The sequence below is a fragment of the Leptothermofonsia sp. ETS-13 genome (assembly GCF_049200465.1).
Lineage (GTDB): Bacteria > Cyanobacteriota > Cyanobacteriia > Leptolyngbyales > Leptolyngbyaceae > Leptothermofonsia.
This window is the reverse complement of record NZ_CP120836.1, coordinates 2,706,822-2,764,492: the sequence shown is the minus strand read 5'-3', so window position 1 is coordinate 2,764,492 and position 57,671 is coordinate 2,706,822. Positions and strand designations below refer to the sequence as shown.

The following is a 57,671-nucleotide window of genomic DNA, read 5'->3' as shown; positions in this document are numbered from 1 at the left end:
CTAATTCACCGTCCCCACTTTTTGAGTTTAGGAGGATATCGGGAGGAATTAATCCACCAAGGGGAAGAGATGGAAATTGCTGCCAGAGCTTTTCAGCGAAGTTTGTACTGCTACCATTTCCCTGGATTTGAAATTCATCATGTGGCATCTAATTCGGGTCGAAACTGGCAGCGAATGGACTTTTATGGGGCGCGTAACAATGTTCTCTGGAATGATTGGTTTGTCCCTCGATCGCTGAAGCTAATTAAGCAAAGCCGTACCCTCGTGTCTCGCGTACTTCACTCTGTCAAAGTCGGTCGTCTCGGTCAAGTGAAGGGAGGACTTGCCGGGCTAAGCGCGATTCCAAAATATAAAGATAAACGAGAATCCATGTCTTTGGAACAGTTCCGCCAATGGCAACACCTACCTGAAAGCTAATTTCTCCGGATTCTGCCCTATAAGTCCTGAACAATGCAATGAAGTTGCAGTAAAAGCTCACGAATTATTTCAGGCATAAATTATGGCTAAGTCCCTTTCAGCGTGGATTTGCTGCCAATTAGGAGCACGGGAACACTACGCTATTCCTCGTGCTTTGTACTCAGTCGATCAGTTGGCCTGTTTAATTACCGATGCGTGGGTAACACCTCAATCTGGATTTAACCGTCTTCCCGCAAAGATTTCAGCTTCTTTGAAAGGGCGTTTTCATAGGGATCTGGTAGCCGCTCCAGTTCAGGCATTTAATTCCTCATTATTGCAATTTGAGCTGACGCACAAACTTAAGCAAACACCGGGTTGGAATCGGATCGTTGCTCGCAATCACTGGTTTCAGCAGCAAGCTTTGGAGCATTTGCGGGCGATCGCACCTCAGCTCAGCCCTTCCACCGTCTTGTTTTCTTACAGCTACACTGCACTTGACCTGTTTCGCTTTGCTAAACAACAGGGCTGGCAAACGGTTTTGGGACAGATCGATCCTGGCCCTTTAGAAGAGAAAATCGTTGCAGCAGAACAGGCAAAACACCTAGGGCTGGAGCCTGCCTGGCATCCTGTACCGCCAATATATTGGAAAACCTGGCAAGAAGAATGCGCTCTGGCGGATCGAATTGTTGTAAATTCCTGCTGGTCAAAACAACTTTTGGAGCGATCGGGGATTGAGCCTGCCAAAATTCGAATAGTGTCGCTGGTGTATGAACCCCCTCAAGAGGTTGCAAACTTTACGCGCACCTATCCGCAAGCATTTACTCCCGAACGTCCCCTGCGGGTGCTGTTTCTGGGAATTGTGACCCTACGCAAAGGAGTAGCCGCCATTTTAGAGGCCATCCAACATTTGCAGGGCAAACCCATTGAGTTCTGGATGGTGGGTGCTCAGCAAATTTCCATTCCTGCCCAATTTCAAAATCATCCCCAAATTCGCTGGGTCGGGCAGGTTCCTCGCAGTGAAACACCACGCTATTACCAGGAAGCAGATGTTTTTCTGTTCCCCACCCTTTCCGATGGATTTGGGCTTACTCAGTTAGAAGCCCAGGCATGGAAATTACCCATTATTGCTTCTCAATATTGTGGTGAAGTTGTGCAAAATCAGGTAAATGGATGGGTATTAGAAGAGGTGACGGGAGCGGCGATCGCAGACATCCTTCTATCTGTCCTCAACGGTCCAACTCAGTTAAAACAATTTTCTGATCAGGCAATTTCAATTTCAAACTTCAATTTGTCATTCCTGGTCAACCAACTTCAACATTTGGTTGACCAACAACTGATTCCTTCCATCACAAGAGTTTAGAATGAATCCAATAATTACCGTTACTTTTGTCGGCTGGAAACGCCAGGAAGCTCTTAGAAGGGGAATTGAAAGTACCCTGATGCAAACCTACGATAATATTGAAATTTTAGTTCTAGACAACTCACCAACTGATGAAATCTATCGATGGTTGTTAGAAGAATATCCTCAAGTAAAAGCAATCAAAACAGCATACCCGATCCTCCTTCCAGCAGCCCGTAATATTTTGGTTGCTACGGCTAAAGGAAAGTATGTCGTCTTTCATGATGACGATAGTCGATTCTCTCACCCTGAAGATGTAGAAAAAGCAGTTTCCTATCTGGAATCCCATGACAATGTTGCCTGCCTAGCTTTCAGAGTTGGCAGCGACGATAAGGATGTAAACCCTCAATTTGAAGCTGATTCAATAAAACCTATTATACATATATTGCCTGTGCCACCATCTTTCATCGTTTAGATTTCATCAATGCGGGTTGGTACTTTGAAGACTTTTGGCTTTATGGTGAACAGTTAATCATGTCATTAGGTTTTTTTGGAATTGGGAAGGAAATTCATGTTTTTCCAGAAGTATTCATTATTCATAAACCAGAAATGATTGGGCGCGCAAAGGATAATTGGAAGCAATACTTGGTTGCTGATGTGGTGATGAAATCAGGAGCTTTTCTACTCAGGTCCCCAATCCCCGACGTATTTTTCTGGTATCCAACACTACTACTTTTTTATACATTTCAAGCCGCTATTGTTCGAAGAAAACCACTCTCTGCGCTACTAGCTTTCTTTAAAGCTATATCCCTATTTCCGGTCTTCCTAAAAAACAGAAATCCTATCTCAAATGATGCCGCATTAAGGTGGCTGAATGTTCGTAAGCAATATCAGGAAGACTATTACAAGCGAATTGGAAAATGGACATGGTTCCGTAAATATATTCCAGCTACACATTAGTTTTTAATCGCATTATGGGACTAACAACAAAGATACGTGTTGTTTTTTATTCAATTGTTCCCTCTCCCTATCAGCGGGATTTGTTTTTTTCCCTGTCACAACGTCCCGAAATCGATTTAACGGTCAATTATCTGGAATCTGCCAGCCCTGATTCACCCTGGCCTCAAAAGGCTTTACAGCCCTATGAATCCATCCTGCCAGGAAGATATCTCTCCTGGGGATCATCCCGTTTCCATATCAACTGGCATTTACCCAACCTTAAAACTATCGATGCGGTTGTTCTAAATGGTTATCAGAGTTTAACTTCCCAAATCATTTTGAATCACACGGCAAAACGAATTCCCTGCATTTTTTGGGGTGAGAAAATGGTTGCCTCCTCCGGTGGAGTCAAGGGCAAATTACAAAAAGTACTGGCAGGGGGATTACAGCAGTGCTGGGCGATCGCCGCCATTGGCTCCAAAGCCGTTGAAGATTATCAGAAACGCTTTCCCGGCAAACCAATTGTCAATATTCCCTATTACTGCGACCTGTCCCAATTCAGCACCTATATTCCCCAGCGACCGCGGGACCCAATCACCATTCTGTTGTGCGGGCAGATGATTGCTCGTAAAGGAGTGGATTTATTGCTGAGTGCGTTTGAACGGCTGGTGCGATCGGGCTTCAAAGCACGCCTTTTACTGGTTGGACGGGAAGCGGAGTTACCCCAAATGATGGCCACTTTATCTCCCGAAACCAGGCAGTGCATTGAATATGCAGGCTTTCAGGCCCCCGAAAACCTACCTCACTTCTTTCGGCAAGCTGATTTGTTTGTACTACCCAGTCGGTATGACGGTTGGGGCGTGGTTGTGAATCAGGCATTAGGGGCGGGTTTACCGATTATTTGTTCAGATGGGGTTGGTGCCGCCCAGGACTTGGTGGAACCCGGTGTGAATGGGTTTATTTTTCAAAACGGCGATGTTGACAGCATCTTTCAAGCCCTCACCCATTACCTTCAAAATCCTGAGGCGATCCGGACGGCCAGTCAGATGTCTTTGGCGAAGGCTGCCAATTGGTCGCCTGAAGTAGGGGCAAAACGTTGGCTTGAAGTTTTGGAAAAGTTTACGGATCAGAGCGATTGTTTCAGAAAAGAGGTTTAGAGGTTGTTTGACCATAAAAACCATGCCATCTCGTCGCTTGCGAGTCCTATTCCTGGCATCTTACTTTCCCAAGCCAGATAACCCATTAATGGGAACCTGGGCGCTGTCGCAAGCACAGGCGCTTGCCCGCCAGGACATTGATCTATTGGTGGCGTCGTTCACCTCCTGGGTTCCTAAAAGTTTGGCGATCACTCCAGGCGCAAAAGCCTATGCGAATTGTCCCCAGTCCTACACCTGGGAAGGGGAGGTGAAGGTTCACTATCCTCGCTGGCTTTATTACCCGGTTAAACCGATTAAACAGTGGGCCTATGCCAATCCTACTCCCTACCTCAAGCTGGCCTGGTGGTCAGCTAAACGTGTACTTTGCCAGATGGTTGAAGAATTTCAACCCGATGTGATCTTTTGTCACCACAGTCTACCGAATGGGTGGCTGGTGGCTCAGTTTCCAGCTCATTTATACCGACCACTCATTACCCTGGATCATGATTTTGAGGAAATCACAGACTGTTATATTCATCCCCATCGAAAAGGGGCGATCGCAGTTGTTGTCAATCGTGCTTGGGCAATGCTAGCAGTTGCTAGCCGGATGCAACATGACATTCAACAGTTATTTCCCCAGGCCCAGGTCTTAACCCACTACAACGGAGTTGAACCCATCCCTAAATCTTTGTTCGATAATCGTCGTCCACTTGAATTACGAAAGAAAAAAATCATTCTGGTTTGTGCTCTGTTTGCGGAGCGGAAAGGGATTCCCCTCCTGATTGAAGCCTTTCATCAAATTGCCTTAGCCCATCCAGATGCCGTTTTACGCATTATTGGCAGCGGACCAGATGAGGAAAAAATCAAGGATACGGTCAATCGGCTTGCCCTGAACCAGAGAGTGCAACTAGTTGGGAAAAAGCCACACTCTGAAGTCCTTCAGGAGATGGTTTGGGCAGATTGTTTTGCTCTGGTTGGCTGGAATGAACCTTTTGCGACGGTTTATCTAGAAGCAATGGCAGCAGGTTTACCTATTGTTTGCTGCAATGATGGGGGCATCAACGATGTTATTTCAGATCGGGTTCATGGCTTTGCAGTGCCTCCCAAAAATGTAGCGGCCACTGCGGCAGCTCTTGATCGGATGTTGAGCGATGATGCTAAGCGGATTGAAATGGGCATTCAGGCGCAACGGCTGATTCATCAAAAATTAACCTGGGATGCCAGAGCAAAAGAGCTTTTAGGCTTGTTTGAAATGGCGGTTTCCGGTCAGATGCAGTATGCCGCGTGATCATGCCTGAAGCCGATAGTTAACAACCAGGGGTATCTCCATGTCAACGCCAAATTATTTAATTCAGCCCTTTACCTATCCATATTTTGAGCAGAAGCATTATCCACCTGCTGCTTCTGTAGCAAGCACCTCTGTCTTTTTGATAGGGTTGGCAGCAGCCTATGCCTTCATTCCTGCTTCTGCGACTCCTTCTGCAATGGCGAGAACAGTTGCCATTATAGTGGCGATCGCTCTAGGGATTAGTGTCTTTCTGGATAGCAAGAAAGGATTACAAAATCTTTTTCGAACCGATTTACTATGTCTGGTTGGATTATATTTTTTAACTCTAGTCGAATTTTTATTTCCTCAAGAGGAATTTGACAGACTCCTGACCGTTGAGCAAACTAATCAAGCCATTAGCATTGTCTTGATAGGGATGGCCTGTCTAGCGATCGGTCGTCATCTCGTGAGCCAAAAGGCTGCGCGATCGAGCCAACTCAACTTTGGAGATATTTCAAACCAGCTCTTATTTAATATAGTCATTGTGGCCGCATTTCTAGGATTTCTAGACATGCTGCTCTCAGTCAATTTTGATATTTTTAGAATGATCGATGCCATGTTAGCTCCCAGATTTGCCCAACCCTGGGGACGTGGCAGATTGGGGGGATGGCGCACATTTCTTTCTGAACTAAACTTACTACTTTACGTCATTCCAGCGTTAGCAGGAGTTGTCTGGAACCGTCGCCGGTCTTTCCCATCGTTTCAACTCGGCATTATCCTCCTCCTTTTTTTGTTTGTCCTCTTTCAAGGATTTGCCGGTGGAACTAGAAATGTCTTTATTGCCTATTTATCTATTTTCGTCGCCAGCTACCTTGTCACACTGCCAACTCATAATTTCAGAAACACGGTTATTCCAATTCTTGCAGCGGGATTTATTACAGTATTCGCCTCCTACCACATGCTTGAATTTAGAACGATAGGGTTAAGAAACTACCTTGAAAATCAAGTTTATGCCAGTGATACCGTTAGAGATACACTATCCGTTGACTACAACTTGTGGTCAATTGGTTTAATCGCAAATGCCTTACCCAGAAAGCATGACTTTCTAGGCCTTGAAGTGATTTATTGGGCATTAATCAGGCCAATTCCCAGAGTCCTTTTTCCAGATAAGCCAGAGGGTTTAAGTGTCAGTATCGAAGAGATTGTAGACGCTGAAGGGTGGACCGTATCCTCCACCTATTTAGGAGAAGCTTACATGGCTGGGGGAATGGTTGGAGTTATTGCCATCTCTCTATTTTTTGGAGCACTGGCGGCCTGGTGGAACCGCATGGCACTGCAACGAAAATCTGCTTACGCCATGATGACCTACTCTCTGGGTTTTGCTGCTGCGGGGATCACAATGCGGAGCTTGTTTTGGTTGACCACGATGATCTTGCCGATTGTTGCACTGCTGCTGCTGAAGAAGTTGAAGCTTGTCCGGTTGAAGAGAGTGAATTCTATCCGCTAATTTTTCTAATCTCATGAAGGTTCTGCACGTAATTCCGTCCATTAGTCCGGTGATGGGAGGGCCTCCCCAGGTGGCTCTCAATCTGGTGAAGGCATTGAGGGAGTGTGGCATTGAGGCTGAAATTGTCACCACCAATCACAATGGTTCTGAGCCAATGGATGTTCCTTTAGATCAGCGGGTTGACTACCTATTTGATGCGGATCGAAATGCGTTTGTGCCAGTCTGGTTTCTTCCTTTCAAACCTCCAGCTTTGAAGGAGTTTATTTTCTCGCCTGCAATCACCCGGTGGCTATGGCAGCATGTTCAGGACTATGACGTGTTAGACAATCACTATTTGTTTTCCTATGCGCCTACCTGTGCTGCTGCGATCGCCCGCTTCAAAGGTATTCCCTACACCATTCGTACGATGGGGCAACTGGCTCCCTGGGCACTGTCTCAAAGTCGCTTCAAAAAACAAATCTACACTACGTTAATTGAACGCCATAATCTGAATCACGCCGCTGCCATTCACTGTACAACGGTTGCCGAAGCCGAAGATGTCCGTAATTTTGGCGTTCAAACACCCACCATTACGCTGCCTCTCGGGGTCAATCCATCCCCAATTCTGACTGAGCCTCAGGCCCAGTTGCGCAAACAATACAACATTCCAGCGGAGATTCCAATCGTTCTCTTTCTGTCACGGCTTCACTACAAAAAGCGTCCCGATCTCCTCTTGCAATCCCTCGGTCAGCTCCACGCACAGGGGCAACGGTTTCATCTGATCTTGGCCGGATCGGGAGAACCCGATTACCTGACGGAGTTGAAAGATCTGACGGCATCGTTAGATATCGCTTCCTATGTGACGTTTCCGGGTTTGGTTACGGGGCAGGCAAAGGATGTACTGCTGCAAGGATCGGATCTATTTGTTCTGCCTTCCTATTCTGAAAACTTTGGTATTGCTGTGGCAGAGGCGCTGGTTGCAGGTTTACCCGTGGTGATTACGCCAGGAATTCAGATTGCCTCGGAGATTAGGGCCGCCAAGGCTGGGCTGGTGGTGGAGGGGGAGGTTGATTTATTGGCCGGAGCGATCGCCCAACTCCTGACTTCTTCAAATCTGCGTCGAGAGCTGGGTGACAACGGCAGGCGACTGGCAAAGGAGCGTTACTCGTGGAGGGCGATCGCCCAGAATCTGATTCCAGTCTATTCAACCATTGCAGCCCAGAAAATTCTATTGCATGATGTCAATTTTGATTGTCCTGTATAGCAAGGGCCAGGAGCCAGGAGTCAGCAGTCAGGAGCCGAGAGTGGGAAATGGGAAGTAGGGAACGGGGAAGTGGCAACTCAAAACACAAAACTTAGAGCTCTACGCGGGTGCATTAGGACATTGGAATTAGAAAGGAGTGGGGGCAAAGCCCCCAGCCGGGGGTTCCACCCCTGCACCCCGTCCTAACCACAATGACTACCGCTATATAGCAGTCCTAAATCAGTCGTGAGATTGAGAAGCTTTGTGAGAAAGGATTCCGCAGGAATCCTTTCTCTCAATTCAAATAGGATCGCTATATTGCCTACATCTTGTGCCGAGTTGCAATACACATCAGCAGTAGTGCCGATTCCTTTGCGTCGGGATTGACTCCGGATAGGCGCTGGGCTAACCGTATCTTCCAACTTGCCCGACCAGGGTTTCCCCGCAAAACCTCTGAGCCAGCAATGTTATGAGGATAAAGGTTGACCGTAAAGCCAAGCGGTTCCAAAACTTGTTGAAAAAGTTCAACGGATACTCCATCCCCAATCCGGTGGTGAGCTTCGGTTGCCAAGCTGAGACGTTGTTCCCTGGCGGTTGCATGTCCTCCCCGCCGCATCAATCGGTAAATGGGTAGTCGTGCGTTCCAGATGAACCTGGCAATGAAATTGTTGTTCCAGGCTGTACATTGGGGGTCGTGATCGGTAACCAAAACTCCACCTGGGCGTACCAGACGAGCCGCTTCCGCTAACACTTTTGCCATGTCGTCACAGTGATGTAACGAGGCATTGAGCATTACAATATCTGCAAAACCTGAGACAAAGGGAAGCTGTTGAGCATCTGCTAGCACTGGAACATACCCAATCTGTTGAGCCACTTTCAAGGCTCCAAGAGCGACATCGACGCCAATGAGTAATTGAGGTACGCCGCAATGCGGATGTAGCGCTGCATAGAGGTTTCCAGGGCCGCAGCCAATATCTACAACAATTTTGCCTTGCCAGTTTCCAATCGCTGCTCGCCAGCGGTCTACAAAAATATCATCCCGATGACAGGCTTTAAGATAACCCCTCGTCCAATCGGGGTGGCTAAAGTATTCGCTATTTGCCTGAATGGCGGCAGTCAGTTTGGGTATTTTGAAAATTGGAATGTCTCCATCCCAATGGCTAAGACTATTGTCCGGTTCCGAAAGAAACTGAGGAAGGGTAACGGATAACTGTTCCAACATCAAACTCCACCTTGTGAGACTGAATCACTGCACACAGGGAATGAACTAATCACGTATAGAAAAACACCATATGTTGCAGCTTAGTTGCGCAAATGGTAGAGAGTGCCCCTGAGGAAGTAAACCAGCAATCACAATAATTTTTCTACATCGAGAACACATTACCGTGTCCTAACAGGGTATTGCTGGAATCTTAGTCCGATTGTTTTTTTGGCTTATCCTAGGATTCTTCTTCAAACAACCTCCAAACTTCATCTGTATATCCCCATGAATTTGTAACAGAAGTGGATAGGTGGAGGGGTAGATGGGTGTGATAGCTCCTGAATCTGCATTCTGGCACTAAAGGTTAACATCCGGATTCTTCATAATCTCTCTGAAAGTATTTGAAGGGGCTTCTACAAGTTGGTAATCTGAATTCTCTAAGTTCAATGGTTGTCACCCGTGGTGAATCTGAATAAATCGCGGCGGGAGTTTGCAGATCAAATTTGTTCGCGTCTCGCTACCTGTCAGGACGATTTACAGAGGGCGTTTCAACTGGGCGATCGCATTCCCAGTGGTTACGTCGATAATCTGTTGCCTGAAACCGATGCCGAGGAAATTTATGCTGCGTTCCCAGAGCCATCGGAGATGCTGCTGCTTAAAGATCTGCGCGAATATAAGTATGTTGGGATGCAGATGAATCGTTATCATCCAATCCTGGAAGAAATCATCTATGCATTCCAGGACCCTAGAGTCGTTCAACTTATTTCTAAAATTACGGGGATTCAAAACCTGCTACCTGATGAATACCTCTATGCCGGGGGAGTCAGTTTGATGCACAAGGGTTGCTACCTGAATCCTCATTTGGATAACTCCCACGATAAGGATCGTCAGAATTATCGAGTCATGAATTTGCTGTACTACGTTACTCCAGGATGGAAAGAGGAGTATGGCGGCAACCTGGAACTTTGGGATCGGGGAGTCAGACAACCCTGTCGCGTGATCCATAGCAAATTCAACCGACTGGTCTTAATGGTCACCCATCGAACGTCCTGGCATTCGGTGAGTAAGGTTGTACACGATGGGCGGAGATGTTGCGTGTCCAACTACTATTTCTCTCCTCAACCATTAGAGGCAACGAACTATTTTCACATCACCTCTTTCCGCGGGCGCCCTGAACAGCCGTTGAGAGATATTGCCCTACAAGGAGATATTGTGCTTCGAAGTGGAATCCGCAAGATTTTTAAGCATGGAATTCGTAAGCCTCATTTTTACCGAAAGGAAGACAGGCATTAAGGGAGTAGGGATATGCAGCTTGATGAATATACTCTGGGTGACTACACTCCTGGGGCTCCCCTCTGGAAGCAGCTTGCCTGGTATTATCTGGGCGACCCGCTCGTCCGCAGTCGTTGGTTGCCGTTTTCTGCTCTGAAAGTTTGGACTCTTCGTATCTTTGGAGCACAGATTGGTCGGGGAGTACGCATTAAGCCAGGTGTGCAGGTGAAGTTTCCCTGGCGACTAATGGTGGGTGACTATGTTTGGATTGGAGAGAATGCCTGGTTAGATAATGTGGCCCCTATTAAGGTGGAAAGTCATGTTTGCATTTCCCAAGGGGTTTATCTCTGTACAGGTAACCACGACTGGCGGCATCCTGACTTTAAACTGGTGCCAGCCTCAATCTATGTTGAGCAGGGAAGCTGGCTTGCTGCAAATGCGGTGGTGGGGCCTGGGGTCATAGTGGGGAAAGGTGCTGTTTTGTGCCTGGGCAGTGTCACGGGGCGATCGCTACGCCCTATGACAATTTATGCCGGGAATCCGGCCCAGCCCATTAAAGAACGGACTCTGGTCACACGTAAGCAATCCCTCGCTGAAGAGGGGGTAACACTTTCAAGCAATAGCGGTGAGGAATAGAAGCAAGATCGATCTAAGTAGGTAGTCATAATTAATTTGTAAAGGGGGTGTGGGGACTGCGCCCCCACACCCCCTTCAAGCCAATGTCCTGAGTAAACTGACGACAGCTATAAAAGTATGGTTGAAGAATAAGATAGATAGGCGGTTACGCCCTGTTCAGGGTATCTTTTGATGCTGACCTTTCTGATCTTCTTCACGCTCTGTACAAAATTCAGTTCCTGTAATTACGCTAACTTCACCGAAGTTTCATCAATTAAAAACCGGTATTAACCTGGGATGAATTTCAAACCTGCCCTGCAAGTCTCCTCCGGATGTTGACGGATCTGCCCGTAAAGCTGTGAAGAAATATCCCAGCAAAGGTTCAAGGAGTTTGCAATGGTGAAGAAATCCGCACCAAAAACGCTGGATTTAACTAAATCAGGGTCTTCACCGACAAACTGTCAATCAATACAGTCGCCGCCGGAGAGATTTTTCCGGCTCTCTATCTTCACACAGTTTTACCCACCTGACTTTGCTGCGACCGGGCAACTAATTGAAGAACTGGCCAATCACCTGAAACATCAGGGTATGCAGGTGAAAGTCTTTACTGGACAACCAGGATATGCTTTTAGCAAAGCATCTGCCCCGGTAAGAGAAGAGTCTGGGTTACTGTGCGTTCGGCGATCGCGCACCGCGAAGCTTTTTCCTAACCGAATCCGGGGAAAAGCCATTAACGGCCTCATGTTTGCGCTTCGCTCTGCCTTACATCTGCTAAAGCCAATCCGACGTGGGGATGTCTTACTGTTGACAACGGCACCCCCTTTCCTGCCCATTTTGGGCTACCTTACACACCTGCTATTTGGTGTTCCCTATATCTGTCTCCTTTATGACCTTTACCCCGACGTTGCTGTTGGGCTAGGAGTCATTCCAAATAGCCATTGGACCGTTAAAGCCTGGGATTTCATCAATCGTTGTACTTGGAGAAGGGCAGATGGCATTATCGTTCTCAGTTCCTCAATGAGAGAACGAATTGTTGCCAAATGTCCAGAAGTGGCTGACAAGATATCGGTCATTCACAGTTGGGCAAATCCAAACTGGATCGTACCAATGCCTAAAGAGCGCAACTGGTTTGCCCACAAGCACCAGTTAACTGAAAAGTTTACAGTGCTTTACTCCGGCAATATGGGACGCTGTCATGACATTGACACCATTCTGGATGCGGCTGTTGAGTTGCGAAATGAACCAATTCAATTTGTCTTTATTGGGAATGGAGCAAAACGCCAATTGTGCATCAATAAAGTCAACCGACTGGGTTTGCGCAACTGTCTGTTTTTGCCCTATCAGGACAAAGCCGATCTCCCGTATTCACTCACAGCTTGCGATCTCTCTTTAGTCAGCATCAGCCCTGGTATGGAAGGACTGGTTGCTCCCAGCAAGTTTTATTCAGCGCTTGCAGCGGGACGACCGATCGCCGCCATTTGTGAACGCCATTCTTACTTGCGCCCGTTGATCAATGACGCGCGATGTGGAGCTCCGTTTGATAACGGAGACGGGCAAGGTCTGGCGGAATTCATCCGTCGCCTAGCTGCGGACCAGTATCTGACTGAACGATTAGGCAATGCAGGACGCCGTTATCTGGAATCCCACTTCACCCCTGAGGTGATTTCCAGACAATACTCTGTGGTTCTACGCCGGGCAGTCATGAAGCGAGAGGCTGTTTCAATCGCACCGCAGCCGTCCATCAACGGCCCCCTCTCCTAAAGCTTTTGGAACGTGAATCAGCAAATCCTCGTCAAAATGGGCAGATAACAACTGCCCATCTTTTTTTGTTGGGTAGTGGTCTGTCAAGACTTATAGCTCTACGCGGGTGCATTAGGACATTGGAATTAGAAGAGGGAGTGGGGGCAAAGCCCCCAGCCAGGGGTGGAACCCCTGCACCCCGTCCTAACCATAATGACTACCGCTATATTTTGTGAGTTTTCAACTCACAAAATAACCACTCTTACTCACTAACAACTTAAATCCCGCCTACCCCTGCTGATTGTCCTGATGGAATGTTGAGATCCGCGTATCAGTAAACAACCCTTTTAGTGGATTAGGTTGCTGGCTCGGTTCCTAAACACTTATTCAGCCTCGTTTGTTTTGGCAAAGGTTTAACTGGTTTTTGACTCATGTCGTCTACTACTTCCCGTCTTTCTGTTGTTGCGCTCAGCACACTGGCTGCTCTGGTTGCTCAGGAGCTAGCTCGTACAGCAAATGTTGCTCCCAGTACGGTCGGTTCAGTTTCTGAAGCTGAAGACCAGAAGGGGGTGCAACCAATCGCAAACCCAAAACTGACTCAACCCGTTGCCCAGCCAGAAACCCTACCAGCTAAGCCCTTAACTAGTAAGGGGCAACCTGTGAAGGCTCAGAAGGGGAAATTGGCTAAGTCGCAAGCCACCGCTGGAACTTCTAAGGCGTTGAGCCGCTCTGCTGAACCAACTCCCGTTTTAGCGACGAATGAACCTCTGCCCGTTCCATTACCGGCACCCAGGATTCATCAACCGCTGCGATCGGTAAATGTGGACAGTTTACCCATTGATGCGTTTGTGTCAGCTACCCTGAGGCAATCTGCGAGCAAAGTTGCCAGTACGGCTACAGCCCAAATTCGTTCAGTCAAGGCGAATAAATCTAAGGCTGTAAAGTCAGAGGTGAAGAAGCCATTGCCTCAGGGGGCGATCGCAACCGGCCAACCACAAGAGCAGCAGTCAACTCAAGCGGCCAAAGCGGCGACCCTACCGGATATTCAAAACCATCCATCCCAGAAGGCAATTGAGGGGTTGATGCAGCGGGGTGTCATCCACGGATCCCAGAATGGAACCTTTCGACCAGATGACCCGGTATCCGATATTGAATTCAAAATTATGCTGCGCAACGCCTTTAAGCGCAGCCCAGAAAGTGTAGCAGGCATCAGGCGTCCCAGCGATGTGGTCACACGGGCGGATGCAGCAGAGTTTGTTTATGCTCAGTTGCAGCGGGCAGATGTGATTGCAAAGGCGAAAGAATTGCCCGCCCAACCTGCCATCAATGCCTCGGCAATTTCAACGCCCGAAACCGTGGCAATGGAGAAGGGGGCTTCCCCATCTGCACCAGCGGCTCAACTGGCAAGTACACCCACTTCAACCCACCTGCCCGATCGCCCAACCGCCCAGCCTGTTGGTTTACCAGCTCAGGCATTACCCGGCCAGACGCCATTAAAGCAAGCCAGCGCGATGCCGCCCAGGGGGATGCCTGCCACATCGCTGACTCCAACCCAGGAGGATTACACCCTGGGACCGGGCGATCGCATCAAGGTTGAGATTTTTGGGGTTCCAGAATACAGCCGCGATTATCAAGTATCGGTTAATGGCAACCTGAAACTATACCTGGTTGGTGATTTGCGGGTACAGGGACTGACCTTAACCCAGGTTGAAAAAGCGATCGCAGCTCGCTATGCCCGCTTGCTCCAGCGCATCAAAGTAGATGTCACGTTGACGGCCCCACGCCCAATGAATGTGGCGATCGCGGGAGAAATCAGTAAACCTGGTTCCTATACCGTTGCCAGTGGCGAGGGGGCAAAATTTCCCACAGTAACACGACTGATTCAGCAGGCAGGGGGGATTACTCAGTCAGCCAATCCCAACGTGGTTTACGTTCGCCGTCCGCAGGCCAATGGCACAGACCAACTCATCACAGTTGACCTGTGGGATTTATTCAAAACGGGTAACATTCGGCAAGACTTGACCCTGCGGGATGGAGATATGGTGTTTATTCCGGCTGCTGACCAAATTAACCCAGCAGATGGAGCGCAATTAGCCGCCGCTAACTTTGCTGCTAGCGCCAGCCAACCCCTGAATATTGCGATCGTCGGTGAGGTTGCTCGTCCCGGACCTTATGTCCTATCCAGGGGCCGCAGCGGCGGTGGTGCAGGCGGTTCCAGTGATGGTAGCGGTGGGGCTACGGGCAGCAGTGGTGGTCTGGTAACGGTCACTCAGGCCATTCAGCAGGCCGGGGGGATTACAGCCCTCGCCGATCTGCGCAATGTTCAGGTGAAGCGCACGACTCGCTCAACCGAACCCCAGGTAATTACACTCAATCTGTGGGACATGCTGAAAACTGGCGATCTGAGCCAGGATCTGGTGTTGCAACAGGGCGACACGATTACGATTCCAACGGCAACGGCCATCAATCCAGCAGAGGCAAACCAGTTAGGGACCGCCAGCTTTGCGCCCGATGTAATTCGGGTAAATGTGGTAGGGGAAGTTGTCAGCCCTGGTTCAGTTCAGGTACCACCCAATACCACGCTTAATCAAGCGATCCTGGCCGCCGGAGGGTTTAACAACAAACGCGCCTATAAGAAAACGGTCGAGTTGATCCGGCTGAATCCAAACGGCACGGCAACTCGCGTTTCGGTGCCAGTCGATTTGTCGCGTGGTATTGATGAGAAAAACAACCCGATTCTGCGCAACAACGACATTATCATTGTCAATCGCTCCGGACTGGCTCGCTTTACCGACACCCTGGATACCATTCTGGGTCCTGTCAATCGGCTTTTACCATTCTTCCTTCTGGGGCTATAACGATGGATACTCAGCCTAACCTTCCTTTTCAGTCCTTGTCCGGAAGCGGAATGTCCGGACCAGGAAGTTTTTCCCAGTTTGACACAGGGCAAGAGGAAGAAGGATTTAATCTAGAAAGTTTGATGGGCACGGTTCGCCGCCGCTTGTTGCTAGCAGCAGGAGTGGCGATCGTGGTAACTGGGTTCCTGTGGTATCGGGCGTTGACTCAGGTACCGAGTTTCCAGAGTGGGTTTCGTCTACTGGTAGAACCCGTTACAGCTGATAACAGTCTGGAAAACCTGACTGACACCAACCCTGCTAAGCGATCAACCCTGGACTACCCCACTCAAATTGAAGTGTTGCGCAGTCCGGAGTTGATGCAACCCATCATTAAACAGATTCAAACTCAGTACCCCAACTTCAGCTATGGCGAACTTATCGGCAAACTGACCATTTCTCAGCCAAAGGGAACCAAAATCCTGGAGATACGCTACACCGACTCCGACCCCCAGAAAGTGAAGTATGTTCTGGATGAAGTGGCTGAAGGGTATTTAAGGTACAGCCAGGTAGAGCGACAGACCAACCTGCGGCAGGGGATTCAGTTTGTAGATAAGCAAATTGCGAAGGTGAAGCAGCGGGTGAATAATCTGCAATTGCAGTTGCAAACCTTTCGTCAGCGCAATAACTTCCTCGACCCGGATTCCCAATCTCAGCGAGTATCCAGTCAAATTACCACCCTCGAACAGCAGCAGGTGGAAGTACAAAGGCAAATTGCTGAAACTCGCGCTGTTTATGACGGGTTGACGGTAGAGCCGGGAGCTGTCACTGCCTTAGCTGCCTCCAGTACCTATCAGGGGCTTTTGGGTCAGATTCGGGAACTCGATGGCAAGATTGCGATCGAGTCTGCTCGATTCAAAGATGGAAACCTGGCATTGCAACTACTTGAAGATCAGAAGCAGAAGCTGATTCCGCTCCTGCGTCAGGAGGCCCGCCGGGTTTTGGGAAATCGCCTGGCTGAGGTAGAAAATCAACTCCAGCTTTTGGAAGTAAAGCAACAGGCGATCGCCGATGCTGAGCGATACTGGAGCCAGCAATTCAAACGCTTACCCGTTACCTCCCGGCAATACACTGACCTGCAACGGGACCTCCAGGTTGCTACTGAGAGTTTGACCCGCTTCCTGGCAACGCGTGAAAACCTTCAGGTTCAGTCAGCCCAGCAGGAAGTACCCTGGCAACTCATCGCGGCTCCTTCCATCCCTGGAGTTCCCCTAACTTCAACCGGTCGAGACTTGCTGATTGGCGCCCTGGCAGGGTTAGCACTCGGACTGGGCTCTGCCCTGCTGGCTGAAAAACTGGATAAAACCTTCCACTCCACACAGGAATTAAAGAAACGGCTCAAACTCCCCATCCTGGCGATTATTCCATTTTACGAAGCGGTGCAGCCAGAACCCAAAGCACCTTCCAAGATCAAGCATTTGTTCCAACCTTCCAGACTAAAAGGTCTGGTGCGAGGTCGCCGCAAAAGCCCGACTTCCCGCACCACGTCAGTTTTCCTGGAAGCATTTCGTTCGCTTCATGCCAACATTCGCTTGCTGCGAGCAGATCCACCCGTCAGTACCCTTGTCATCAGCTCTGCCTTGCCGGGAGATGGTAAATCAACGGTGTCGATTAACCTGGCTCAAGCTGCTGCATCTATGGGGCAACGGGTTCTGCTGGTGGATGCTGATATGCGCAAACCGCGGATCAGCGATCGCCTAGGGCTACCCAACACGCGCGGTTTGAGAGATTTAATTGAAACCAAAGCTCGCCCAAACCAGGTCATTCAGCAGTTCCGGCGATCAGAATCGGAAGACCTATCCGATAATCCTCAAATCCTGCCTTTTGGCGCAGACAATCTCTTTGTTCTTACATCGGGAGAAATCTCTCAAGACCCGGCTAAGCTACTATCTACTCAGCGGATGCAAGACCTGATGGAGCACTTCCAAACCCTATTTGACCTGGTCATTTACGACGCTCCTCCCGTTCTCAACCTGGCAGATAGCTGTTTGTTGGGTGCCCATACTGATGGAATTGTGCTGGTAGCAGGCTTAGGCAAAACTGACAGCGACGCGTTGATGCAGGCCATTGAAACCCTGCGACTGTCCCGTATCCCTGTTCTGGGACTGGTAGCTAACAACTTGAGTGGCGTCACCTCGGCGGCTGTTAAGCATTACTACTATCAGACGTAAGAGCATTGCTGAAAAGCAGTATGAATCGGAAACGAAGTTTTGAGCATACAGCACCTATTTCATACCCAAATTCAGCAACGCCGACGTAGGAGTTGTTATAGCGATCGCCACCAGGCTGAGGACGGGGTGCAGGGGTGGAACCCCTGGCTGGGGGCTTGCCCCCCCCTTAAAACCAATGTTCTGAGCAACCTGGGGACAGCGATAGTCGTTGGTTGTTAGAGAGGGGTAAGGAGTTTTGAGTTTTGATAAAGGCGATGGGAGTGGATCGGTGGATGAGTGGGAAGGTGATGGAGTGATAGGGTAATGGAGTGATAGGGTGATGTTTCTTTACTCCATTACTCTTCCACTCCATCACTCCGTATGCCCAAGTCTCTACCCCGGTTGCCGAATCTTCAGCCTCTAGTTCTCAACAAAGGATCCCTTCTACCGCTGGGAATTGCCTGTGGTAGCGGGATTTTGATGGCACTGGCGGCAGCTCCGCTGAATGCTTTTCCACTGGCATGGATCGCCCTCGCACCCTTATGGGTACTGGTGTTTGGCGATCGCCACCCCTCCCTTCCCTCACCATCCAATCCCTATCTCCTTGCCCTCATCTGGGGCATTGGCTACCACGGTCTGGCTCTTTCCTGGATTACCGGGCTCCATCCCCTCACCTGGTTGGGGATGTCGTGGCTGGCAAGCGTGGCCGTTGCTCTATTCTGCTGGGCATTCATTACCCTCTGGGGAGCCATGCTGGTCGTAATCTGGGTGTGGCTGGTGAGAAAGCTGGCGGGAGCGAGCAGAAGACAAACAAGTAAAGACCGGCAAGAAGGAAATTCAAAACTCAAAACTCATCCATCCCTCCACCCCATCCCCCCTCCACCCACCTACCCTTCTGCACCATTCCCCCCGTATGCTTTCATTCTCATCACCACTGCCCTCTGGTGCAGCCTGGAGTGGGTTTGGAGCCTGGGTTCCCTTTACTGGACATCGCTTTCCTTCACGCAAAGTCCAGGAAATCTGGCAATCCTGCATCTGGGGCAGCTTTCGGGACCTTCGATGGTGACCGCGGCGATCGTTGCGGTGAACGGGTTAATTGCTGAAGCCTGGATTCTCCATCAGTACTCACCCCCCACCTCCTACCCCCCACCTCCCCCTCCCTCCACTCTCCTCCTCTCTTCCCTTACCCTCCTTCTCACCCTCCATCTGATTGGCTATGCACTCTACAGCCAACCGCTTAACCCCTCCAGTGAAACGGCACTCAAGGTTGGCATTGTTCAGGGCAACGTGCCGACCCGTATTAAGCTTTCGGCAGAAGGGGTGCGCCGTGCTGTCAAGGGCTATGTCAGTGGATACGAGCTGTTGGCCAGGCAAGGAGTGGAGGCGGTGCTTACCCCTGAAGGTGCATTACCTGTTTTATGGGATGAGAACTACAAACAGCAAAATCTCTTTTATCAGGCCGTTAAGAGTCAGGGAGTCGTTGCCTGGTTGGGCACGTTTGTAGCTCAACACGGCAGAATTACTCAGAGTTTGATAACTCTGACGGGACAGGGCGAAACCTTCAGCCGCTACAACAAGATTAAACTGGTTCCATTGGGGGAATATGTTCCATTTCGGGAGGTCCTGGGGGGGCTGATCAACCGGCTTTCCCCAGTTGAGGCGGACATGCTAGCGGGAACAGGGGCGCAACGGTTTGATACTCCCTTTGGGCGAGCGATCGCCAGCATTTGCTATGAGTCTGCTTTTCCAGAACTCTTTCGGGCACAGGCGGCGGATGGTGGGCAATTTATTCTCACCGCTTCGAACCTGGACCCTTATAGTGAGGTACTGATGGCACAGCACCAGGCTCAGGATCTGATGCGGGCGATCGAAATGGACCGTTGGGTTGTTCGAGCGACCAACACTGGCTACTCTGGTATCATCGATCCCCACGGCAGAATTCTCTGGCGTTCCCAGCCAAAAGCGTATGAAACCCATGCTGAAACCATTTACCGTCGTCAGCGTCAAACCTTCTATGTTCAATGGGGAGACTGGTTGACGCCGCTGCTCGTTGGACTGGCAGCCATTGCATGGTTTTTTTTCCCAGAAGTAGAAACGCAGCTGAACCAGTAGGATAGGATGAGTTATTAAGTTCAGTAATTCCCTGTGTAGAGAATGGTTCCGGTAACGCCTATGGTTAGAACAATTCCTGTCAATTTCCACACAATGTCTGCTTCTCCGACTGTAGCACCAGAAAAGTCTAGCCAGGTTACTACGCAACGCTACCCAAATTACAAAGTCATTGTTCTTAATGATGACTTTAATACATTCGAACACGTCGCCAAATGCCTGGTGACTTACATTCCAGGAATGACTCCAGACAGAGCCTGGCAGTTAACAAACCAGGTCCATTTTGAAGGGCAGGCGGTTGTCTGGGTTGGTCCTCTGGAACAGGCAGAACTTTATCACATGCAACTTGGGATGGAAGGTTTGACCATGGCTCCCCTAGAAGCGGCATGATTTTTGCCTTTCCTTCACTCTGCCTGTCGAATTGAAACCCGATGCAACGGCAAACTCAGAACACAGGCAAACGTGAGAAGGTAGGACAGTACCCCCGTTAACTTAATGCCCGTTAACAATGCTTCCCACTCTGGTAAAATCACCTTCTGCAAACCCACTGCCACACAGTGCACCGCCCAGTAAGCAAAACTCATCATTAAAAGGGCGCGGTCAATGCCTTCCGCTTCAGTGGCGCCAGGCTGTTTATCCGTCAGCAGCAGAAGTAGACCGGCGATCGCTGCGAAAAAGGAAAGAATTAAAAGAGCGCTGCACCAGGAGATATGCGACATAGTTTATTCCAGAGTCTGATAAAGTAAACATCCTTCGAATTGAAAAATCAGTCTAAAGGATGAGGTGTTCTGGAATACAGAAATCCTTACAAACAGCAATACAATAAGGGCTCATCTTAAAAAAACTCAAAACAGTGGTTCTTTCCTCCGTTCTCTCGTTCTCATCATTCAGCCCTTTTCAGTACCACCAAATATTGAAACTAACAGTTGAACTACTCTGTTCGAGCCTTTCCTTTGAGATATATAGCGGTAGTCATTATGGTTGGGATGGGGTGGAGGGGGTGGAACCCCCTGCCTAGGGGTGCAGCCCCCATTCCTTCTTCTTACAATTAATTGAGGCTTCTTACAATTAATTGAGGGAGCTACTTAACCATTGGGTTGGGGAGTGGGGAGTCGGAAGGAGCTAGAATGGTATCCATATTCTCACCGTGTTGTACTAGGGGCATAGTTATTTCTCCTAATGCGGGACAGTGTATCAATGGTGTAGAACTCCGTGAGAAATCGAAATCTTTGATAGGTGAAAATGCCCGATTCCCAATTCAACTAACCCCTTTCTTGAGAAGAATTCACTGGTTATGTCGCTGCATCCTCAACTACATCCACAATGCGGCTGCCCATGGTTTGCATGAAATCCGTGGACTGGGGGCCAAGCGAAAATTGCCCCATTTTGATGATCTGGTGTTTTTGGGGGCCTCTCTGTTTCGTTACCCACTAGAGGGTTATCGGGAAAAATGTATCACTAAAGCAGTTTTAGACATTCATTACGCCAGAAAGCCGATTGAATTAGAGATTCCAATCACCATTGCAGGCATGAGTTTTGGGTCGCTGTCAGCTAATGTTAAAGAAGCGCTGGGGCGTACAGCAACCGAGGTTGGCACCTCAACTACCACAGGCGATGGAGGCATGACGCCGAAAGAATGGCTATCTCCAAAACATTGGTCTATCAGTGTTTAGGATCCTTACAAATTTAAATTGCACTCCTAAAACTTAGAAAACCTTGTAGGCAGGCAACATGTTTTAGAAGTTACTCAAGTTATTTTTGTAAGGATCCTAATTCTTCTTCTACTTTACTCATCCCACCCAAATTTGACGCACAATCGCTACTTACTTCAAATCATGATTGAAGCGAATTAACAACCTTCTGATAAAAACTTTCCAGAGCGGTGACGCAAATTCTGTCATCGTACAATTTAGAGTGGCTATCGCCCATGCGCCGGATAAGGTCTGCTCTCCAGCCTGAATTTTGACCCAGACGGACAGCGGTTTCAATGTATTCCGTTTCAGTTTGGGCGATGGTTTCAGTGATGCCCAGCATTTTAAGAATGGCGTAGGAGTGGCGTCCACGCATGAATTCACCGGGGCAGGTAACGATTGGCAGGTTGCAGGCGATCGCTTCTAACGTAGTATGTCCCCCGGACCAACCAAAACTGTCGAGAAACACATCAGCTACCTGGTTCAGGTTCCAGTAATCGATCTGGTTGAGCGGGGGCAGCATGATGCAATGGCGATCGCTATCCAACCCAACCGCTGCGAAAGCTTGTCTCAAGCGCTGCTGGAACTGTTTAGCAATGGTGGCATTGGGGCGAGCAATAAAGACGAACTGGGCATTAGGAACCTGTTGGGCAATTGCAGCCAGCACCCTATCCTGCTGCGGCAGATACTTGCATAACAATTGACTGGTGAGGTAAACCACCGCCTCTTCATCCAGTTGAAAATCGGAGCGGGATTTCGTCGGTGGGGGAACTTCTGGTTTAGCGAAGGAAATCCCAATATTGGGCAGCCGAATCAGTTGTTCGGAGTAATGCTCCTGGGCATTTTCCGGTTCCATTAAGTCGCTGGAAAGGAAGTAATCAACTGTGGGCAGGCCGGAGGTGACCGGGTGAGCCCAACTGGTGCATTGTATCGGTGCCAACCGCAGAGCCGCTAGCTGGGTCATCAGTGGGTGCAGTCCCAGATCAAAAAACACGAGAATATCCAACTGATCTGCCAGAATTTGCTGACACAACGTTTCAAAATGAGTGGGAATTTGATGGAATACGTCGCTGTAATGCCGAAATTGATGATTTAGAGAATCAGTTTTATCGGCCAGGGAATAGCTATAAATCTCAAACCGTTCCTGGTTATGGTGCCGCAGCCAGCCAATCATTAGTTTGCCAACGGTGTGTTCCCACAGGCAGGCAGAGAGGTAGCCAACTCGGATTTTGGAGCGTGGGGTGTGGAGTCTGGAGTGTGGGGGCTTTGCCCATTCTGGATAGAGGGTTGCCATGATTTGATGGACGAATTGCCCATACTGCTTCTGTAGTTCAACATCATTGGCGTTTTGATAGGCGAGGAGGAAGTTGGTGTGTTGGGTAAGGGCGTTTTTCAGGGAGTCGAGGGAGTCAGAAGGGGAAGGGAGAGAACATTCTTGGATGAGGGTGGATAGTCCCTGGGTGAAGCGATCGCGGTAAAACTGGATTTCTTCAGAAGTCTGGTAAAGGAGGGGAAGCAGCAGGTGTTGTTGGAATCTGAAATAAACATGGTTGGGAAATGTTTGAGCCGCTTGAACTGCCTGGGCGATCGCGGCCTCTGTCTGATTGGTTTCCCGCAATGCTCGAATTAGTTGCTCGTGTAGATGGGGTGTGGCCGGGTAGTCAACTAGACCCTGCTGGCAAACTGCGATCACGGCTTCGTGTTGTTGCATTTGTTCATAGCAGTTAGCCAGCATAGTATAGCTATGCAAATCTGCCTTCTGTAGCTCTAGCAGTTTCTGATACTGGAGAGCGGCTTCGTGGTACCGTTTGCGTTCGTACAGGCGATCGCCCGCAAAGGTACAGGCTCTGGCTTCATCCTGAAGTAGTTCGCGAGCAAGCTCCAGACTGTGATGGGCACGATTTTCTGCTGGATTTAGCTGCAAGGCGGCTTCATAGGCGGCGATCGCCTCCTCAATCTTTTTCTGAACTAACAGGATGTCGCCCAAATTCAAATATACATCGAGGTTTTGAGGATCAATCGAAAGTGCCTTTTGATAAATCCGTTCAGCCTGCTGGGGGTCGCCGTGTTCTGCCACCAGATTACCCAGTTGGTTGTAAGCATCTATGGCACTGGCATCCAGGGCGATCGCGGTTTGATAAGCCTTTGCAGCTTCGGTAATCTTTCCTTCGGCTTGTAGTCGCTGAGCTTCCTGAAGAACTTCTAAATTCGATGGCAGCGGCGATTGAGCCAGAGGGGGAATATCATAAATTGCCTGCATCAACCGGATCTTGCGCTTTTGTACCAGGGTTGACCAGTCATAGTGATGGGTTATCTGGGTATCCCAACTCAACACCTGAAGCCCATTCCAGAAGCTGGGATGACCGTTTCCTGGAGTAGGCAAATCCAGTAGCAGATCGCACTGGGGATGGGTGGCAATGAAGTCCCAGTTGGCCTGTTGTACACCATCCCAGTTGCTGTCATCCACAATGATCAAAGCCCGGTCTGCCAGGAAAGGTCTGACCAGTAACAACCCCATCAGTTGGGAACGGTAGTCGTGGGCACCGTCATAGAGGTAAACGCCAATGCGATCGCAACTCTGCAACTCTCGTAAGTCCGCAAAAAACGCTTCAAAATCCTGGTTGCAGAAGAACACCTGCTCTTCCAGGTTAAAGTTTGCCAGGTTTTGCATCAGCTTTTCCTGGTTTTCACCCAGGGGGTCAAACTCTGAAAAGTTATCGACGGCGTAGGCCATGCAGTCGGGATGATTGAGCAATGCGCCGATCAGGGTCGCTCCTCGAAAACAGCCCACTTCGCAATACACCTCACCTGGCTCTAGGCAGGCAACAGCAAAGTTGAGCAGTTGGGTGACATTGGGGGTGGTCATGCCTTCCACCTGGCTCAACGCAGCCTGAAACTGCTCAGACTTAGGGGAAACCAATTCGCTGCCCCAATTGTGATAAAGGCTCGGAAGCTCTGTGATGAATCGTTTATAGTCCATTGGCTCTCACTTGGCTGATCTGCGCTAGTACAGCAAAACGAAAGTTTCGTTGGGGTGCAGGAAGGGAACCCCTGTATGGGGCCGGAGCCCCCAACCCCCATGTTGCAAAATTTAGTGTTTGCAACCCTAGTAGACCCCTACGTTATCGTTCCCTGCCAGGGAACGGGTTTGTCACAACTTCAATAAAACCAGGGGCATATAGTGATCCTTCTTGCAATTTGAACGGGGTAAAGGGGTTCCACCACTGCCTGGGGCGCAGCCCCCATTTCCCCTTGTTACAGTTGATTATGGCTATCTACTTATATCTGTTTATATGAGGATATGCTGACAAAAAGGTGGCACACACTAGTAATCAAGTAGCTAAAGACACAGAAAAAGATTCGTACGTACCATTGCAAAAGCTTGCAAGCAGTGTGGTGACAGGTTTTGAAGTGGCTCCTGCAATCCGAAACATTGAGGAGAATTACCATGGAACTCTTAAACCGCCATCAGGCAGATCGCGATCGCTGGCACCTTTACAAGAAATTAGAACTGATCCCGGATGCCGTCAATTACACTCATAGCAATGTTAGCAATGTCAGCTATTTGCCTGTTTTTAGCTGGTTCTGGCGCTGGATGCTTCAGTTACTGGTAGATGAGTTAGTGGATCAAGAACAGCAGGTTGAATATCTGGAACGATGTGGATTACTTGATATTTTTGGCAAGAGCGACAAATCTCCCTCTAGTTCGTTACAGCGTCTCTGGTTGCTAATGAAATGATCTTCAACACTATGCATCCAATACTATGCATCCAATCCGTTTAGTCTAGTAGTCCTCTGTGGCCGTAGACAGGCTAACCACTTTAACTATCAGCAAGGGGAATGGTTTATTCAGCGCAATCACCGCCTCTTGCTCTTCTAGCTCTGCCCACTGTCTTTAAAGGCAGTACAACGAAATCAGGTACTCTGACCATATCCCAAGATAGTAATTATCCTACATTCTTTCCCTAACCTCTGACTCCTAATTCTTACAACTACAACGCCACATACTGATTGAACAAACTGCGCTCTGACTGTTCAGCCGATATATCTCATTCTTGATTCCAATCTGGATGCTCTGGTGTTTCATCTTCAGATTGACTAATCAATGTCTTTGCCTATCGAATCCAGTTAATGACTCAATTGTGACTCATGTGAAGTACTCAATCTCATGAAACCTGATGCCGCTCTGGTGCATCTTCGCGCAAAGCTGTCGGATATCGCTGGAGTATCTCCGCTGAGAATAGGATTTCACAAATTGGCGATCGCAATTCTTGCAGCGATAATTCTGCTTGTTTCGCCAATGCCCATTTTTGCGGACATCCTCCGAACCACATCTGGGATATTTCATAGATATTCATAGATATTCAACTTTAAGCAGCCGCTGTACTTGCTTTGTAGGCTGCCCAGCCTCCATAGTGAGAAATATCGGGCCAGTTGTATTGTTCAACCAGCTCACGCGGGTAGAGGAATGCCGTCAACACTTCACCATCTTCCAGCACCACATCACCGGGATACATATTGGGTGGTTCATTCGCTACCAAATGATTAAACTCATCCAATATCAGTTCGTACACTTCTCCGGGAATTGAAACTCCGCCTTCGGCCACTTCGTAAATGGCTGGATGCCAACCATTGTGAGCCGCGTGGAGGCGATAGGTCGGACGAGTTTTTGCTTCCCTGATGAACTTTGCAGCTCCCAGATTACTGTGGTCAGGCTGCCCCCGGAGAGCAGAACCACAAATGAAAATACGCTTGGTTGCAGGTGCGGATTGGTCCATAGTATCTCCGATTGCAAATGGTGGTTTCATGATTTGAACGGAAAAGGGGTTAAAGATAACACCTAAAACCTTTCTCTAACCAGGGGTTGGGTGGACAAGCTGTAAGAATGGATACGGTTTTGTTTAAGTAACAATCTTTATCCTGAGCTTGGATACAAGCATTCTCTACATTAGACATTTTCATTAATAAACTGCTTAATCTAAGCATGGATAATAAAGCCATAAGAATTGATAGTTTTCTATTAAGAATTCTATTAAGAATTGATTTCTCTTATTATTTCCAACTAAGTCTATTAAAGTTATTATTTCCAACTAAGTCTATTAAAGAACGTCCAAATCACACAGGTAAAACGCCGAGTTAGAATGAGTAGTCGGCATTGCTGAAAAGCAGTATGAATCGAAGCGAAGTTTCGAGCATACAGCATCTATTTCATACCCAAATTCAGTAACGCCGTCCCCATACCCCCTTTAAAGCCAATGTCCTAAGCGACCTGGCGACAGCTACATAACCTTACGCATTCTGAGCAGGACAAGGGGGAGCTCCACATAACCTTTATAGCCCATTTCCAATCAGGATAAACGGTGCCCAGTAGTACGGATGGGTAAATTCACCAGGAGTTTTGAGCGGTGCCTTCCGATCAGAAGTGGAGGTAGCCACCACACCCAGCCCGCGTGAGCCTTCGGTAGATATCCCTCCCTGGAGGAGACTTAACTGTGCCTGTCGGAGGGCTTCTGTTTTTGTCATAGGGGTCTGTGACGTGCTGTGCGCCAGATTTTTATAAAACTGCTGCATCAAATAGCTGGTGCTGGCATCGTCAACCTTCCACAGTGAAGCAATCACAGCCTTTGCCTTATCCTGAACCAAATAGGAACTGATGCCTTGAATTTCCAGGCCGCTGGCTGCCAGTTCTCCCAGTGCGGTTTCGCAGGCAGACAAAATTACCAGATGAACGCCTCTCAAATCTTCTAAAAATTTGATTTGACTGATCGCGTAGCGTTCTCCTTTACCCTTTTTGCCGCTGCTGACTAGTAGAAATGAGTCATTGGGATTCGTCGAGTCAAACTCTCCGTGAGTAGCAATATGGACAATGTTGTGCCCCTTGAGGTTGGATTCTAGAGTTGATCGGGTAAATGCTTGATTCAGAAAGACCAGACCCGGATAAATTCCTTGGGGGCTGTGTTGATTGGGTTTCACAATGGCCTTGATTTCTGTTTCCACATAGGGCAGGGGAGAAAAGTTTTCAATGGCTTCCGAAATGCCCAGTCCTAAAACGTTGGGGTTGGGGGGCAGGCGATCGCTGACATCCGTTAACCCGGCATTTAACACATTGGAAACCGCATATTTCTGAATCAGGTACTGTTTACCATCAAATAGGGCTGCCAGGGGAATGTAGTTGATGGCGAGATCGGGGGCAATAACCAGATGCCGGACTTGATTGGCCTGCCACTGACCTTTCGTTTCAATCGGTCTAATCAAGCAGTCGTACAGTTCTTTACCCAGCTTCTGAACGGTTGAGGGATCTCCTGGCAATCGTAAGGCAACCCGGAATGCCGAGATCGTTTTGTTGAGCTGGGTTTCACCCATCAGGCAGGTAGCACTACTCAGAACTCCCCCAGCAGATGCCCACAGGAGATGAATGCGATCGCTCATCACCAGAGGATAGATCATCACAGTACCCGGTTGGGCATTCACAATTTTGCTGGCACTGGCAATAAAGTCCCGGCTGCGTTGATCAATGCGGATAATTGACCCATCCGCGATCTGATTTTGTATGGTCTAAATGTATCGGTCAGATTGAGTTTGAAGTTCCCTCCTCTGACTCTTAAGCTGTTCACACTCAGATGGTTGGCATTGCTTTACTCGTTGACCAAATACGATCAAATTCTGATACTTTTGCCGAATTTGCTGCTCAGTAGCGTTGAGGGCAAGTTCAGCCAGCTTAATTGGGGAGCGGGTTCCTCTCGTAAAGTCCCTCAATTCCTGAACTTTGAGCAGTTCCAATACCTTTTGCCCTTCTTCAATCCGTCCCTGGGAAATGAGCAGGTCAGCCAGTTGGCGGTAGATATCGGCAATTTTAACCTGACCAAAATCAAACGTGCCTTTCAAGAAGGATTGCTGTAAGTCGGGGGAAAGCCCCCTCAGTTTGAAGCGCGTGTCTTCGATACTATTGATCGCTTGTTTATAAAAAACAATCGCCATCTGCGGCTGGTTGAGGTCGGCATAGGCTCGTGCCAGCCCTGCATAAATGCCAGAATTGCCACTGGAAGCGATAGAGCTACCCGCTTTTTGCCCAAGGGCGAGAGCAGACTGGTAAGTCGCGATCGCTTCCTCCAATCTGCCAAACCTGCGGTGCAAACTTCCTAATAAAGTCAGGGCCCTGCTCTCCCCATTCCGATCCTGTAACTGGCGAGTCATCGCTAAAGCTGCCTGAGCAGCTTTCATTGCCTTTGGTTGATCGCCAACCTTACCATAGCTGAGGCTCAGGAGCAGGTTGTTTTGTATCTCTATCTGCGGGATTTTATCTTGAGCAACGGCTGCTCCCTTTTCGGCCCGTTCCACCGCTTTTCGAGATTCTCCCTGAGCCCAGGCAACGAAGGCGAGCCTTTGCCAGGCCATTGCTTCCCTTGGAGCAAACTGGATTTTTTGAGCCTCAGAAAGCGCCTCTGTAAATAAGCAATAGCTGGTTTGATAATCGCCTAAAGCAACATAGGCATTGCCTAGAGATATGAGAGCCTGCGATCGGGTGTCGGCATTAGGCAATTTCCGGCTCAGATTCGTTTGCTGTCTCAGAAGCTCAAAGGCTCTGGCAATGTTTCCCTGTGCTGCATAAGCAGTCACCAGGGCACTGAGGGCTTCCGTTTCAAGTTCAGGTTTGCCGCTTTTCTGGGCGATTTGCAATGCTTGTTGTCCTGACTTCTAAGGCTTTTGCATGATTCTCCTGGGCAGCATAGAGTTGACTGAGCTGAACCAGAACATTTATCTCTAGATGCGATTGGTTAGGAATTGCTGAGGACTGAACGGCCTGGGCGATTGCCAGTGCCTGTTGTGTTGCTTCAATGGCCTGAGGCAATGACTGGCGGGTAGCATAGACTCGCCCTAAATCGATAAGCGCCTTCAATTCTTCTTCCGGCTTCATCGTGGTGCGAGCCAAATGCAGACACTGTTGGGCAAATTCGAGTGCCTGATCATACTCTCCCAGCAGTCGATAGTGAACGCTCAGGCTTCCCAGTGCCAGGGTTTGTGCTGCAAGCATCAGAGAGTGAATATCGGGAGATGTCGGCTGGGATGCGATCGCCTCGGCCTTGCTTAAAGCTTGCCGGATAAACTCAATCGCCCTGGGAAGGTTTCCGAATAGCGCATAACTGTTACCAACCGTTAATAACGCATGGACTTCAAAAAAAGCATCGGACCGGCAGGCGATGTCTAAATTTTGCTGCGTCACTTTAATCAGCTTGCCGTACTCTCCCTGGGCATCGTAAACAACCGAAAGAAGCGCCAACGCCCTATTTTGCACGAACAAACTTTCAGATTTTTGGCCAATTTCGATGGCCCTGTGCGCTACTTCCTCTGCTTTGCCAAAGTCGCCCAGCTTCCAGTAAACTTCTCCAATTAGACTGTAAGCAATACTTTGCTGTTCTAGAATCTGGCTCTCAAAAGTGGGTTTATCTAACTCTCTGGTAAGCTGTAGGGCTTCATCAGCCAGAGCCAGGATCTGATTTGCCAGCTTGAGGTTTTGGGAATCGTCCTTTTGTTTCTCAGCAGCATGGGCCATCAACACATTGGCTCTCATGGCCTGAATTAGAGCCTGTATCTGTCCCACTTTGTTTTGGGTTGCTTTATGAATAGCCAGGGCTCGCTCAAAGAACTCTAAACTTTTTGTAGGGTTGTTCAGGAGCGTGTAGTTCGCTCCAATGCTCGAAAGCGGTTCCGCTTCCTTCTGGGGCTGATTCAATTCTTGCGCCAGAGTCAGTGCGGTTTGAGCCGCCTGAATGCCACGGTTAGAAGCCTGATTCAGCCCCACAGAATCACCTTTCTCGTAAGCCTCCAGTGCAACGGAGCCATGAATCGTGGCAAGCAGCAAAAGGGTTTCCAGTTGCAATGGGCGATCGCGAATACTACGGGCCAATTCCAGTGCCTGCTGCTGATACTCAATGGCTTTGGGGTAGTTTTTTAGGGTTGAATAAACCTTGCCAAGACTGTGTAAGGTATGTCCTTCTTTCTGGGGTTCTTTCAGTTCCCGGTAAAGAGTCAAAGCCTGCTCGAAAGACGCGATCGCCTGTTGATTCTGACCCTGCTTATACTACTTTGTGCCCTGGTCGAAGAGGCGATCGGCCTGGGCTCTGCGGTCTTCTATAGTCTGTGCGAGAACGGGGTGTAGAAGGTGGGGGGTGGCGAGTAGGAAAGCAATTGAAAATGAACCATTGAAAATGAGAAATGAGAGCGGCAGCAGAACTCCGTTTTTCATTTTGCATCTTGAACTTCGCTTTTCCTGGATAGCCATTGGAACCATTCTCCACTTGCTGAAAGCAGTTCTCCAGTAATCTATCTCCTGTTCAAAGGGAGTTATGCAAATCGCTCTGACCTCCTTCTCTTCCCAAACAACCCCGATTCCGGGACAATCGAGAACGTTACTCTGCACGAAGGGATGGTGGAATGGACCCCCAACTCGCTCAACTGTTTGTCAACGGTATTTCAGTAGGCAGCATTATCGCCCTGGCAGCCGTCGGATTGACACTGACCTATGGTATCTTGCGGCTCTCCAATTTTGCTCACGGGGATTTCATGACCCTGGGGGCTTATATGACGCTGTTGGCGAATGCGACTGGCTTAAATATCTGGCTCTCAATGATGGTCGGAATCCTGGCGACGATCGCTGCAGTCCTCTTGAGTGAGAAGATGATCTGGTCGCCCATGCGGACCCAGCGAGCCACCTCAACCACCCTGATCATTATCTCGATTGGGCTGGCACTGTTCATTCGTAATGGCATCATTCTCATTTGGGGAGGCAACAATCAACGCTACAGTTTGCCGGTTGCCGAAGCCATTTCATTGGGGGGATTGCGCATTCCCTACTACAATCTGCTGGTGGTGGGTCTGGCAATAGTGGCGATCGCCGCTCTCCACTATCTGCTGCAAAATACCCGCATTGGTAAAGCGATGCGAGCTGTTGCGGATGACATTGATCTGGCTCGTGTGACAGGAATTGACGTGGATCAGGTCATCATTTGGACCTGGGTGATTGCGGGGGGACTGACTGCTCTGGGGGGAGGAATGTTGGGGCTGGTTCAGGCAGTACGTCCAAATATGGGCTGGTTCCTGATTTTGCCAATGTTCGCGGCAGTTATCTTAGGCGGTATCGGAAACCCCTATGGGGCGATCGCCGGAGCCCTGATCATCGGCATTGTTCAGGAAATCAGCACCTACTGGCTGCCAACCGAATATAAGCTGGGAGTCGCGCTGGCCGTAATGGTTCTGGTTCTGTTGATTCGCCCTCAGGGACTGTTTAGAGGAACGCTTTAGGAGAAGAAGAAAGAAAAAAAAAAGGCTCTTCTGAGAATTGGATGATACAGCTATAGCCGCCAAGCTTAGGAAAGGGGCAGGGGTGGAACCCCTGGCTAGTACCGCGCGGCGGAAATGGGCATATCCTGAAGGAGTCGGTGTTGGAGAATTGAGTCTGATGCCTGGTCCTGCCCTTCCCGCCCTGATTATGAGTGAATCCGAGCGTCGCGAACTAGAGCGGTTGGTGAAGCGACCGAGTACACCCCAACAACTGGCATTGCGAGCGCAGATCATTCTGCGTGCCAGCCAGGGAGACAGCCAAGGTCAGATTGCTCGAGAGCTCGGCATCGGGGAGCAGATGAGTCGCTGTTGGCGGCGCTGCTGGCAAGCGCTACAGACCTGTGAGTTGCCAGTGTCGGAGCGCTTAGCCGATGCCCCCCGTCCCGGTGCCCCCGCCACGTTTACCTTGGAGCAAATCACTCAACTCTATGCCCTCGCATGTGCTCCGCCCGAGCACTCTGGACGCCCCATCAGTCACTGGACCCCTCCAGAGTTAGCCGATGAACTGGTCAAACAAGGCGTTGTGGCGCGGATCAGTGGTCGCCCTGTCGGGCGTTTGTTAGCCGAAGCCGAACTGAAACCGTACCAGAGTCCCTACTGGCTTCATCCCCCCCGACCCGGACTTTGCCACCAAAGTCCAAGACATCTGCCAGGTCTACGAACAAGTGGCTGCGCGGGCCGAACGTGGGAGATGACCTACAGTCTTGATGAAATGACGGGCATCCAAGCCTTGGAGCGCCTGATGCCGGATATTGAGATGAAACCCGGACGCTGTGTGCGGGTGGAATTTGAGTACCAGCATCATGGCCCCCAAAGCCTGATTGCCACCTTGAATGTCGCCACTGGACGCATTGACCAGGCGACTGTGGGCGACACCCGAACCGAGCAAGATTTAGCGGCTCATCTCGACGCCCTACTCGCCCAAGTCACCGATGCCCCTAAAATTCATCTGGTCATGGACTGTCTCAACACCCACCAATCGGTAGCTCTGGTGCCACTGGCGGTCGCCCTGGAACCCGAACCACCGCCGTTAGGGCGCAAAGGCAAATCCGGCATCCTGAAATCGATAGCCACCCGGGCTGCTTTCTTGAGCAATCCACAGCACCGCCTGGTCATACATTTCACCCCAAAGCATTGCTCCTGGCTCAACCCAATCCAAATCTGGTTCTCCATTCTCAGGCGCAAGTTGCTGCGACGGACCAGTTTCACTAGTCAAGCTCAGCTCAGAGCCAAGATTCTTGACTTCATCGACTACTTCAATCGCACCATGGCCAAACCTTTCGAGTGGAACTATACGGGCAAGCCTCTGACCTCATGACAGCTATGTGTTGTTATGCCGCTGGGTACTAGGGGCCATGCTCACACCTCCTTAAGCGAAGAAAGAATACAGGGGTTCAGGTGCAGAAGTCGGCAAGGCTTTTCTACTCCTGGCTTCTAGCGCTGGCCCCTGTATTCCGATTCCCCGTAAAACTTATCTCAAATATCCGTAGTAATAGCCTGCCACGATAAAGTTAATCGCCAGCAGGAGAAGCGCCCAGCTTGTACGAAAGACATAAGTGGGTTTTTTAGCTTGAGCCATGGAAACTCTCCTCGTAATAATGGATTGACCTTCTTAAGAAATAGCAAACAGTGTCGCAATCCATCGTAAATTTCGATTAAGAAGGGGTAGCAGCTAACCAGGAACCCTATACCAGGTGGTGGTCGATCGCAAACCGCACGAGTTCGGCGCGGTTGCTGGTATCAGTCTTCTTCAGCAGGCTGCTGACATACTTTTCAACGGTTCGCGGACTCAGATGCAAATGTTCGCCAATTTGAACATTGGATAGCCCATCCGCCAGAACTTTCAAAACGTCTTGTTCACGCTGGGTCAGATTTAGAGCAGCGATCGCCATGGCGGGTAGCGATCGGTTTATCGACTCAAATCCCTGAGCCGACGATTTAGCTGAAGAAGACGGATGGTGTAGTTGCCCTCCTTCTGCCGCAACGGTTTCTCCCCTGACGAATCGCCATTCCGACTCAATCATTTGCTGCCGTTCAAGCAGATTGCGGATCACCGCTCCCAATTCCTGCAACTCAAAGGGTTTCGACAGGTACACATCGCACCCGGTCTGGTAGCCCCGTACCCGGGCCTGAGTTTCAGTTCTGGCGGTCAAAAAAACAACAGGCAACAGACGCCATGCAGGACGCTGCCGAATCTGCCGAACCAGCTCATAGCCATCCATCTGGGGCATGGTGATATCCGTGACAATCAGATGGGGCTGATAGTCTTCAACCAGCTTGAGGGCTTCTCGACCGTTCTCAGCCGAGATGACAAAGTATCCAGTTGTTTCCAAATAATCACTGATGGACAGACGCGTCCCCAGGTCATCATCAGCCACAAGAATTGTCAGAGGCATAGTGAAAGAGACGCGAGAACATTCACCCCTAGAATAGGTCAACTGATTAGAAAATGGGGAGCCGGGGAGAGGGATAGATGGGTGATGAGGTAAAGGGGGCGAAACCGCCACTCCCCCATGTTGCAGAATTGATGACTCGTAACATCAGTGGGTGACTCAGAATCAACATCGCCGTTTTTAGATGGACTATGCGACCACTTTGGCTTCGACAGAAAAGTAATGGGCTATAACCGTAGCAAGTGACTCACTAGGTGCTGATTTTGAGGCTGGCTGGTTTACCCGGATTTCCGTGGAGAATCACTCCTCGCTGATTAGCCGCAAGATGACGGCAGATGAGGTAAACAGTTTCGGCCTGGTCGGGAGCCCCTACCTTCTCTGCCAGGGCTTGAATGGAAAGCGGCGAGGTTTCTCGTTTCAGAGTCTGCACGATCTGTTTTTGCAGGTCTAGAATCGAAGCTGCTGCCTTTTTACCTGCTTCAACTCCTGGTTGGTGGTAAGCATTGATGTTGACCAGGAACCCATAAAGACCGACTGCCCGTTCGTAGAGAGCAATCAGCGCCCCAACCATTTTGGGAGTGACTTCTGGAATGGTGACCGTGATGGAGCCCCGACCATTTTCGTAAAGTGCCTGCCGGGTACCCTGGAGAAAGCCGGAGAGGAAGTCTCCAGAGGTCGCACCGGGCTCAACTTCGATGGAAGAACCGTTGCGATCGCGCAACACCTCAATAAAAGTTACGAAAAAATTCGGTATTCCTTCCCGCAATTGCTGCACATAGGCGTGCTGGTCAGTACTGCCTTTGTTGCCATACACCGCAATTCCCTGATGAACTATATTGCCATCCAAATCCTTTTCTTTGCCCAGGGACTCCATTACCAACTGTTGCAGGTAGCGGCTAAACAGCAGCAGGCTATCTTTGTAGGGCAGGATCACCATATCCTTCTCACCTTTGCCATTTCCCGCAAAGTACCAGGAGAGAGCTAGTAGAGCCGCCGGGTTTTCCTTAATCCTGGGAATCCGGGTGGCGGCATCCATCTCCCTGGCTCCTGCCAGCATGGCGCGGATATCAATGCCCTGTAATGCGGCATCTAGAAGCCCAACGGCGGATAATTCCGACGTGCGGCCTCCTACCCAGTCAAACATGGGAAAGGTTGCTAACCAGCCCTCGGAGGTGGCAAGATTATGCATTTTACTGCCTTCCATGGTGATGGCAACGGCCTGACGGGCAAAATCGAGGCCATTGTCAGCAAAACCTTTTTTGGTTTCAATCATGCCATTGCGGGTTTCGGGCGTGCCCCCCGACTTTGAGATCACCACTACTAACGTGCTGACCAGCCGATCTTTGAGACGATGAAGTACGCGATCAATCCCTGTTGGATCGGTGTTATCCAGAAAATGGATATTGAGTGGAGGAAAGTCAGGTGCCAAAGCTTCGGCCACAAACTCTGGCCCCAGGGCAGACCCGCCAATTCCAATGGAAAGGACATCGGTGTATTTGACAGATTGGGGAGGACGAATTTCGCCACTAAGAACTTTATGGGCAAAGGATTCCAGTTGCTCCAGGGTGGAGACAATTTCATGCTTCAGTTCAGGCATGGGGGCAAGGTCGGGATCCCGCAGCCAGTAGTGACCCACCATCCGATTTTCGTCGGGATTGGCGATCGCCCCGGCCTCCAATGCCGTCATATCCTGAAATGCTTTTTCAAACCGGGGTTGCATGGCCAAAACAAAAGCGTCGTCAAACCGCATTCGGCTGACATCGACATAAAGCCCCAAGCCTTCATGGTAATAAAGCCAGTCTTGATAGCGTTGCCAGAGTGCCGCTGCATCCATAGATAAAGTCTAAGCCTTCTAAGTGTTTGCCCATAGTGTACCGAGGCTCCTGACGGGTGGCTAGTGTTCTGCCAGAAAATTCTGGTGGATAAGACCCATCAAAATCTAACCCCAGTCAACCCACTACCGTAGACTATTGGCTAATAGCTGTTAGCTGCATTGACACACAAGGTTGCACCTGTAGGTGCTGTTAGCGATAGCGTAACGCACCGATCAAGTGGGAATAATGCCTCGTGTCATTACAGTTAGCGATTAACCAACAAAGACACGAAGCTATCGCTTTATATGCGGATGGCGAGACTCGAACTCGCAAGGCAAAGCCACACGCCCCTCAAACGTGCGCGTATACCAATTCCGCCACATCCGCGCAAACTGGTTTGGGCAAACCAGGTTTACAAGCGTTACTAGCATAGCAAAAATAGGTTGATAGTAGAGGGGAAGTAGACTGCATTTCCAGGACTATGATCCCTCAATTTTTGCTACACCTTTTTGAGGATTTGAACGGAGAGGGAGGGATTCGAACCCTCGGTACGGCCTTTCGATCCGTACAACAGATTAGCAATCTGCCGCTTTCGACCACTCAGCCACCTCTCCAAATGAGTGGAAATACATCATAACAGAATAACAGATATTGTTTCTGGAAAAACGCTTAAATTCAGATCCTCAAACCACCCAGCGTCTATTCTCAGAAGAAATGACATAGTAGGGTGGGTAATGTCCACTCTACGTGGATTTTAGCGATCGCAATTTAGTTTCCGACAGGCGCTCAGAACTCAAACAACACTGGCAACGATCGCTTCTGCCTCCTGGAGAATCTGTTCCAGGTGCTTCTCGCTCTTAAAACTCTCAGCATAGACTTTACAGACATTCTCTGTTCCAGAGGGGCGAGTTGCGAACCAACCATTTTCAGTCGTGACTTTTAAGCCACCAATGGGAGCATTGTTGCCAGGGGCATTGGTTAATTTGGCAGTAATTGGATCACCAGCCAGGGTGGAAGCCTTCACATCCTCTGGAGACAGTTTACCCAGGCGGGCTTTCTGCTCAGGGGTGGCAGGGGAGTCAATGCGTTTATAAAAGGGTTTGCCCAATTTTGCCGTCAGATCCTGATAATGCAAACCAGGGTCTTTACCTGTTCGGGCCGTAATTTCGGCGGCCAGCAGGTCCATAATCAGACCGTCCTTATCCGTTGTCCAGACGGTGCCATCCTTACGCAAGAAGGAGGCTCCCGCACTTTCCTCGCCGCCAAAACCAAAAGAGCCATTCAGCAGTCCTTCGACAAACCACTTGAAGCCCACGGGCACCTCACAGACCTGCCGCCCAATATCTTTGGCAACCCGGTCGATCATGCTGCTGCTAACCAGGGTTTTGCCGATCGCACTCCTGGAAGACCAACCCCTCTCGATGGGTAAACAGGTACCAGATGGCAACAGAAAGGAAGTGATTGGGATTCATCAGCCCCATGCTAGGTGTTACGATGCCGTGGCGATCAGAGTCGGTATCGTTACCAAAGGCGATGTCATAGTCATCCTTGATTTGGACCAGACTCGCCATGGCATAGGGAGAGGAGCAGTCCATGCGAATTTTGCCATCCCAATCCAGCGTCATGAAGCGGAAAGTAGGGTCAACCCTGTTGTTGACAATGGTGATTTTCAAGCCATAGCGATTGGCGATCGGCTCCCAGTAGGCAATATTAGAGCCGCCCAACGGGTCTACCCCAATTCGAATCCCAGATGATTGTATGGCAGCAATATCAATAATATTTTCCAGATCGCTGACATAAGGGGTGACAAAATCAAACCAATGGGTGGTAGAAGCCTTGAGTGCAGCCTCATAAGGAATTCGCCGAACATCCCGGTTTTTGTTCGCCATTAATTCATTGGCGCGAGTTTGTACCCATTTCGTGATTTCCGGTTCAGCAGGACCACCCGAAGGGGGGGTTGTATTTGAATCCTCCATCTGAAGGGGGATTATGGGAAGGAGTAATGATAATGCCGTCTGCCAGTCCGCTAGTTCTGCCACGGTTATAGGTAAGAATGGCGTGAGAAACAGCGGGGGTTGGCGTGTACTGGGCGTATCCTTCCCCTGCCGCAATGCAAACTTCTACCCCATTTGCTGCCAGCACTTCCAGTGCTGATTTTTGAGCCGGGGCAGAGAGGGCATGGGTATCCATCCCCATGTAAAGCGGGCCATCAATTCCCTGACTTTTGCGATATTCTGCAACGGCCTGAGTAACGGCCAGGATGTGGTCTTCATTAAAAGTGCCATTGGCAGACGAACCACGATGCCCCGAAGTGCCAAAGCTGACCCGTTGCAATGGATTTCCGGGATCAGGATGGACGGTGTAGTATTCCGCTAAAAGTTTTTCAACATCAATGAGCACGTCACTGGGGGCAGGTTTGCCTGCCAGAGGGTTAATCTTCTCATCTGCAGTTGTCTGCATTGGTTTCTCCATAACGTGACTATGGCTTGACTACGTCAAGAATAACTTGAAATCTTTTCACTAGGCTGAGTTTCAGTTCCGCTTTATGGAGGAAAGAGAACAGAGAAGCGATTAACAGCAAAGGCAATTCTCCAAAGAAGATTCCCCATTATCAGTAAGGTTAGAGTTGTCAGATTGCCGAAGTAACAAATGTTTTTAAATTTGGTGTAAAAATTAGTGGTGTTGTGGGGATTGATGAGCCAAAGTAAAGTAGCGTTGACATCGTAGCTTCCATAAGTGGCAAGCTCTGGCACGGTGTGCCAGTCAATTTGCTTCCACGCCTTATGCTGCAATGGGTGTAAATTCTGCTGAAAAAAACTCAAAAAGCCCCGTTTCAGCTTCCACAGTCGTGCAGTACCTGCATAGAGGGTGGTGTAGAGGCATTGGACTAATTTTTTCTCCAGAGCTGAAGGTCATTCTGATTACCAGCCTGACTACTTCGGGGCTGGTTCTGGGAATCCAACAGGTTGGAGGGTTACAACCTGCTGAGCTGTCGCTTTTTGATCGGATGACGCAACTGAAGCCCGATCAAAATCCTGATCCCCGGCTATTGGTTGTTGGCATTAATGAAGCCGATATTCGCACTCAGAACCATTGGCCTCTGAGTGATCACGTGATTGCAAAAACCCTGGCAAGTTTGCAACAGCACAAACCACAGGTGATTGGGCTGGATATCTTTCGGGATATTGCGATCGCCCCTGGTCACGCATCACTTCAGGCTCAGCTAAAAAAAACCAACGTGATTGCAATTAACTATCTGGGCAATACCGAGGATGAACGTATCCCCGCCCCACCTTACTTAGCTAAAAACCAGGTAGGGTTTTGCGATCTGGTATCAGACCCAGACGGAGTTATACGGCGCAATTTGATGTTTGTCTCGGATGGCACTGCAACTTACACCTCATTTGCGCTCAAACTCGCCCTCTATTACCTGAGAGAACACCAGGTTCCAGCCCAATTGACGGAGGCAGGAGAATTTCAACTTGGTGAAACTGTTTTTGCAAGGTTGCGGGCAACGGCGGGTGCCTATCAGACTGCCGATACAGCCGGTTATCAAATTCTGCTGAACTACCGTTCCGTCAGCAATGCAGTTCGAGTCGTTCCTCTGCAACAGGTTTTACAAGGCAAGGTGGACCCCAACTGGGTAAAAGGTAAAGTGGTGCTGATTGGGGTCACGGCCCCCAGTGCCAAAGATTTGCACTACACGCCCTACAGTTCGGGCAAACAGGGCAACCTCCAGATGCCCGGAGTGGTGATTCACGCTCAGATGGTGAGTCAGGTTTTGAGTGCGGTACTGGATGGGCAACCCCTGTTCTGGTTCTGGTCGGACTGGGTGGAAATTGCCTGGATTGTGGGTTGGGCAGTTGTTGGCAGCATTTTGGGATGGCAAATGCGTCACTGGCTGGTGTTGGGGCTGGGTGGCGGTGTGGCCTTAGGGATTTTGGTTGGCATTGGCTTTGGCGTTTTTACCCATATGGGCTGGGTGCCTGTGATAGCGCCTGCTCTGGCAATGGTGCTGGCGGGTGGAAGTGCCGTTGCTTACCGGGTTTTTCACTACACTTTTCACGATGCCCTGACGGGATTGCCTAACCGGGCCCTGTTTCTAAAGCACCTGAATCGGTTGATTCGCCAGCAAAAGCGTTCTGTTGGTTTTGGCAATGGTCAGGCAAACTTTGCAGTTTTGTTTCTCGATCTGGATCGCTTCAAAGTCGTTAACGATAATTTGGGACATGAAATTGGCGACCAACTGTTGATTCGTACCGGCCAGCGGTTAAAAAACTGTTTGAGTTCATCCAATACTCTGGCACGGGTGGGCGGCGATGAATTCGCCATTCTGCTCAAAGGAGTGAGTGATTTAGAACAGGCAACTGCGATCGCCAGCCAGCTTCAGCAAGAAATGGCCCTTCCATTCTGGATTCAAGATCAGGAAATCTTTACCAGTGTGAGTGTTGGCATTGCCTTAAGCCAGGCAGACCCCAACCACCAGCCGGAAGATTTGCTGCGGGATGCCCATACAGCGATGTATCAGGCAAAGGCGTTGGGCAAAGCCCGCCAGGAGGTCTTTGCAACTGGGATGCGAGTTCAGGTGGTTCGTCGTTTACAGTTGGAGACGGATCTCCGCAGAGCTATTGAACAACAGGAGTTTCAGCTTCATTATCAGCCAATTGTGGCGCTGGAGACAGGGAAGACGGCTGGGTTTGAGGCTCTGGTGCGGTGGCAGCATCCCCAGAATGGATTCATTTCTCCAGCGGAGTTCATTCCCGTGGCCGAAGAAACGGGTTTGATTGTACCCCTGGGACAATGGGTGATTCGAACGGCCTGTCAGCAGATCAAGCAATGGCAAACAGAATTTAAGCTGGATTCAGCGCTGATGGTAAGTGTGAATCTTTCGGGTCAGCAGTTTACCCAACCGGATCTGGTCGAGTTCATTGAAGAAACCCTGGCCGCCATCGAATTAGAGGGTCATAGCCTGAAACTGGAGATTACCGAAAGCGTCGCCATGAACAATGTGGAGTCTGCGATCGCCATGCTCGTCCGCCTCAAAGCGCTCAACCTCCAGCTCAGCATTGATGACTTTGGTACGGGCTACTCATCCCTCAGCTATCTCTATCGGTTTCCGGTCGATACCCTGAAAATCGATCGCTCCTTCGTCAGCCGGATGGATGATGCTGGGGATGATGCGGCGATTGTTCAAACCATTGTAGGACTGGCCCATAGCCTTAATATGAACGTGGTCGCTGAAGGGGTAGAAACCGCCGCCCAATTGGCCAGACTGCAAACTATGCAATGTGAATATGGACAGGGCTATTTCTTCTCCAAACCTCTTCCTGCCCAAGGCGCAAAAGCTCTTCTTGCGGCCAAGACTTGTTGGTTAGAGCGATAAGTGGAGGAGGGAGCAGGTCGGAGAAAAGGGAAAAGAAGAAAGAAGAAAGAAGCCAGGAGACAGGAGTTAGAAGTCAGGGATTGGGGATTGGCGGCCAGGGATTAGGTATTGGAGCAATTCGGAACTCAAAACTCATCCACTCATTTACCCCTCCACCCCTCTTTCACCTCACCCCTCATTTAACAACAACTAAAGAATCTATGTAAGCCGTGAGAGAGTAGAGACAAGCAAACCTCACCCTCTCACTTCTTGGAGAATAGCATGAAGATTCTGGCGATCGACTTGAGCAAATTCAACTGTGTCTCGTGCTTGTTTGACATCGAGAGCAACAGCAGTGAGTACGAGACATTCAAGACCTACCGATGGGAATTTGAGAGCGTGTTGAGCCGAATACAGCCGCAACTGGTGGTGATGGAAACCTGCTCAATCACAGAATGGGTGCATGACCTGTGTGTGGCAATGGGCTACACTGTGCTCGTCGCTGACCCTAGCGCTGAAGCGTGGCGATGGAAAAACGTCAAACGCAAAATCGACAAGGACGATGCGCTGAAGCTAGCAAAACTGGCTGCTCTTGAGCAGATCAACCCAGTGTATATGCCTGCTGCTGAAACTCGGCAGTACCGCCACTTAGTGAAGTACCGTAAGGTGGTGGTAGGACGGAACAATCGAGTGCAGAACAGCATTCGAGCCTTGTTCGACCAGCAAGGGTTAAGATGCTGCAGGGGCACCGTGCTTGGACAGTGCAGGGGATTGAAGAGCTCAACCAACATAGACGATCGCTGGCAGAGTGTGATGTGAGCAATTTGTGGCGAGGAGAACTCGACCTGGAGTTGACGATGCTGGATCAGTTGTGGGAGCATCTTGCCTCAATTGAGCGGCAGTTGGACGCATTAGCAAAGCAGGAGGAGCGGGTGCAGTTGTTACAGACGATTCCAGGAGTAGGACGCAGGACGGCAGAGGTGATCGTGAGCTGTCTGGATGAACCAAAGCGATTCGAGAACGTGCGCCAGGTAGCAGCGTATGCGGGGTTGATACCGCAACAACATCAGTCGGGGCAGACGAATCGACTGGGCAAGATTACCAAACGAGGTTCACGATTGTTGCGAACAGCACTAGTGGAAGCAGCCTGGAGTGGAAGCAGCCTGGGCAATGCTGGGCTACAACGATTGGGCATCTGCTATGTATGCTCGTGTTTGTGGTGGGCAAAAGACCCGGAAGAAAACAGCGATTGTGGCAGTGGCTCGAAAGTTGTTAGTACGCTGTTGGGCGATGCTGTTGCACAATCAGCCGTGGAATTCAGATGCCCAGCCAATTGGGCAAGCATAAATCAAAGTAAGCAAGTGAGTAAGGGCAAAGTAGGACTGGAGAGCATGAGCTTGAAACTTCGCCTTGTTCAGGACAAGACTGCCCTAACGAATAAGCCATGCACCCTTTGCAAAAACTCTTGAGACAATGCAGCAGAACAAGAATACAAATTGCATTGACAACTCGGATAGTCGGTTAAATCCACTTTGACTTACGTTCAATCGAGACCAGAAAAGTACTTTTCTTGATCAAGAAGTGATCATTTTATTGACAAGATGAGCGAATCGATGCTGAACAAAAACAACTACTGGTTAGAGAGCAAAAAGCGCAAATTGACTTGACAGGTTCATGGCTTCATAGTAACGCTCCGGTTCAGCGGCGGGCCGCGCAGCGGACCGTCCGCTGCAACCGGAGCGTTAGGCGGTGTGCTTGCCCGGTAATGGCCCTGAGACATGGGCATCAGCCGCCGAAGACGATGGCATCTATGATCTCGTAGCGCTCGTTGCCGACATGAATCCGATACACGTCTCCATCCCTGGTGACGCTAAAGTCGAGCTGGCCTTCCGACTCGCTGACATCAGCTCCAATGGCCCTGCCCATGCGGAAGAAGATCGCGCGAGTGCGGCCATCGGGCTTCCGGATGACGACTGTGGCATACCCCCCTCCCGCTCGGGCAACGCCGAACTCGCATTCGCCCACTGGATGGCCTGCGGAAAACGCGCACGGCAATCGTCCGCTGGCATCGAAGCTGCCCTGCCCCGCGCGCAGTGCAGAATCATCCGGTCCCATCGCGGCACTTCCGTCAGGCGATACCGCGGGCCGGAGGTAGGCCGCGGCGACGTACCCCCGGAGGCCTCCTCCAAGTTGCTGAACGTCGCACCAGTCCCTACCCTCGACGCGTCGGCACCCCAGGTTGTCGAGGATCGTGCCCGGCTCGTACCTAATGAGAATCCGCGCGGACGTGCTCGGCCGCTCGCGCAGATTCAGCATGCTAACGACCTCCCAGTTTCGTGGTCCCCCATTCTCTGGGGCCGCTGGAATGGCGGCGGAAGAACTGGTGTTTGTCTCCCACACGTAGACACCGCCGTCGGCCATCAGGCTCAGATACAACTTCCCATCCTTGAGCAGATAGGAGCGAACATGGCCGGACTGCGCGACGATGCTTTCGTCCATGCTCGGGACCGGGCAGAGGGCACGCGTAGCTGCGAGCGGACCGAACGAAAAACGGCCGCTCGATGCATCGTTGCCCGATTCGGCCGACCACGTTCCCGTGGCACGGTTGCAGTTGAGCTGCATCGTGACACTGCCGTCACCGTGAAGCCACATGGTGTAGAGGGTGCCGTCGCTGGGGCGCTGGTTCCCTCGCGCGTCATCCATCGACTGGAACTCAACCAGTCGCCACTGTGTGCCCGCCAAGGACGCAACCGGCTTCGACTGTTCCCCTGAGCCGGCAGCAGCGGTTGCGAGGGTGGCAATAACAGCGAGGATCAGTGTTTTCATCGTAGTTCCCGGGCTTGTGCCCAAAAAGTGTCCACAGTGGAATCTCGAATGGCGGCGACCGCCTAACAACCCCGTTCACCCGTCGCTAGTAACCTCTCGGATTTAACCAAGCAACTTGATACGGTCGGCGTGCAACAGGCTTGTTAGACCGAGCAGACAACTGACACAATTTTATAGACATCTGACAAACGGTAAATAGACTTTAGGTTTCACTTTTCCAATCACTTGGTTAACGATTTTAACTATTGATCAGTAGCTGCCGCGACAACCACCGATCTGTGAAAACGGCAGGGTTGATCGCTGCCGTCCCCGCCAATGTCGCTGTTATTTAATACATTGATATTAAGTGTGAGAGCTGGCAGGATAGTCGTTTAGCAAATAAGATGGCGTGTCGAGGGAATCTAGTGATGGAATGCCGCTTAATTCAGCCTCAATTATTTTTATCGTCCGTGGGATATTGTTGTGTTTGAACTTGGCTGTCAAACGACTATCAGGACGAGTTATGAATATGTCACCGTCATCATGTAGGCTGACAAGACTGTTAGGCAAACCAGGCACGCAAAAGTCGATACGACTACTACCCTTCCAGTCACAAGCCTCGATCTTTATGACCAATTGACTCTCCGAATCAGACTGCCATGAAAAAAGGGCTTTTTCAATTGCACATTTCACATCATAAATACCTTGGATGGTTAAAGACATAAGTACCCAAACAAAATTAGTTACACACATTAAATACTGGTTTTTAGTATAAACCCCAATGTCTTGGGGAAGGACGATGGCGATCGGTTCTCCGCGTTCTAACAATTTCGAGTCGGGCTAACGATTGAGTTCAGCGGCGGCTAGTAACTTTGGCATCTCCGCCAACCACTTTTATTCCGCCGCTGCAACGATTTGTTATACGGCTTTCCGAAAGGGTTTAGCTTAGCCCAACTCAGATTCCATAAAACCTATAAATTCTGGAATATTCCGGGATAAGCCAGGTTCAACATTCGATTCTGAACCAATGTGAACATGATGTGGAAAATTGGGCAAATCTGGAAAGTGTTTGACACTATCCCAGCGTTTTCTGAGAAATTTTTTAGAGGCATCCATCCATTGATACCGATAATCTAATGTGATCAGCTGGTTGTCTTGAAACGCGAAGGATTCAGCAATTTCAACAAAGTCAGAATTGGTGAGGGTAAATCGAGCACGGAAGTAGCCTCGATTCAGTAGGATTCGCTCATCCACAATCTCGATCGTTACAATGATTGGGCTGTCAGCTAGCTTTGCCTTGACAGCAGCGATGTATTGCTCTAAGTCCATCAGCTTCAAGAGGCTTTAAACTGGGCAGCAGTCAGCATTTCGTAGTAGGCATCCCATTCAAAAAAGTCGATATCATCTCCCAGCTCGCCTGCCTGAAAACGCTGATGGAAATGCTCTGATGGCATTTGATAGGTTTCTTCAAACTGTTTCAATCGAGATTTCAAGTCTTCAACTTGCTTTGAAACAGATGCTTTTTGGATTTCACGATCCAGCCATTGCCGCTCTTCATCAGATAACGAAAGAATGATTTGGGCTAAGGATTCCACTAATTTTTGATTCATGAGACACCTCCGGCTTTATCAGCAAAATGTTCCAATAGCTCTCGATGCAAAAATCGGTAGCGTCCGCCAATCCGCTGTAGAAGCCGTCGCTCAACACAGTAGTCAAGAAAACGAGCGTAGTTCCAAGGAATTACTTTGGCGATCGCGCAGAGAACCAACCTTATTGAGAAATGTTTAACACAAGCCATCCCACCATTCATCAATCCAAAAAATGTAGAAAATCCTAATATTGTCAAGAAATTTAATATTCTCTCGTCATAAAACCAAAATGTCTTGTTAAGTATCATAAATATCAATAGCGAGAACAGAGGGATAGCCTCTGGCAAGGACAGAGGAATAACTGTTGCTAGAAATCGTTTGAAAGAATCATGAATTCTCTGATTTGGTTGCAAGTTTTCTGCCTTTTTTTCAGGCAACCAACCATTCATGAAATTCAAACTAGGGAGAGATACTAGAAAAATAGTGATACCCAAGGTGCTGTAAATTATCCCTTTCAAAAGAATGCTACTTTTGCTTGGGATAAATACAAGTCCACTGAATTGAGGATTATCAAATAAACCATAAATTTCAAGTAGACTACCAGTAATCATAAGAATAATTAGAAAAATAGTTGCAAACCCTATGAGGAAAATTGACTTTTGATTTCTATACTCAATTTGATACTGTAAGCTCTTAGCAAGAACTCGTGAAGATAAATCACCTATTGCAAAACAAAGCCCAAAGCTAACTATGCTGGCAACTACAGCAGAGAAAAGGTTGTTCGAGTTGAAATACTCCGAGTTGAAGTACTCTGATTCTAAGTACTTCGGTATCAAAAAAAATAAACTAGGCGGAATTCCAGTCATTGAAAGCCATAAAGCAACGTATATCCATCCAATGTGATGTATATTTCCATCTCCAACTTTCCCGTTTCTCCTATTGGCTAGATAGTATAGTTGGTAGACCGAATCCAAGATGCTACTTGTACTGATTAACCCATCCAAAGCAATCTCTTCGATCATGAACTCTGTTGATTTTTCATGTTTCATATACAGAGCCAACCAACTTAGATAGTTATTTGTTTTTCGTCGGTTTGGCTCTCTGTAAGGATTCTTATATGCCCATTGCTTACCTTTGGACTGTCGTCGCTCCCAGTTCACGACATCTCGGCTCAATCGCTGATCAATGTACGCTTCAAGTAATTCTGACTGATGTGCGAAGGGCTTTCCAACTTCCGCTGCGATTTTCAGGAATAGAGGGATTTGAAAAATTCCGGGTTTGCCCTCAGCATCAGGATGTAGAAAAACTTGTTTTTCGGCATGGGTTTCAACCGCTTCCCAAAGCGTTTGCTGCCCGACCTTCTTTAGGTATCCCTGGATTTGTGTGGGTGTCAACGGTTGTAACCGCACGGCGCTACGCAATTCGTTTAACTTCAGATTTCCAGCTTCGTACTCTTCGGCGCGGCAACAGACGACTAGATACGGGTAATACTCAGCAAACTGATTCAGCCATTGTACGCAGATCTCCTGCCGCGTCGGTTTTAACTCATCCAATCCATCAACCAGCGGAATCAATAATTCTTCTTTCAACCAGCCTTTGGCAATCCTGGCAGATACACGCATCTTGGTGAGCTGCTGGATTAACCAAGCTTCAATGCTTTGATCGTTGTCCTTCCAGGCAGATAATTCAAAAACAACTGGAATTGATTTACCTGGATTGGCGATCGCCTGCTCAACTAATTGGTCTGCCAGAGTCAATAGAGTTGTGGTTTTGCCAATTCCAGGTTCACCTAAAATCAACAACTTTTTGTACTGAGCAAAAACTTCTAGAATGGTCGTCTGTAGATCCAGGGTTTCTGCTGGTTTGCCAGCCACATGTATAAGACGATTAAGAGGTAATTTTCCCACTTGGCGGGGTTGCTCCTCAAGTTCTGGATTTAGCCAAACCTCTTGATAGATCGTATTTCGTAACCGCTGCTTTAGTTCTGGCTGAATATGATTTCTGAGGATCCGGTCTGCTAAATCTAAGCGTAGCTTTTCAAGGTTAGTGGAGCGATCGCGCCCAAACACAGTAATGTAATTCTGCGTTAGGTTTTCAGCCTGAATTTGTGTTAAATTCTCTCCTGCTTGCCCTTGCTGAATCTGGCTCCCCTGAATGGAACTGTGTTCAATCCGCTGTGATGACTGAGGATCAGGGGTAGACATAGCAAAAACACAATGAATTAATCCGGGACTGAGACAAAACCTGACACTAGAAGCCTATCAGCTTTGCTGCTGTGCCTAGCCAAGGTGCGATCGCTTTGAATACCTCTTGCCCCTTTTGCAAAAGACTTTTTCCTGTATCGGTTGCCTTATTCACTGTTTCCAGAGTTTCACTCATCTTCTTAAGGTTCCGTGCGGCCCACTCCTTATCAGGATTTTCTTTGCCAGCCTCTCGTTTAGCAGTTTCTATGCACCCAAGGGCTTCTTTGGCATCATTTTCTGACATCGTAGCTGCCTTCACCGCCACCTCCAGACTTTCCAAGAGCTTGACAACTTCTGCCCCTGTGATCCCTTGTTGATTAGCAGACAAATCTCCAGTTTGATTCTGGGCTAGCACTTGTCCAGCTTGCCCTTGCTGCACTTGAGAGCCTGTAATCTGTGTACCACTAATGGATTGAGATTGAGATGATGGTTTGCGAAACATTATGGTACTCCACTATGAAGTTGAGTCCATTGTAGAAAATTTATGCTGCAAAGGCTTTACTGATTTGCCGCCTCTTATGAAAAACCTTTAGCCTCATCCTATCCATGATTTTGAGCCGTATAACGCTCCGGTTCAGCGGCGGGCCGCGCAGCGGACCGTCCGCTGCAACCGCTTGTTATGCCGCGCCGCTCGGAACATCGGTCTTGTACTCCTCCGCGAGCGCTTCGTGGAGCGCTTTGATCTCCTCGATGCCCTCGTGCTCATTCAGGCTCTCGATGTCGAATGCCAGACAGATGTCGATGTCGCGCTGAGACAGATACTTGCCGTGGATGAGTACCTCGCGGATCTGGTCGGCTGGGTCAGGGTATTCGCGCTCTTCGGCGTCGGCGCTGCGCAGGAGGAACTCGCGGTAGCAGCGCTCAATGACCGGGCGGGAGTGGGTTTGGATCTCGTCCACGACCCGCAGGATCTCGGTGATCTTGGCGTCGAGCGCGGCCTGGGTGCTGAAGAAGATGTTGCCGTTGGGGTGGGCGGTGTCGTTGCGGTCGTCCACCAGCTTGGCGTAGGTGCCGATCTGGCCGTTGTCGCAGGCGATGAGCTTCAGGAAGCGCAGGATGGTGCGCTCGTTGACAGTGCTGAAGACGAAGGGCGTGCTCGCTTCGAGCAGGTTCTTCTCCACGTCCTTGCCGAAGCCGATCAGCCCCTTGGCGAAGTCGCCGGGCTCGGTCTGCTTGATCTGCCAGATGTTGAAGTAGATGAAGCTCATGGTGAGCATGTGGTAGGCCAGGAAGGCGAACTGGTACTTGCCGTGGGTGTAGTTGGTCTCGAAGGCGTCCCACAGGAAGGCGATGTACTCCTGCTCCTGCGGGCTCTTGAAGGAGAGCGGCAGGTAGCTGCCCAGCTCGGCGGCTTCTTCCATGACTCACGCCTCCGCCGGGGCCGGTTCGTCCTCCCCCCAGACGCGGGCGAGGGTGGCCTGGATCTTCTTCTCCATGCGGGCGATCAGCTCGCGGTTGGCGTTGACCAACGCCTGCTCGGCTTCGATCTCGGCGACGATGGCGCGCTGGGTTTCGAGGGGCGGAAGGGGCACCTTCACGGCGGCGAGCGTCTTTGCGTTGATGTTCGATTGACCAATTGCACGCGTCGCGAACTGCTTAATGCCCTGCTGAAAGCTCTCTGAGTTCATGAACGCGTTGATGAAGAACGGATCGGCTTTCTTGTCTGCGATTGTGAGCCGGATCAGGTAGGACGCAAAACAGTAATCACCCTCCAGATCGAAGATTCCGGTGCGCCCGACATGCTCGAAACTGTTGGTGCGGTTGAAAAGAATATCGCCACGATTGAGCCGATACTTCTCGAACTCATCGGGGGGGATTTCAGCATACTTCATGTCACCCCGATCAACACACTTTCCCTCGACAAGCTCATTCATGCGGAAGGTCTTGAAGCCTGAACTCTCGGTGTTCAGTGGAACAGACAGGCCATACTGAATCTTCTCGCACACCTCCCCCAACTCCACCATCGGCCAATCGGGGTGGATGGGGATGTGGGGGCGGTAGTTGTCGAGGACGGCGCGGGCGCCGTCAATGACCTTCTGGTAGCCCTCGATCTCCGCCACGATCTCCTTCTGCACCTCCAGCGGCGGGAGGGGAATCTCGATAGCCTTGAAGGCGTCGATGTCGATGTTCTTCTGAGCGTGGCCTCGGCCACATGCGTAGATCTCACTCTGAATACTCAAGAGCATGCGCGTGACGTACTCCTTGGTAGCCCTCCCCGAGAATCGTTCAGCAATTGAGTAGGTGAATCCGGAGTCGAGGAGATAGAACCTGCCGGAGATGACACGGACACACTCGGCGGACATCGCGAACCGAGAGACGACTACATCATTCTCACGGGTGAATGTATCTGTTCGGAAGCTCTCTCCGCCACCGCCGTATACTGGATAGAGAGTGCCCTCGTTCTCCCTCTTCGTAATCCGCGTGCCGAACTCCAGGTCTAGGAGGTCGCCAAGACTGACTCGGGGGAACTTGGTCTCCCGTACAGCAGCACCCTCCCGATACCTCTCCCCAGTCAGGTTGTAGTCGTCGTTCGCCGCGATCTTCTCCTTCGGCACCACCAGCCCGAGCGTGGGCTGGAAGTCGTCCAGCGGCTCGCGCGCCCGCAGCCGGCGGAGGTACTCGGCGATCTCGGCGCGGGCCTGGGGCAGGTCGTTCTTATCAATGGGGCGGCGTTGGGCGCCGAGGTTGAAGCCGTCGTGATTGATTTTGAAGAAGGCGATGCGGTCGGTCTGCCTTGCCAGCGCCTTGTCGAGCAGCAGGATCGAGGTCTTGACGCCGGAGTACGGGTTGAACACGCCGGCCGGCAGCGAGACCACGGCGACGAGGTAGTCCTCTACCAGCATCTTGCGCAGTTGCCGGTAGGCGGTCTGACTCTGGAAGATGATACCCTCGGGCACGATGATGCCGGCGCGGCCGCTGGGCGTGAGGTGCTCGGCCATGTAGTCCACGAACAGCACTTCGCTGCGCTTGCTCTGCACCGAAAAGCGGTTGTGCGGCTTGATGCCGCCCTTCGGCGACATGAAGGGCGGGTTGGCGAGGATCACGTCGGCGTACTCGTTCCAGCGCTCCTGGCTGGTGAGCGTGTCGTACTCGTAGATGTGCGGGTCGGTGAAGCCGTGCAGATACATGTTGACGCGCGACAGGCGCACCATGTCGGGCGAGATGTCGTAGCCCTTGAAGTTAGCAGCCAGCCGCCCGCGCTCGTCGGGGGTGAGCGTGCTGTGGCCGTCTTTGTCGGTATTGGCTTTGAGGATGTGCTTGTACGACGAGATCAGAAAGCCGGCGGTGCCGCAGGCGGGGTCGAGCACGGTGTCGGTCTTCTTCGGGTCCACGATCTCGACGATGAAATCGATGATGTGGCGCGGCGTGCGGAACTGGCCGGCGTCGCCCTGGCTGCCCAGCACCGAGAGCAGGTATTCGAAGGCGTCGCCCAGGCGCTCGGAGTGGTCGTACTCGAACTCGTCGATGATCTTCAGGAACGCGCGCAGGGTCTCCGGGTCGCGATACGGCAGGAAGGCGTTCTTGAAGATCTCGCGGAAGAGCGGCGGGATGCCGGGGTTCTCCGGCATCTTGGCGATGGCCTCGGCGTAGAGGTTCAAGGTTTCGTGGCCACCCAACCCTGAGCGCATGAGCTTGGCCCAGCCGTAGCGGGCGTAGTCGCCGGCGAAGAACTTGCGCTTGCCGCCCAGCTCTTCGGCCTCCAGGTCCATGTCGTCCATGAACTTGTAGATCAGCGCGATGGTGATCTGCTCGACCTGGCTCTTGGGGTCGGGCACCTTGCCGACGAGGATGTCGCGGGCCGTGTCGATGCGGCGTTTGGTGTCAGTATCGAGCACGGGGTCTCCTTCAGGCGGCGAACTGGTTCAAGGAGACGTAATCCTTGACATACTCAGGAACGAGGGTGCGGAAGGGCTTGGGTACGGCGCTGAAGTCGCCGAGCGAGAACATGGGGTTGGTGGCTAAGTCGGTGAACTGGCGGTGATCAATGATGTCGCGCACGCGCCCGCTGGTGACGTAGGCCTTGAAGTAGTGCTTGATCGCCGGGATGGCCGACGGCGGCTCGGGCACGTGGTCAGCAACGAACTTGGCGAACTCCTCTTCCAGCAGCTCGTCCTTGCTCTTGAAGCGCGGGATGAGGCCGAAGACCTTCTCCAGGATCTCGCGCAGGGTGATGCGCCGGTCCACGGCGGCGGCTTTGCGCAGCTTGTCGAGGTTGTAGTACTCCTCGGGCTTGTCGAAGACCTCGCGGTTGACGTAGTCGATGACCCGGTCCCACTGGCCGGCCTCAACCGCAGCGACGATGACCGGGTCTTCGCGCACGGTCTCCTCAAAGCGCTCAAAGAACATCCGGTCTATTTTCATACCTTCGTAGCCGATGGTCTCTTCTTGCACCGAGGCGAGAATGTCGGCGCCGAGGTGCTCGTAGGTGCCCTCGTACACGACCGGCCCGGTGCCGCCGCCTTCGTCGCGCGGCTTGCCCGTTGGGCGCGGGAGCTTCAGCACCTGGTCGTAGTTGAACTCGGTCTCGAAGTACTCGCAGTTGGCGAAGAAGTCGAAGAGCTTGAAGGCGGTCTTGTGCGGCTGGGCAATGCTTTCGCGCAGCGCGTCGTCAAAGGCCTGCTCGCGGAAGTCGTGCTTGCGCGTGCCGCGCCCCTTGATCTGGATGAAGTCGGTCGGCGAGAAGATCGGGCGGAACAGGCCAAGGTTGAGGATGTCGGTGCAGTCGTAGCCTGTGGTCATCATGCCGACGGTGACGCAGACGCGCGCCTTGCTGGTCTTGTAGGCCGGGATGAAGTTGCCGGAACCCATCAGATTGTTGTTGGCGAAGTTGACCGCAAACTGCTGGGCGTCGGGCACCTGCGAGGTGACCTGCACGGCAAAGTCGGACTGGTACTTGCCGGGAAACATGCGGTCGGCGATCTGGTTGAACATCTGCGCCAGCTTGGCGGCGTGGTTCTGGCTGACCGCGAAGACGATGGACTTGCCGATTTCGCCGCTGACCGGGTCGCGCAGGGCGTTCTCGAGGAAAGTCTTACAGAAGACGGCGTTGGTGGCGTCGGAGAAGAATCGTTTCTCGAACTCGCGCTGTTTGAAGGCCTCCTGCTGGTCCTCGCCGGTGTCGTCGTTGAACGAGACGATGAAGCCCTCATCGGAGAGCAGCTGCGTGGTGACTTCCGTGCGAGCGTCCACCACGGTCGGGTTGATCAGGTAGCCGTCTTTCACGCCGTCGAGCAGGGAATAGCGGAAGGTCGGCTGGCCGCTCTCGCAGCCGAAGGTGCGGTAGGTGTCCAGAAGCAGGCGGCGCTCGGCCTCGCGCGGGTCGCGGGCGCCGGGGTTGCTGGCGTCGAAGCGCCGCAGGTAGTCCCGGGGCGTGGCGGTCAGGCCCAGCTTGTAGCCGATGAAGTAGTCGAACACCGCGCGGGCGTTGCCGCCGATGGAGCGGTGGGCCTCGTCCGAGATCACGAGGTCGAAGTCCGTCGGCGAAAAGAGGCGCTGGTATTTGTTGTTGAAAAGCAGCGACTGCACCGTGGTGACCACGATTTCGGCGCGGCGCCAGTCGTCGCGGTTCTCCTTGTAGATCACGGTCTGGAAGTCGGCCGCCAACAGCGCCGCAAACGCCTTCTTGGCCTGGTCTTCCAGTTCGAGACGGTCCACCAGGAAGAGCACGCGTCGGGCGTTGCCGGTGCGCAGGAAGAGCTTCACCACCGCGGCGGCGGTGAGCGTCTTGCCGGTGCCCGTCGCCATCTCGAACAGGAAGCGGTCCTTGCCGTCCCGCACGGCGGCCTGGAGTTGGTGGATGGCTTTGAGCTGGTAGGGGCGCAGGAAGCGCAACTTGTTGGCCTGGATGTAGGCGGGGCGCTCCGCCTCGTTCTTCCACCCGGCCTCGGACTGGTAGTTCGGGCGCTGCGTCAGGACGATGTAGTCGTCGGCGACGTGTTCGTCGATCAGGCGCTGCGGATTCGGCGAGACCTGCTTGTAGCCGGTTACCGAATCCGGCGTCGGGAACGAAGTGATGACGTAGGGATTCCCGCGTTCCAGGTCCCAGAAGTAGTGCAGGTTGCCGTTGGAGAGGATGACGAAGCGGCAGTTCTGCGATCGGGCGTACTTGCGGGCCTGCTCCTTGCCGACGAGCGGGTTATTGTCTTCGGCTTTGGCTTCCAGGACGATCAGCGGAAAGCCGCGGGCGTCGAGCAGGAGGAAGTCGACGAACCCGCGCGCGGCCTTCTCGAAGTTCTCGCCGAGGGAGTCGAGGTCGGCGGGCTTGATGGCCACCGTCGGCTCGAGGCGGATGTTGGCCGGGCCGCTGCCGTCAGGGAAGAAGCGCCAGCCCGCTGCTTCGAGCAGCTTGTTGATCTTGATTCGGGCTGTGGCTTCCTTCTCGGACACTCAGGCTCCTCGTTCAGCGGAAATGGTGGTCAAGCGGCATAACAATTTATTATACAAACTTTATCAGTATATCTCCCCCTATAGGGTAAATAAACAGATTGCCTACTGTATATTTCCCAAAAACTGGTAGATCAACAGCAGCCTTGCTGGATATCTCCCTCAAATAGGCTGGATATACAGCAAAATTCTGTGTATCTATCTTAGCAACTCAGTAGAACAGATATACTGTTACTACACTTTTTATACTACGGTACTCTTCTGCCGATGGAACCACGTCCTCGAAAGCTGCTTGACCAAGTGCGCGATACTCTGTGAGTTATAGCTCTATGCGGGTGCGTTAGGACATTGGAATTAGAGAGAGAGGAGGTTTCGCCCCCAGCCAGGGGGTCTACCCCCGCACTCCGTCCTAACCATAATGACTACCGCTATAAAATCTAAAGCTTTTTTCACCCACCGGTCTAAAGCTTAGGAGCGGGAGGCAGCAAGCTCCTTCATGCTAAGGGCACCTAAGATGGCATCCACATTCTTGCGAGCATCACCAAACAGCATGCGGGTGTTTTCTTTGTAGAAAACAGGATTGTCTACCCCTGCATAGCCGCTTGCCATACCGCGCTTCATGATCACAACCGTCTTTGCCTTCCAAACTTCCAGCACGGGCATGCCCGCGATGGGACTGTTGGGATCTTCTAAAGCACTGGAGTTTACAGTGTCATTGGCTCCCACGACCAGGGCCACATCGGTTTTAGGAAAATCATCATTGATTTCCTCCATTTCCAGCACAATGTCATAAGGCACGCTGGCCTCTGCCAGAAGGACATTCATATGACCCGGCATTCGGCCTGCAACCGGGTGAATCCCGAAGCGAACGTTGACGCCGCGATCGCGCAGATGCCGGGCAATCTCCGAAATGGGATACTGAGCCTGGGCAACGGCCATGCCATAACCGGGGACGATAATCACACTTTTCGCCTTCTTTAACAATTCCGCTGTCTCTTCAACCGTTGTGGGTGTCACCTCACCCGCCGGTTGGCTGCTCGTGCTTGCCGTTGAGGTGCCAGCCCCAAAGCCCCCCATAATCACGCTGATGAAGGAGCGATTCATTGCCTTGCACATGATGTAGCTCAGGATTGCCCCACTGCTCCCAACCAGTGCTCCGGTAATAATCAGCAGGTCGTTGGATAGCATAAAACCTGCTGCTGCCGCCGCCCAGCCAGAATAGCTATTAAGCATGGAGATAACCACGGGCATATCTGCACCGCCGATCGCCATCACCAGATGGATGCCCAACAGACCCGCGATCGTGCTCATAATCAGCAGCGATTGTAGCCCTGTTAACAACTCGCCGCCCATAAACTCATACCCCAGCCAGACACACGCCACTAACATTGCCAGATTTAGAAAATGGCGAGCGGGCAGCATCAAAGGTTTACTGGCAATTAAACCGCGCAACTTACCAAACGCAATCACCGAGCCCGTGAAAGTGACTGCACCAATAAAGACCCCCACATAGATTTCAATTTCGTGAATTGTTGCCTCAACTCCGGTCAGGGAAGCATCCGGGTTCAGATAATTAGCAAAACCTACTAGCACTGCCGCCAAACCCACAAAACTGTGCAAAATGGCAACTAACTCCGGCATCGAAGTCATCGCTACACGAGAAGCAATGGTCGCTCCAATAATGGCTCCTGGCAGAATTACACCGGCCAGCAACCCATATGCGGTTACACTCCCAATCGCAGTCGCCAGGAAAGCAATTATCATCCCAATGATGCCAAAAACATTACCCCGGCGAGCCGTTTCCTGATTTGAAAGCCCTCCCAGGCTGAGGATAAAAAGAACACTCGCTGCGATGTAAGCAACCGTGAGGAGATTGTTGGACATGGTTGTGTTAGTTGTTGGTTATTAGTTGTTAATGAGAGGGGAGGAGTAGATGGGTGGATGAGTGATAGGGTGATGGGGTAATAGGGTGATGGTCAGTTGTTGGTTGTTAGTTGTTAGAGAAGAGTAGGAGGTGAGGGAGTGATAGCCCCTACCCTCTCACTCATCTACCCCTTTACCCTTCTGGCTTCTAACTCCTGGCTTCTGACTCCTGACTCCCGGCTCGCCACCCGTTATTCCTTACTTCTGAAACATTTTCAACATACGCTGGGTCACCAGAAAACCGCCAGAGATGTTAATAGTACCAATGAGAATGGCGATCGCTCCTAGAATGGTGGTTGCCGAAGTCGGTGGGCCAGAAATTTGTAGCATTCCCCCCAGAATGATAATGCCGCTGATGGCATTGGTGACGCTCATCAAGGGGGTGTGCAACGCTGGAGTGACATTCCAGATCACCTGATAGCCCACAAAGCAGGCGAGTACAAAGACTGTGAAGTGGGTCAGGAAGGAGGGAGGCGCAACGGAACCTACAGCAAATAGTGCCACACCCGCCAGAATCATCCCAATCATGCCAGTGTCTAGATTGGAAGACTTGGGCTGCTGCTCAGTGGGCTGTTCAGCCACCGCAGCAGGTAATGGGGCTGGTTTGGGGGCTTCAGGTGGGGCAGCTGGTTTGGGTGGGGGGTAGGTAATCTCACCGTTGTGAAGCACCAGGGCACCCCGAATGACTTCGTCCTCCAGATCGACTTTATAGTGTTCGGCTCCGCCCATATCTTCCAGCAGATAGCACAGGTTCTTGCCATAGAGCTGGCTGGCCTGGTTCGCCATCCGACTGGGCAGGTCAGTTAACCCAATAATGGTGACGCCTTTGTACTGGTAAACCTCGTTGGGCCGCGTGACTTCGCAATTACCGCCCTGCTCCGCAGCCATATCCACAATCACAGAGCCTTCTTTCATGCTCTCGACCATCTCACGGGTAATCAGCAACGGCGCTTTCTTACCGGGAATTAACGCTGTCGTGATGATAATGTCCACATCCTTTGCCTGGCCTGCAAACAGCTCCATCTCTGCCTTGATGAACTCAGGACTCATCACTTTGGCATAGCCCCCCTGCCCGGTACCATCTTCTTCAAAATTGAGTTCCAGGAATTCTGCTCCCAGGCTTTGTACCTGTTCTTTAACAACGGGGCGAGTGTCAAAGGCGCGAACGATCGCCCCCAATCCCCTGGCAGTACCAATGGCTGCCAGCCCAGCAACTCCGGCACCGATAATCAACACCTTCGCCGGAGGCACCTTGCCAGCCGCCGTAATCTGTCCAGTGAAGAATCGGCCAAAGTGGTTGGCAGCCTCAATTACAGCCCGGTAGCCTGCAATGTTTGCCATT

47 protein-coding genes, 2 tRNA genes and 1 pseudogene (2 of these 50 cut by a window edge) are annotated in these 57,671 nt (G+C 50.8%); 22 read left to right on the top strand and 28 right to left on the bottom strand.

The genetic code is table 11. The features are described from left to right. From P4D80_RS12480 to P4D80_RS12445, 8 genes are all read left to right on the top strand, one after another. Positions 1-417: the final stretch of a glycosyltransferase family 2 protein gene (locus P4D80_RS12480; protein ID WP_421659460.1), read on the top strand. 456 nt of this gene lie to the left of the window's left edge; the window shows 417 of its 873 coding nt (coding positions 457-873); its start codon lies off the left edge, out of view; the stop codon is at positions 415-417. 82 nt (positions 418-499) lie between these two features. Next, the gene (locus tag P4D80_RS12475; RefSeq protein ID WP_421659459.1) at positions 500-1,756 is read left to right on the top strand and encodes a glycosyltransferase family 4 protein; all 1,257 of its coding nucleotides are present in this window, start codon (positions 500-502) and stop codon (positions 1,754-1,756) included. Position 1,757: 1 nt separating this feature from the next. Continuing rightward, positions 1,758-2,210 (top strand): glycosyltransferase family 2 protein, encoded by a 453-nt coding sequence (locus tag P4D80_RS12470; RefSeq protein ID WP_421659458.1) that lies wholly within the window; start codon positions 1,758-1,760, stop codon positions 2,208-2,210. A gap of 59 nt (positions 2,211-2,269) precedes the next feature. Beyond that, a complete protein-coding gene (locus tag P4D80_RS12465; protein ID WP_421659457.1) occupies positions 2,270-2,695 on the top strand; it encodes a hypothetical protein in 426 nt (141 codons plus the stop codon). Between the two features lie 14 nt (positions 2,696-2,709). Then, positions 2,710-3,831, top strand: coding sequence for a glycosyltransferase family 4 protein (locus tag P4D80_RS12460; RefSeq protein WP_421659456.1), 1,122 nt, complete (start codon positions 2,710-2,712; stop codon positions 3,829-3,831). 22 nt (positions 3,832-3,853) lie between these two features. Continuing rightward, complete coding sequence (locus P4D80_RS12455) at positions 3,854-5,098, top strand: glycosyltransferase family 4 protein (RefSeq protein ID WP_421659455.1); 1,245 nt, start codon at positions 3,854-3,856, stop codon at positions 5,096-5,098. A gap of 40 nt (positions 5,099-5,138) precedes the next feature. Beyond that, positions 5,139-6,584, top strand: a complete 1,446-nt coding sequence (locus P4D80_RS12450; protein ID WP_421659454.1) for an oligosaccharide repeat unit polymerase — start codon at positions 5,139-5,141, stop codon at positions 6,582-6,584. Between the two features lie 13 nt (positions 6,585-6,597). Beyond that, complete coding sequence (locus P4D80_RS12445) at positions 6,598-7,827, top strand: glycosyltransferase (protein WP_421659453.1); 1,230 nt, start codon at positions 6,598-6,600, stop codon at positions 7,825-7,827. 301 nt (positions 7,828-8,128) lie between these two features. Here P4D80_RS12445 and P4D80_RS12440 read toward each other — a convergent pair whose 3' ends face one another. After that, positions 8,129-9,028, bottom strand: a complete 900-nt coding sequence (locus P4D80_RS12440) for a class I SAM-dependent methyltransferase (protein ID WP_421659452.1) — start codon at positions 9,026-9,028, stop codon at positions 8,129-8,131. Positions 9,029-9,466: 438 nt separating this feature from the next. Here P4D80_RS12440 and P4D80_RS12435 point away from each other — a divergent pair, with 438 nt between their 5' ends. The 7 genes from P4D80_RS12435 to clpS all read left to right on the top strand — a co-directional run bounded on the left by P4D80_RS12435 (position 9,467) and on the right by clpS (position 20,177). Further along, complete coding sequence (locus P4D80_RS12435) at positions 9,467-10,300, top strand: 2OG-Fe(II) oxygenase (protein WP_421659451.1); 834 nt, start codon at positions 9,467-9,469, stop codon at positions 10,298-10,300. A gap of 12 nt (positions 10,301-10,312) precedes the next feature. Then, a complete protein-coding gene (locus P4D80_RS12430; protein WP_421659450.1) occupies positions 10,313-10,915 on the top strand; it encodes a WcaF family extracellular polysaccharide biosynthesis acetyltransferase in 603 nt (200 codons plus the stop codon). 375 nt (positions 10,916-11,290) lie between these two features. Next, complete coding sequence (locus tag P4D80_RS12425; protein WP_421659449.1) at positions 11,291-12,655, top strand: glycosyltransferase family 4 protein; 1,365 nt, start codon at positions 11,291-11,293, stop codon at positions 12,653-12,655. 410 nt (positions 12,656-13,065) lie between these two features. Next, positions 13,066-15,492 (top strand): SLBB domain-containing protein, encoded by a 2,427-nt coding sequence (locus tag P4D80_RS12420; RefSeq protein ID WP_421659448.1) that lies wholly within the window; start codon positions 13,066-13,068, stop codon positions 15,490-15,492. 50 nt (positions 15,493-15,542) lie between these two features. Next, on the top strand, positions 15,543-17,699 hold the full coding sequence (locus P4D80_RS12415) for a GumC family protein (RefSeq protein ID WP_421659447.1): 2,157 nt from the start codon (positions 15,543-15,545) through the stop codon (positions 17,697-17,699). Positions 17,700-18,059: 360 nt separating this feature from the next. Beyond that, positions 18,060-19,790 (top strand): apolipoprotein N-acyltransferase, encoded by a 1,731-nt coding sequence (gene lnt / locus P4D80_RS12410; protein ID WP_421659446.1) that lies wholly within the window; start codon positions 18,060-18,062, stop codon positions 19,788-19,790. 60 nt (positions 19,791-19,850) lie between these two features. Then, positions 19,851-20,177, top strand: coding sequence for an ATP-dependent Clp protease adapter ClpS (clpS, locus tag P4D80_RS12405; protein WP_421659445.1), 327 nt, complete (start codon positions 19,851-19,853; stop codon positions 20,175-20,177). A gap of 14 nt (positions 20,178-20,191) precedes the next feature. On the opposite strand, the gene P4D80_RS12400 is transcribed toward clpS, so the two are convergent. After that, positions 20,192-20,506, bottom strand: coding sequence for a hypothetical protein (locus P4D80_RS12400; protein WP_421659444.1), 315 nt, complete (start codon positions 20,504-20,506; stop codon positions 20,192-20,194). Between the two features lie 555 nt (positions 20,507-21,061). Here P4D80_RS12400 and P4D80_RS12395 point away from each other — a divergent pair. After that, the gene (locus tag P4D80_RS12395; RefSeq protein ID WP_421659443.1) at positions 21,062-21,460 is read left to right on the top strand and encodes a glutamate synthase-related protein; all 399 of its coding nucleotides are present in this window, start codon (positions 21,062-21,064) and stop codon (positions 21,458-21,460) included. Positions 21,461-21,620: 160 nt separating this feature from the next. On the opposite strand, the gene P4D80_RS12390 is transcribed toward P4D80_RS12395, so the two are convergent. Then, positions 21,621-24,458 carry a tetratricopeptide repeat protein gene (locus P4D80_RS12390; RefSeq protein WP_421659442.1) on the bottom strand — a complete coding sequence of 946 codons (2,838 nt, stop codon included), beginning with the start codon at positions 24,456-24,458 and terminating at the stop codon, positions 21,621-21,623. Between the two features lie 468 nt (positions 24,459-24,926). Here P4D80_RS12390 and P4D80_RS12385 point away from each other — a divergent pair, with 468 nt between their 5' ends. After that, positions 24,927-25,217, top strand: coding sequence for a hypothetical protein (locus P4D80_RS12385; RefSeq protein ID WP_421659441.1), 291 nt, complete (start codon positions 24,927-24,929; stop codon positions 25,215-25,217). A gap of 408 nt (positions 25,218-25,625) precedes the next feature. Here P4D80_RS12385 and P4D80_RS12380 read toward each other — a convergent pair whose 3' ends face one another. The 6 genes and pseudogenes from P4D80_RS12380 to P4D80_RS12355 form a co-directional block, all read right to left on the bottom strand. After that, on the bottom strand, positions 25,626-25,826 hold the full coding sequence (locus P4D80_RS12380; protein WP_421659440.1) for a transposase-like zinc-binding domain-containing protein: 201 nt from the start codon (positions 25,824-25,826) through the stop codon (positions 25,626-25,628). A gap of 22 nt (positions 25,827-25,848) precedes the next feature. Continuing rightward, positions 25,849-26,256 carry an allophanate hydrolase-related protein gene (locus P4D80_RS12375; protein WP_421659439.1) on the bottom strand — a complete coding sequence of 136 codons (408 nt, stop codon included), beginning with the start codon at positions 26,254-26,256 and terminating at the stop codon, positions 25,849-25,851. Positions 26,257-26,809: 553 nt separating this feature from the next. Further along, a complete protein-coding gene (locus P4D80_RS12370; RefSeq protein WP_421659438.1) occupies positions 26,810-27,949 on the bottom strand; it encodes a CHAT domain-containing protein in 1,140 nt (379 codons plus the stop codon). An 84-nt stretch (positions 27,950-28,033) separates the two neighbouring features. Then, entirely contained in the window at positions 28,034-29,155 is a 1,122-nt protein-coding gene (locus tag P4D80_RS12365; RefSeq protein WP_421659437.1) for a tetratricopeptide repeat protein, read from the bottom strand. Continuing rightward, the gene (locus tag P4D80_RS12360) at positions 29,124-30,278 is read right to left on the bottom strand and encodes a tetratricopeptide repeat protein (protein WP_421659530.1); all 1,155 of its coding nucleotides are present in this window, start codon (positions 30,276-30,278) and stop codon (positions 29,124-29,126) included. Before P4D80_RS12360 ends, P4D80_RS12365 begins: the two co-directional genes overlap by 32 nt. A 51-nt stretch (positions 30,279-30,329) precedes the next feature. Further along, positions 30,330-30,542, bottom strand: a pseudogene (locus tag P4D80_RS12355) (tetratricopeptide repeat protein); the annotation flags it as partial. 368 nt (positions 30,543-30,910) lie between these two features. On the opposite strand from P4D80_RS12355, the gene P4D80_RS12350 reads away from it, so the two are divergent. Then, on the top strand, positions 30,911-31,777 hold the full coding sequence (locus tag P4D80_RS12350) for a branched-chain amino acid ABC transporter permease (protein ID WP_421659436.1): 867 nt from the start codon (positions 30,911-30,913) through the stop codon (positions 31,775-31,777). 157 nt (positions 31,778-31,934) lie between these two features. Next, the gene (locus P4D80_RS12345) at positions 31,935-33,134 is read left to right on the top strand and encodes an IS630 family transposase (protein ID WP_421659435.1); all 1,200 of its coding nucleotides are present in this window, start codon (positions 31,935-31,937) and stop codon (positions 33,132-33,134) included. Between the two features lie 153 nt (positions 33,135-33,287). Here P4D80_RS12345 and psaX read toward each other — a convergent pair whose 3' ends face one another. The 8 genes from psaX to P4D80_RS12305 form a co-directional block, all read right to left on the bottom strand. Then, entirely contained in the window at positions 33,288-33,395 is a 108-nt protein-coding gene (gene psaX, locus P4D80_RS12340; protein ID WP_421659434.1) for a photosystem I protein PsaX, read from the bottom strand. Positions 33,396-33,501: 106 nt separating this feature from the next. Continuing rightward, positions 33,502-34,212, bottom strand: coding sequence for a response regulator transcription factor (locus P4D80_RS12335; protein ID WP_421659433.1), 711 nt, complete (start codon positions 34,210-34,212; stop codon positions 33,502-33,504). 247 nt (positions 34,213-34,459) lie between these two features. After that, positions 34,460-36,043 carry a glucose-6-phosphate isomerase gene (locus P4D80_RS12330; protein ID WP_421659432.1) on the bottom strand — a complete coding sequence of 528 codons (1,584 nt, stop codon included), beginning with the start codon at positions 36,041-36,043 and terminating at the stop codon, positions 34,460-34,462. 286 nt (positions 36,044-36,329) lie between these two features. Next, positions 36,330-36,410 (bottom strand) — tRNA-Leu (locus P4D80_RS12325). Between the two features lie 135 nt (positions 36,411-36,545). Beyond that, positions 36,546-36,637: transfer RNA gene (locus P4D80_RS12320), tRNA-Ser, on the bottom strand. 179 nt (positions 36,638-36,816) lie between these two features. Continuing rightward, on the bottom strand, positions 36,817-37,470 hold the full coding sequence (locus tag P4D80_RS12315) for a hypothetical protein (protein WP_421659431.1): 654 nt from the start codon (positions 37,468-37,470) through the stop codon (positions 36,817-36,819). After that, the gene (locus P4D80_RS12310) at positions 37,397-37,999 is read right to left on the bottom strand and encodes a hypothetical protein (RefSeq protein ID WP_421659430.1); all 603 of its coding nucleotides are present in this window, start codon (positions 37,997-37,999) and stop codon (positions 37,397-37,399) included. Before P4D80_RS12310 ends, P4D80_RS12315 begins: the two co-directional genes overlap by 74 nt. Beyond that, on the bottom strand, positions 37,956-38,483 hold the full coding sequence (locus P4D80_RS12305) for a hypothetical protein (RefSeq protein WP_421659429.1): 528 nt from the start codon (positions 38,481-38,483) through the stop codon (positions 37,956-37,958). Before P4D80_RS12305 ends, P4D80_RS12310 begins: the two co-directional genes overlap by 44 nt. A 331-nt stretch (positions 38,484-38,814) precedes the next feature. Between P4D80_RS12305 and P4D80_RS12300 the strand changes: the two genes are divergently transcribed. The 3 genes from P4D80_RS12300 to P4D80_RS12290 all read left to right on the top strand — a co-directional run bounded on the left by P4D80_RS12300 (position 38,815) and on the right by P4D80_RS12290 (position 42,854). Then, complete coding sequence (locus tag P4D80_RS12300) at positions 38,815-41,406, top strand: EAL domain-containing protein (protein WP_421659428.1); 2,592 nt, start codon at positions 38,815-38,817, stop codon at positions 41,404-41,406. A gap of 261 nt (positions 41,407-41,667) precedes the next feature. Then, complete coding sequence (locus P4D80_RS12295; protein WP_421659427.1) at positions 41,668-42,204, top strand: IS110 family transposase; 537 nt, start codon at positions 41,668-41,670, stop codon at positions 42,202-42,204. Further along, a complete protein-coding gene (locus P4D80_RS12290; protein WP_421659426.1) occupies positions 42,201-42,854 on the top strand; it encodes a transposase in 654 nt (217 codons plus the stop codon). Before P4D80_RS12295 ends, P4D80_RS12290 begins: the two co-directional genes overlap by 4 nt. Before the next feature lie 316 nt (positions 42,855-43,170). Here P4D80_RS12290 and P4D80_RS12285 read toward each other — a convergent pair whose 3' ends face one another. The 11 genes from P4D80_RS12285 to pntA all read right to left on the bottom strand — a co-directional run. Beyond that, entirely contained in the window at positions 43,171-44,211 is a 1,041-nt protein-coding gene (locus P4D80_RS12285; protein ID WP_421659425.1) for an META domain-containing protein, read from the bottom strand. Positions 44,212-44,553: 342 nt separating this feature from the next. Continuing rightward, positions 44,554-45,018 carry a hypothetical protein gene (locus P4D80_RS12280; protein ID WP_421659424.1) on the bottom strand — a complete coding sequence of 155 codons (465 nt, stop codon included), beginning with the start codon at positions 45,016-45,018 and terminating at the stop codon, positions 44,554-44,556. A 117-nt stretch (positions 45,019-45,135) separates the two neighbouring features. Further along, a complete protein-coding gene (locus P4D80_RS12275; RefSeq protein WP_421659423.1) occupies positions 45,136-45,519 on the bottom strand; it encodes a toxin-antitoxin system TumE family protein in 384 nt (127 codons plus the stop codon). A 5-nt stretch (positions 45,520-45,524) separates the two neighbouring features. Beyond that, on the bottom strand, positions 45,525-45,800 hold the full coding sequence (locus P4D80_RS12270) for a hypothetical protein (protein WP_421659422.1): 276 nt from the start codon (positions 45,798-45,800) through the stop codon (positions 45,525-45,527). Continuing rightward, a complete protein-coding gene (locus tag P4D80_RS12265) occupies positions 45,797-47,983 on the bottom strand; it encodes an NACHT domain-containing protein (RefSeq protein WP_421659421.1) in 2,187 nt (728 codons plus the stop codon). The genes P4D80_RS12270 and P4D80_RS12265 overlap by 4 nt, the downstream gene beginning before the upstream one ends. Before the next feature lie 46 nt (positions 47,984-48,029). Next, positions 48,030-48,464 (bottom strand): hypothetical protein, encoded by a 435-nt coding sequence (locus tag P4D80_RS12260; RefSeq protein ID WP_421659420.1) that lies wholly within the window; start codon positions 48,462-48,464, stop codon positions 48,030-48,032. A gap of 175 nt (positions 48,465-48,639) precedes the next feature. Further along, positions 48,640-49,383 carry a hypothetical protein gene (locus P4D80_RS12255; protein WP_421659419.1) on the bottom strand — a complete coding sequence of 248 codons (744 nt, stop codon included), beginning with the start codon at positions 49,381-49,383 and terminating at the stop codon, positions 48,640-48,642. A 3-nt stretch (positions 49,384-49,386) separates the two neighbouring features. Next, positions 49,387-51,858, bottom strand: a complete 2,472-nt coding sequence (locus P4D80_RS12250) for an N-6 DNA methylase (RefSeq protein ID WP_421659418.1) — start codon at positions 51,856-51,858, stop codon at positions 49,387-49,389. A 10-nt stretch (positions 51,859-51,868) separates the two neighbouring features. After that, positions 51,869-54,295: a DEAD/DEAH box helicase family protein gene (locus P4D80_RS12245; protein ID WP_421659529.1), complete on the bottom strand. Its 2,427-nt coding sequence runs from the start codon at positions 54,293-54,295 to the stop codon at positions 51,869-51,871. 579 nt (positions 54,296-54,874) lie between these two features. Next, a complete protein-coding gene (gene pntB, locus P4D80_RS12240) occupies positions 54,875-56,290 on the bottom strand; it encodes a Re/Si-specific NAD(P)(+) transhydrogenase subunit beta (protein WP_421659417.1) in 1,416 nt (471 codons plus the stop codon). A gap of 237 nt (positions 56,291-56,527) precedes the next feature. After that, positions 56,528-57,671, bottom strand: the 3' portion of a protein-coding gene (pntA, locus tag P4D80_RS12235; protein WP_421659416.1) for a Re/Si-specific NAD(P)(+) transhydrogenase subunit alpha. The gene runs 485 nt beyond the window's last position; the window shows 1,144 of its 1,629 coding nt (coding positions 486-1,629); the start codon falls outside the window, past its right edge; the stop codon is at positions 56,528-56,530.

Coding starts and splice junctions, on each gene's coding strand:
- P4D80_RS12300 (WP_421659428.1), top strand. CDS start 38,815: ATGGGTGTAAATTCTGCTGAAAAAAACTCAAAAAGCCCCGTTTCAGCT.
- P4D80_RS12310 (WP_421659430.1), bottom strand. CDS start 37,999: ATGGAGGATTCAAATACAACCCCCCCTTCGGGTGGTCCTGCTGAACCG.
- P4D80_RS12265 (WP_421659421.1), bottom strand. CDS start 47,983: ATGTCTACCCCTGATCCTCAGTCATCACAGCGGATTGAACACAGTTCC.
- P4D80_RS12305 (WP_421659429.1), bottom strand. CDS start 38,483: ATGCAGACAACTGCAGATGAGAAGATTAACCCTCTGGCAGGCAAACCT.
- P4D80_RS12295 (WP_421659427.1), top strand. CDS start 41,668: ATGAAGATTCTGGCGATCGACTTGAGCAAATTCAACTGTGTCTCGTGC.
- P4D80_RS12420 (WP_421659448.1), top strand. CDS start 13,066: ATGTCGTCTACTACTTCCCGTCTTTCTGTTGTTGCGCTCAGCACACTG.
- P4D80_RS12445 (WP_421659453.1), top strand. CDS start 6,598: ATGAAGGTTCTGCACGTAATTCCGTCCATTAGTCCGGTGATGGGAGGG.
- P4D80_RS12260 (WP_421659420.1), bottom strand. CDS start 48,464: ATGTTTCGCAAACCATCATCTCAATCTCAATCCATTAGTGGTACACAG.
- pntB (WP_421659417.1), bottom strand. CDS start 56,290: ATGTCCAACAATCTCCTCACGGTTGCTTACATCGCAGCGAGTGTTCTT.
- P4D80_RS12440 (WP_421659452.1), bottom strand. CDS start 9,028: ATGTTGGAACAGTTATCCGTTACCCTTCCTCAGTTTCTTTCGGAACCG.
- psaX (WP_421659434.1), bottom strand. CDS start 33,395: ATGGCTCAAGCTAAAAAACCCACTTATGTCTTTCGTACAAGCTGGGCG.
- P4D80_RS12345 (WP_421659435.1), top strand. CDS start 31,935: ATGCCTGGTCCTGCCCTTCCCGCCCTGATTATGAGTGAATCCGAGCGT.
- P4D80_RS12460 (WP_421659456.1), top strand. CDS start 2,710: ATGGGACTAACAACAAAGATACGTGTTGTTTTTTATTCAATTGTTCCC.
- P4D80_RS12380 (WP_421659440.1), bottom strand. CDS start 25,826: ATGAAATATCCCAGATGTGGTTCGGAGGATGTCCGCAAAAATGGGCAT.
- P4D80_RS12385 (WP_421659441.1), top strand. CDS start 24,927: ATGGAACTCTTAAACCGCCATCAGGCAGATCGCGATCGCTGGCACCTT.
- P4D80_RS12475 (WP_421659459.1), top strand. CDS start 500: ATGGCTAAGTCCCTTTCAGCGTGGATTTGCTGCCAATTAGGAGCACGG.
- P4D80_RS12425 (WP_421659449.1), top strand. CDS start 11,291: ATGGTGAAGAAATCCGCACCAAAAACGCTGGATTTAACTAAATCAGGG.
- lnt (WP_421659446.1), top strand. CDS start 18,060: ATGCCCAAGTCTCTACCCCGGTTGCCGAATCTTCAGCCTCTAGTTCTC.
- P4D80_RS12415 (WP_421659447.1), top strand. CDS start 15,543: ATGTCCGGACCAGGAAGTTTTTCCCAGTTTGACACAGGGCAAGAGGAA.
- P4D80_RS12375 (WP_421659439.1), bottom strand. CDS start 26,256: ATGGACCAATCCGCACCTGCAACCAAGCGTATTTTCATTTGTGGTTCT.
- P4D80_RS12275 (WP_421659423.1), bottom strand. CDS start 45,519: ATGGACTTAGAGCAATACATCGCTGCTGTCAAGGCAAAGCTAGCTGAC.
- P4D80_RS12465 (WP_421659457.1), top strand. CDS start 2,270: ATGTCATTAGGTTTTTTTGGAATTGGGAAGGAAATTCATGTTTTTCCA.
- P4D80_RS12270 (WP_421659422.1), bottom strand. CDS start 45,800: ATGAATCAAAAATTAGTGGAATCCTTAGCCCAAATCATTCTTTCGTTA.
- P4D80_RS12285 (WP_421659425.1), bottom strand. CDS start 44,211: ATGAAAACACTGATCCTCGCTGTTATTGCCACCCTCGCAACCGCTGCT.
- P4D80_RS12335 (WP_421659433.1), bottom strand. CDS start 34,212: ATGCCTCTGACAATTCTTGTGGCTGATGATGACCTGGGGACGCGTCTG.
- P4D80_RS12450 (WP_421659454.1), top strand. CDS start 5,139: ATGTCAACGCCAAATTATTTAATTCAGCCCTTTACCTATCCATATTTT.
- P4D80_RS12470 (WP_421659458.1), top strand. CDS start 1,758: ATGAATCCAATAATTACCGTTACTTTTGTCGGCTGGAAACGCCAGGAA.
- P4D80_RS12400 (WP_421659444.1), bottom strand. CDS start 20,506: ATGTCGCATATCTCCTGGTGCAGCGCTCTTTTAATTCTTTCCTTTTTC.
- P4D80_RS12430 (WP_421659450.1), top strand. CDS start 10,313: ATGCAGCTTGATGAATATACTCTGGGTGACTACACTCCTGGGGCTCCC.
- P4D80_RS12255 (WP_421659419.1), bottom strand. CDS start 49,383: ATGGAAGAAGCCGCCGAGCTGGGCAGCTACCTGCCGCTCTCCTTCAAG.
- P4D80_RS12390 (WP_421659442.1), bottom strand. CDS start 24,458: ATGGACTATAAACGATTCATCACAGAGCTTCCGAGCCTTTATCACAAT.
- clpS (WP_421659445.1), top strand. CDS start 19,851: ATGGTTAGAACAATTCCTGTCAATTTCCACACAATGTCTGCTTCTCCG.
- P4D80_RS12330 (WP_421659432.1), bottom strand. CDS start 36,043: ATGGATGCAGCGGCACTCTGGCAACGCTATCAAGACTGGCTTTATTAC.
- P4D80_RS12455 (WP_421659455.1), top strand. CDS start 3,854: ATGCCATCTCGTCGCTTGCGAGTCCTATTCCTGGCATCTTACTTTCCC.
- P4D80_RS12350 (WP_421659436.1), top strand. CDS start 30,911: ATGGACCCCCAACTCGCTCAACTGTTTGTCAACGGTATTTCAGTAGGC.